The sequence below is a fragment of the Dysgonomonas sp. BGC7 genome (genome assembly GCF_001261735.1).
Lineage (GTDB): Bacteria > Bacteroidota > Bacteroidia > Bacteroidales > Dysgonomonadaceae > Dysgonomonas.
The window spans coordinates 1-57,671 of sequence record NZ_CVRP01000010.1 but is presented as its reverse complement, the minus strand read 5'-3'; the positions used below and the strand labels follow the sequence as shown (position 1 = coordinate 57,671).

Annotated in this window: 44 protein-coding genes and 1 pseudogene (1 of these 45 running past the window's edge); 18 read left to right on the top strand and 27 right to left on the bottom strand. The window is 35.6% G+C overall.

From position 1 onward, the window contains the following. From BGC7_RS10170 to map, 8 genes are all read right to left on the bottom strand, one after another. Positions 1-1,056, bottom strand: partial view of a SusD/RagB family nutrient-binding outer membrane lipoprotein gene (locus tag BGC7_RS10170; protein WP_050701487.1) — the 5' portion only. The gene continues 549 nt to the left of window position 1, outside the view; only the first 1,056 of its 1,605 coding nucleotides appear in the window; the start codon lies at positions 1,054-1,056; the stop codon falls past the left edge of the window. Positions 1,057-1,076: 20 nt separating this feature from the next. Beyond that, positions 1,077-4,295 (bottom strand): SusC/RagA family TonB-linked outer membrane protein, encoded by a 3,219-nt coding sequence (locus BGC7_RS10165; RefSeq protein WP_242034375.1) that lies wholly within the window; start codon positions 4,293-4,295, stop codon positions 1,077-1,079. 356 nt (positions 4,296-4,651) lie between these two features. Continuing rightward, positions 4,652-5,815, bottom strand: coding sequence for a DNA-binding transcriptional regulator (locus tag BGC7_RS10160; protein ID WP_050701485.1), 1,164 nt, complete (start codon positions 5,813-5,815; stop codon positions 4,652-4,654). Between the two features lie 98 nt (positions 5,816-5,913). After that, positions 5,914-8,526 (bottom strand): glycoside hydrolase family 2 protein, encoded by a 2,613-nt coding sequence (locus tag BGC7_RS10155; RefSeq protein ID WP_050701484.1) that lies wholly within the window; start codon positions 8,524-8,526, stop codon positions 5,914-5,916. A 38-nt stretch (positions 8,527-8,564) separates the two neighbouring features. Next, entirely contained in the window at positions 8,565-9,392 is an 828-nt protein-coding gene (locus BGC7_RS10150) for an ROK family protein (RefSeq protein WP_050701483.1), read from the bottom strand. 292 nt (positions 9,393-9,684) lie between these two features. Beyond that, entirely contained in the window at positions 9,685-11,220 is a 1,536-nt protein-coding gene (locus tag BGC7_RS10145; protein ID WP_050701482.1) for a RagB/SusD family nutrient uptake outer membrane protein, read from the bottom strand. 12 nt (positions 11,221-11,232) lie between these two features. Continuing rightward, positions 11,233-14,328 (bottom strand): SusC/RagA family TonB-linked outer membrane protein, encoded by a 3,096-nt coding sequence (locus BGC7_RS10140; protein ID WP_050701481.1) that lies wholly within the window; start codon positions 14,326-14,328, stop codon positions 11,233-11,235. Between the two features lie 556 nt (positions 14,329-14,884). Further along, complete coding sequence (map, locus tag BGC7_RS10135) at positions 14,885-15,640, bottom strand: type I methionyl aminopeptidase (RefSeq protein ID WP_050701480.1); 756 nt, start codon at positions 15,638-15,640, stop codon at positions 14,885-14,887. Positions 15,641-15,726: 86 nt separating this feature from the next. Here map and BGC7_RS10130 point away from each other — a divergent pair, with 86 nt between their 5' ends. From BGC7_RS10130 to BGC7_RS10105, 6 genes are all read left to right on the top strand, one after another. Then, on the top strand, positions 15,727-16,590 hold the full coding sequence (locus BGC7_RS10130; protein WP_082206642.1) for a helix-turn-helix domain-containing protein: 864 nt from the start codon (positions 15,727-15,729) through the stop codon (positions 16,588-16,590). 66 nt (positions 16,591-16,656) lie between these two features. Then, positions 16,657-17,220 (top strand): Crp/Fnr family transcriptional regulator, encoded by a 564-nt coding sequence (locus tag BGC7_RS10125; RefSeq protein WP_050701478.1) that lies wholly within the window; start codon positions 16,657-16,659, stop codon positions 17,218-17,220. Between the two features lie 69 nt (positions 17,221-17,289). After that, on the top strand, positions 17,290-17,622 hold the full coding sequence (locus BGC7_RS10120) for a DMT family transporter (RefSeq protein ID WP_050701477.1): 333 nt from the start codon (positions 17,290-17,292) through the stop codon (positions 17,620-17,622). Positions 17,623-17,749: 127 nt separating this feature from the next. Beyond that, positions 17,750-18,037, top strand: a complete 288-nt coding sequence (locus BGC7_RS10115; RefSeq protein ID WP_050701476.1) for a putative quinol monooxygenase — start codon at positions 17,750-17,752, stop codon at positions 18,035-18,037. An 8-nt stretch (positions 18,038-18,045) separates the two neighbouring features. Next, complete coding sequence (locus tag BGC7_RS10110) at positions 18,046-18,645, top strand: HD domain-containing protein (protein ID WP_050701475.1); 600 nt, start codon at positions 18,046-18,048, stop codon at positions 18,643-18,645. Positions 18,646-18,710: 65 nt separating this feature from the next. Further along, positions 18,711-19,115, top strand: a complete 405-nt coding sequence (locus BGC7_RS10105) for an NUDIX hydrolase (RefSeq protein ID WP_087880067.1) — start codon at positions 18,711-18,713, stop codon at positions 19,113-19,115. Positions 19,116-19,431: 316 nt separating this feature from the next. Here BGC7_RS10105 and BGC7_RS10100 read toward each other — a convergent pair whose 3' ends face one another. Further along, the gene (locus BGC7_RS10100; protein ID WP_050701473.1) at positions 19,432-19,728 is read right to left on the bottom strand and encodes a hypothetical protein; all 297 of its coding nucleotides are present in this window, start codon (positions 19,726-19,728) and stop codon (positions 19,432-19,434) included. A 914-nt stretch (positions 19,729-20,642) separates the two neighbouring features. Between BGC7_RS10100 and BGC7_RS10090 the strand changes: the two are divergent. Beyond that, positions 20,643-21,057: pseudogene (locus tag BGC7_RS10090) on the top strand (alpha/beta hydrolase); the annotation flags it as partial. Here BGC7_RS10090 and BGC7_RS17875 read toward each other — a convergent pair. Next, positions 21,047-21,241 (bottom strand): hypothetical protein, encoded by a 195-nt coding sequence (locus tag BGC7_RS17875; protein ID WP_157258695.1) that lies wholly within the window; start codon positions 21,239-21,241, stop codon positions 21,047-21,049. The pseudogene BGC7_RS10090 and the gene BGC7_RS17875 sit on opposite strands and share 11 nt — an antisense overlap. Positions 21,242-21,288: 47 nt before the next feature. Beyond that, positions 21,289-21,474 (bottom strand): hypothetical protein, encoded by a 186-nt coding sequence (locus tag BGC7_RS18045; protein ID WP_050701470.1) that lies wholly within the window; start codon positions 21,472-21,474, stop codon positions 21,289-21,291. 147 nt (positions 21,475-21,621) lie between these two features. Between BGC7_RS18045 and BGC7_RS10080 the strand changes: the two genes are divergently transcribed. The 11 genes from BGC7_RS10080 (at position 21,622) to BGC7_RS10030 (ending at position 39,523) form a co-directional block, all read left to right on the top strand. Then, positions 21,622-24,192, top strand: coding sequence for a hypothetical protein (locus tag BGC7_RS10080; RefSeq protein ID WP_050701469.1), 2,571 nt, complete (start codon positions 21,622-21,624; stop codon positions 24,190-24,192). Positions 24,193-24,390: 198 nt separating this feature from the next. Further along, a complete protein-coding gene (locus tag BGC7_RS10075; protein ID WP_050701468.1) occupies positions 24,391-26,673 on the top strand; it encodes a GH92 family glycosyl hydrolase in 2,283 nt (760 codons plus the stop codon). A 30-nt stretch (positions 26,674-26,703) separates the two neighbouring features. Continuing rightward, positions 26,704-28,338, top strand: a complete 1,635-nt coding sequence (locus tag BGC7_RS10070; protein ID WP_185112973.1) for a glycoside hydrolase family 76 protein — start codon at positions 26,704-26,706, stop codon at positions 28,336-28,338. 22 nt (positions 28,339-28,360) lie between these two features. Then, a complete protein-coding gene (locus tag BGC7_RS10065; protein ID WP_050701466.1) occupies positions 28,361-31,480 on the top strand; it encodes a SusC/RagA family TonB-linked outer membrane protein in 3,120 nt (1,039 codons plus the stop codon). Between the two features lie 10 nt (positions 31,481-31,490). Next, a complete protein-coding gene (locus BGC7_RS10060) occupies positions 31,491-33,389 on the top strand; it encodes a RagB/SusD family nutrient uptake outer membrane protein (RefSeq protein ID WP_050701465.1) in 1,899 nt (632 codons plus the stop codon). Between the two features lie 21 nt (positions 33,390-33,410). After that, the gene (locus tag BGC7_RS10055; RefSeq protein WP_050701464.1) at positions 33,411-34,811 is read left to right on the top strand and encodes a DUF4972 domain-containing protein; all 1,401 of its coding nucleotides are present in this window, start codon (positions 33,411-33,413) and stop codon (positions 34,809-34,811) included. Between the two features lie 534 nt (positions 34,812-35,345). Further along, complete coding sequence (locus tag BGC7_RS10050; protein ID WP_050701463.1) at positions 35,346-36,242, top strand: coiled-coil domain-containing protein; 897 nt, start codon at positions 35,346-35,348, stop codon at positions 36,240-36,242. Continuing rightward, a complete protein-coding gene (locus tag BGC7_RS10045) occupies positions 36,206-37,066 on the top strand; it encodes a hypothetical protein (RefSeq protein ID WP_050701462.1) in 861 nt (286 codons plus the stop codon). Before BGC7_RS10050 ends, BGC7_RS10045 begins: the two co-directional genes overlap by 37 nt. Before the next feature lie 4 nt (positions 37,067-37,070). After that, positions 37,071-37,478, top strand: coding sequence for a hypothetical protein (locus BGC7_RS10040; RefSeq protein ID WP_050701461.1), 408 nt, complete (start codon positions 37,071-37,073; stop codon positions 37,476-37,478). Between the two features lie 250 nt (positions 37,479-37,728). After that, positions 37,729-39,153 (top strand): DEAD/DEAH box helicase, encoded by a 1,425-nt coding sequence (locus tag BGC7_RS10035; RefSeq protein WP_242034376.1) that lies wholly within the window; start codon positions 37,729-37,731, stop codon positions 39,151-39,153. Positions 39,154-39,196: 43 nt separating this feature from the next. Continuing rightward, complete coding sequence (locus tag BGC7_RS10030; RefSeq protein WP_050701460.1) at positions 39,197-39,523, top strand: hypothetical protein; 327 nt, start codon at positions 39,197-39,199, stop codon at positions 39,521-39,523. Between the two features lie 1,044 nt (positions 39,524-40,567). Here the strand turns inward: BGC7_RS10030 and BGC7_RS10020 are convergent. From BGC7_RS10020 to BGC7_RS09950, 16 genes are all read right to left on the bottom strand, one after another. Then, complete coding sequence (locus BGC7_RS10020) at positions 40,568-41,029, bottom strand: type 2 periplasmic-binding domain-containing protein (RefSeq protein ID WP_050701458.1); 462 nt, start codon at positions 41,027-41,029, stop codon at positions 40,568-40,570. Positions 41,030-41,062: 33 nt separating this feature from the next. Next, on the bottom strand, positions 41,063-41,896 hold the full coding sequence (locus BGC7_RS10015) for an RHS repeat domain-containing protein (protein ID WP_050701457.1): 834 nt from the start codon (positions 41,894-41,896) through the stop codon (positions 41,063-41,065). Between the two features lie 454 nt (positions 41,897-42,350). Next, a complete protein-coding gene (locus BGC7_RS10010) occupies positions 42,351-42,923 on the bottom strand; it encodes a hypothetical protein (RefSeq protein ID WP_050701456.1) in 573 nt (190 codons plus the stop codon). A 4-nt stretch (positions 42,924-42,927) separates the two neighbouring features. Continuing rightward, the gene (locus BGC7_RS10005; protein WP_050701455.1) at positions 42,928-43,908 is read right to left on the bottom strand and encodes an RHS repeat-associated core domain-containing protein; all 981 of its coding nucleotides are present in this window, start codon (positions 43,906-43,908) and stop codon (positions 42,928-42,930) included. A gap of 221 nt (positions 43,909-44,129) precedes the next feature. Beyond that, positions 44,130-44,606 (bottom strand): hypothetical protein, encoded by a 477-nt coding sequence (locus tag BGC7_RS10000; RefSeq protein ID WP_050701454.1) that lies wholly within the window; start codon positions 44,604-44,606, stop codon positions 44,130-44,132. Further along, complete coding sequence (locus BGC7_RS09995; RefSeq protein ID WP_157258694.1) at positions 44,566-45,201, bottom strand: M91 family zinc metallopeptidase; 636 nt, start codon at positions 45,199-45,201, stop codon at positions 44,566-44,568. Before BGC7_RS09995 ends, BGC7_RS10000 begins: the two co-directional genes overlap by 41 nt. Beyond that, positions 45,171-45,359, bottom strand: coding sequence for an RHS repeat domain-containing protein (locus BGC7_RS17655; RefSeq protein ID WP_242034377.1), 189 nt, complete (start codon positions 45,357-45,359; stop codon positions 45,171-45,173). The genes BGC7_RS09995 and BGC7_RS17655 overlap by 31 nt, the downstream gene beginning before the upstream one ends. 109 nt (positions 45,360-45,468) lie before the next feature. Then, positions 45,469-45,942, bottom strand: coding sequence for a hypothetical protein (locus BGC7_RS09990; RefSeq protein ID WP_050701452.1), 474 nt, complete (start codon positions 45,940-45,942; stop codon positions 45,469-45,471). Positions 45,943-45,946: 4 nt separating this feature from the next. Next, positions 45,947-46,783 (bottom strand): RHS repeat-associated core domain-containing protein, encoded by an 837-nt coding sequence (locus tag BGC7_RS09985; protein ID WP_050701451.1) that lies wholly within the window; start codon positions 46,781-46,783, stop codon positions 45,947-45,949. Positions 46,784-46,808: 25 nt separating this feature from the next. Beyond that, positions 46,809-47,519, bottom strand: coding sequence for a hypothetical protein (locus BGC7_RS09980; protein WP_050701450.1), 711 nt, complete (start codon positions 47,517-47,519; stop codon positions 46,809-46,811). Between the two features lie 2 nt (positions 47,520-47,521). Continuing rightward, positions 47,522-48,307 carry an RHS repeat-associated core domain-containing protein gene (locus BGC7_RS09975; RefSeq protein WP_082206632.1) on the bottom strand — a complete coding sequence of 262 codons (786 nt, stop codon included), beginning with the start codon at positions 48,305-48,307 and terminating at the stop codon, positions 47,522-47,524. 170 nt (positions 48,308-48,477) lie between these two features. After that, positions 48,478-48,921 carry a hypothetical protein gene (locus BGC7_RS09970; RefSeq protein ID WP_050701448.1) on the bottom strand — a complete coding sequence of 148 codons (444 nt, stop codon included), beginning with the start codon at positions 48,919-48,921 and terminating at the stop codon, positions 48,478-48,480. A gap of 175 nt (positions 48,922-49,096) precedes the next feature. Continuing rightward, entirely contained in the window at positions 49,097-49,438 is a 342-nt protein-coding gene (locus BGC7_RS09965) for a DUF6984 family protein (RefSeq protein ID WP_050701447.1), read from the bottom strand. Further along, a complete protein-coding gene (locus BGC7_RS09960; protein ID WP_082206631.1) occupies positions 49,428-52,415 on the bottom strand; it encodes an RHS repeat domain-containing protein in 2,988 nt (995 codons plus the stop codon). The genes BGC7_RS09965 and BGC7_RS09960 overlap by 11 nt, the downstream gene beginning before the upstream one ends. 11 nt (positions 52,416-52,426) lie before the next feature. Continuing rightward, positions 52,427-54,067, bottom strand: coding sequence for a DUF6443 domain-containing protein (locus BGC7_RS09955; protein WP_157258693.1), 1,641 nt, complete (start codon positions 54,065-54,067; stop codon positions 52,427-52,429). A 12-nt stretch (positions 54,068-54,079) separates the two neighbouring features. Further along, complete coding sequence (locus BGC7_RS09950) at positions 54,080-57,649, bottom strand: hypothetical protein (protein ID WP_050701444.1); 3,570 nt, start codon at positions 57,647-57,649, stop codon at positions 54,080-54,082. Positions 57,650-57,671 lie beyond the last annotated feature (22 nt).

Genomic DNA, 57,671 nt, shown 5'->3' with positions numbered 1-57,671 from the left:
AATGTTTAGTGTTATTTCGGACAACGGTTTGATATCTTCAAATGGCTTATCGTATGACCAGCTAAATTGCTGAGCAGGCAGAGTGAAATCTTTGTATTTCCCATAATATGCCAACAATAGTGGTGTTATATCGGTGCGAACATCGTCTTCCAAATATGATCCACCATAGAATAACAAACGTGGATCATTCATACTTTCCAATGTACCTATCAATTCTGAAGTTATCCGGAAAGTACTTGAACGGTCGCGTAACATACGGTTGGCAATACCGTTACTACTTGCCGCAAATTCAGCCTGAACATTATCATGTTGCACATAGCAGATATCAGCATTTGATGTCATTAATCCACTACTGGCAGCAGACTCTGCTTCTATTTTGGCTCGTTCCGGATTCACTTTGATCAAGCGCATAGCAATACGTAGGCGTAACGAATTGGCATATTTTTTCCATTTATTGAGATCACCATTAAAGTATATATCTGCAGTTAAGCCCGGTTTGCTTGAATCAAACTGTTCTGCGGCTTCTTTCAGTTCTTTAAAAAAATCGTTATAAATATCTTCTTGTTTGTCATACTCCGGTTTAAATATTCCTTCGTAGTATGCCTTACCTGCTCCAAAATATGGAATATCTCCATAGTAATCTGTCAAACGTAGGAAATTTTCTACTTTGACAATTCTGCCTGCTGCATGCACATTTTGGTATTCAGGTAAATCTCTGGTGCGTTCTACAATGTCTACAGCCTCGCGTATGATAGATGGATAGTAAACATCCCACATGTGAGCAAAATATGAATCATTCTTCTGTCCTACACCACCATAATTTACTGTTGCCCAGTCGTTAGACCATTGATTCATAAAGCCACCGGGATATATCAAGTAACGATGCCAGTCGTCCGAATTTGTACTCGGTAATAGTTGAATAGTAGTCAACTGTATATTAGGATCCATCTGTGTTGATGCAGTGGGGTCGTTATTAAGGTCGTCATCAATACAACTTCCCATAAACAGTGCTACAGTGGCACATAACGCCCATTTTATATATTTAATATTTTTCATATTATTCTTTTTTGAAGTAATTAAAACTTAACATTTACACCCAGTCCAAAAGTTCTCCTTGTCGGCAACGAACCATATTCGAGCCCTTGTCCATTACCATTGTTGTAGTTAGACTCCGGATCTATGTTATCAAGTTTACTATGTATAATCCAAAGGTTACGACCATAAGCTGTGATGCTAACTGCCTTAAGGGGAGTTTTAGCGAGAAGCTTTGATGGAAGATCGTATGAAAAAGTAAGTTCTCTCAATTTTATATAAGAAGCATCATATATGAATGGCTCGGGTGAGTTGTCTGCTATTCTAGCCCAATATGTTTGTGGATTTACTGCAACAGTATTTTCTGCCCATGTTCCATCAGGCTGTAGTACAACACCCTTACCTACATATCCTTTAACGTTACCCATATCCAGCCATTCTTTCGATGTTTTGTTGGCAGCCATGCGAGCCTGCTCCGATGCGTTCCATTGGTCACGTCCTTCAAGAGTATAAGTGGAAGTTCCGTTACGATAAGACTGCAAAGCACTCATAGAATAGATGTCTGCACCAAACTTCATATCCAGCAAAACTCCTAAAGAAAAGCTTTTGTAGCGGAAGGTATTGTTGAATCCTAGAGTGAAATCATAAGTACCACTACCCAGAATGGATACGTTGTCTTCGAATGTAGGCAATCCTTCCGAGTCAAATATTACTGCTCCTGCCTCGTTACGTGCAAGTTTTTTCCCTACAATAGAACCATATGATTGTCCCGCTATTGCTACAATAGATGCCCCAGCCCAACGAGCTTGTGCCAATTCATAGATATTGACTTCTGGATGAAGTTCTTTTACCTTGTTTGTGTTTTTAGCGAAATTAATATTACTCGTCCACTCAAAATCTTTTGATCTTACAGGCACAACATTTAATGAAACTTCAATTCCTTTGTTCGTAATTTCTCCTGCATTGATCATAGCATTACTATATCCAGATGATGACGAGATCGGAAGATTCATTATCTGATCTTTTGTAGATTGGTTGTAATAGTTGAAGTCCAGCGCTATGCGATCTTGAAAGAAACGAACATCAAATCCAAATTCGTATGAATAGGTAGAAGTAGGTAACAAATTGACATTAGGTACAGTTTCACTTGCGATTTGCCCTGCTGGTTTTCCGCCAATAGTATAAGGTAGTAAATTATATAGTAAATTTAATTTATAAGGATCTGTATCTCCACCGACTTTAGCCCATGATGCACGAACCTTACCGAATGACAGACCATAAGGTTTAAGATCGACTAATTCAGAAAACAATAAACTACCCGAGACTGAAGGATATGTATATGAACGATTATCTTTATTTAAACTTGAAGAAATATCATTTCTAAAAGTAAAATCGAGATAAGCGAAGTCTTTATATCCCAAATTCACTGCTCCATATACAGAGTTCACTTGTTTGCGTAACAGTGTATGCTGTGGAGGATAAGATAAGCTATAATTCATAATGTCTTTTACATCCATCATTATCTGATCTTCTCCTTTCATGTAATAACTTTCGTATTCATACTTCATTATATTACCACCTACAAAGGCTGATACATCCAATATGTCATTAAAGCGCTTGTTGAAACGGAGCATTCCTTCATAATTCGTCTCATGTATTTCAGTAAGAGTTTCTTCGAAACGTCCGGGAAGTATACCATCAGTATATTTAGCGGCATAGTTAGTAAAATGGAATTTATTATAATCAGTACCAACCTTTACTTGCGCAGTAAGAAATGGCAGGATGTCATAGCTACCTTGCACATGTCCCATCAAACGATCTTTGTTCGATTTATTGCTCATTTCATTTATTACCCAATATGGATTGAGACGATATATATTTGCATTCCAACTATTATAACGCCCTTGAGCATCTTTGTATCCGTCAGCCAGCCACTTTTGATCAAAGTTGGGAGCTATGCCTATAATAGAGTTACCAATATTATTAGGGCTATCTGATAGTGCCGGACGATTATTTACGCCTTCTCTTGTATAATTTGCACGCCCTTCAACTTTAAGCTTACTACCGATATTGGCTCCTCCTTTGAGCATAAAAGTAGTTCGGTACATGTCGGAAGATGGCACTATGTCGTTATTCCTCATATCCGAAACAGATATCCGAAAATCATTTTTATCGGTACTGCTTGATATTGCTAAGGAATTAGTAAAAGTTACTCCCGTACGGAAAAACGACATTATGTTGTCATTAATATTTCCATAAGGCCTTTGCTGTCCGTTGAAAATATAGTAAGACGAATTAGGATCAAGCTTAGCCCCCCAAGCACTTTGAGTAGACGTGCGGGCACTAGATTCCAATACAGGAGGTTGACCATTTGTTCCTTGTCCATATACACGTTGATAATCGTCAAAATTTTTACTTATCATTACAGCGTTTACATTCGTTGAGAAATCTATTCCCAGCCCGCTGTGTCCTTTTCCTGATTTGGTTGTAATAAGAACAACTCCATTTGAAGCACGAGAACCGTAAAGAGCAGAAGCTGAGGCTCCTTTTAACACTGAGATAGACTCAATGTCGCCCGGATTGATAGAAGATAAACCATCTCCCATATCATATCCTCCATTATTATCGGCACTACCTAATTGTGTATTATCCATCGGTACTCCGTCTACAACATAGAGTGGCAGATTGGAGCCTGATAGTTGAGAGTTGCCTCGAATTAAGACTCGAGTTGATCCCGATGGGCCACCACTACCTGTCGAAATGTCTACTCCGGCCATACGACCCGATAATGCAGTGATTGCATTTCCATCTCGTCCGCCTGTAATATCATCCCCCTTCACTTCGGCAACAGCATAGCCTAAGGCTTTAGCTTGCTTTTTTATTCCAAGAGCTGTAACAACCACCTCTTCTAAGTGGATATTATTCTCACTCATTATAGCCTCTATGGTACTCCGCCCCTCAAGAGGTATCTCGAGTAAATCCATACCTACATAAGAAATAACAAGTATGGCATTAGGGCTAGACACGTTGATGGTGAACCCTCCTTCTATATTTGTCATTGTTCCTGACGTAGGTTTATTCTTCTCTTGCACAGTAGCACCAATTACAGGCTCTCTAGATTTATCGTACACTTTACCCGTAATAGCCACCTGTTGCGCAAATAGCGGGAGGCTCATAAATAAGGATATTGTTATCATCAAGAAGGATATAATACCCGTTCTTGTCAGGAAATAGTTTCCTCTACTTTTCTCCAGTTCCTTCATAAGTCATTCATTTTTTTTAAGGTTATTTTTAGACACACTGAAAAGTTATTATTAGTTTATGTTACCACTTATTAACACTTGGTTAACTTATTGAAAATATAAAATTTATATTTTTTTGCCCAGTTATATGATTAATGTGATCTTCATTTAAATATTTATAAATTAGGTATAACGATCGAAATATTGTTAATAACAAATAGTACTTAGAACCTCAGTATATGATTTCATTTCACTCTAAGAAGAAAAAATATATACTTAATTTTTTAATATATTTTATAACAAATATATAAAAGAGGAAAAGCTCGCACGCCTGATTTTGCGTATTAATATCCTCATATTACGCAATATCAATAATATCATTTTCTTATAGAGAAATTCAATCTGTACTCAGAAGGAGTACATCCTTTTATGTTCTTAAATTGACGAGAAATATTTTTATAATCCGAAAAGTCCATTTCTAAAGCTATCTCTACGATTGGAGTATTCGTTTCCAATAGCTTTTGCGCAAATTTTTCAATTCTAAGATTTAAGATATAACTATATATAGCCTGTCCTGTAACAAGTCTGAACTTATTTTCTAACAGTCGTCGCGAAAGAGGTACAAGCTTAGCTATATCAGGTACATTTATTTTTTTATCAGAGTTTTGATGGATATATTTTAGCACAGTAGATATATTTTTGTCTTCTGTGGCATATATATCAGTCGACTCCCTTGTTATGATATGGGTGGGATATACTATAATATCTTCAATTTGTGCATGGGGATTCTTCTTCAATCGGTCTATTAATGCAGCAGTTTCATAGCCTCCTTTTTCTACAGCTTGATTTATAGAAGAGAGAGGAGGAGCAGACAGAGTACATATTGCTTCATCATTATCGACACCTAAAATTGAGATTTCTTCCGGAACCCGAATATCATATTGTTTGCATAACTCGGTAATATGATGTCCTTGATTGTCATCACACGCCATCAATGCTATTGGTTTAGGGATTTCTTTTAACCATTCTATTAAGATGTCTGATTCGTAAGACCAGAGATCTTTAAAGTCAACATTTTGATATTCATAATAATTATTCATCATCCCCTGTCTTGCCAGTTCACTTTTAAAGCCCTCACTCCGTTCTAGTGACCAAACAATATCTTTAAATCCATAAAATCCGAAGTTCTTAAACCCTCTCTGTATTAAATACTCTGCTCCCATACGTCCTGCCAAATGGTGAGCCCCCGTGATATTAGGAATTTCTTTAAAACGAACTTTAAAATCCTGAGCAATGGCTATTATATTATATTCTTTAAAGAGAGACACGTTATCACTTGGATAAAATTGGCCTATTATTGCATCAGCCTTCCATTTCATCGCCCACTTTATAACGCCTTCAATACCAAACATATCTCTATACGAGAGAGGCATTCGGCACACAACCCAAGGTTCATATTCTTTGGAATATTTTACAATTCCTTTAAGTAGTAATTTAGCATACTCTTCCGAAAAGTCAGTCAGTAATATAACTCTGGCCATTAAGTTAAATATCTTATAAAAAAGTGAATACGAAGACTTATAAGATAGAACGCACTGATATAAAAGATTGTTTATATCAATGCGTAATTATATCACCGTTATTCAAGAACAATCTCATTATCAGCAATATTCCATCCTTTGATCTGAAGTTTTGCTTGGTTAGATTTTATTAAACTACCCTCGAACGAACATCTTAAAATTTTCTTTTCTCCAGGTAAGACACTGACGTAATTATCGCTCCAGAATACAGGTTGAAAAATCTCACCATTCATATCTTTTACAAGAAGTTGAGTAAAGAATGCTATTGTATTACTCTTGTTCTCTAATTCGATTAAGATACTATTCGCATCTTCATATTTAGCGGATACCTCTATGTTTGCATTTGCAATCTTTCTTAGATCTTTAAAATTACTATAATTCTCCATAGGAGTTCCTACCCAATTGGTCTTATCCCATTTATAAGTATCTTCGCTAGAGGATAAAGTATAAAAATTACTTGCAATCAGGTTTCCATTTTTATCGTATAATGTTAAAGATAAAAATGAGTTTTTAAATGAATTATCAACTGTATAAAATTTATTCACCTCATCTTTATCTATTGTTAGGATTCTCTCTTCTTGGTATAATAGTTTAGAGTCTAACGAGAACCCTTTTATAACAGCCTTTAGACCTTCGGCTTTAGACACAGATTCATTAACTATATATATACCATCATCTTTATAATTATATATTAGTTGTATGGGCTCATTGGCTGTTTTTACTGCATAATATGCAGATACAGGGATCATATAATAATCATACAATTGCCAATACATTGAAGGCCAAGCCGAATTGAGCATCCATTGTACTATACCTGTCGTTTTAGGTCTGTTAACCCGAAATGATTCAAACATGCTCTTTGTTGATTCATAACTCAACAGATTTGCACCATCAAGATATTCTTTCAGGTTTGAAGGTTTTCCGTATTTACCTTCAATAGCTTGTGTCAGCACCTCCATAGAATTCAAAGCAGTTGTCGATGTTGTACAGTGATAGTCCCAATTCTCTCCAATAGGCCACATTTTATCTTTAGCTACCATCTTCTCTATAGATTCCTGCACGGGTATTTGTGCCCCCGGTCCGGTCTCGGTATTGAACCCATAAGCTCCACCATACAGTGTATCTATATACCAATAGTTAGGACCAACATATTCATACGGACCTAACATTTTCATTCCGGTAGAACCACTTATTTCACTAACTTTTCCTTTGGCTGCCCCAACGTAAATAAAATTAGTATTGGATGCCAGAAAATCGACAGTTCTTCGCTCCAACTCAGGACGAAGGAGCTTATCACTTCCTCCCATCCAGACTATTAGTGAAGGATGGTTACGAAGCCACACAGCTTGTGATTCGAGATATCTCATCAATAAATCCATATCGTGACGAGACTTTATAGAGCCAAATTCATCATCCGGAATACCAATATATGGAGCCCATTCCCATTGACAGCTCCATCCGGCAAAGGCTAGTAAGCCATACCGATCGCATAAGTCGTATATATTTTGACTTGTTCCCCATATATTTTCGAAGCGTACCATATTAAGGTTCATATCTTTCACATACTTTATTTGCTTCTCATTACTTTCGAATGTATTGCGAAGGAATATATCGTCTGTCCATCCGGCACTCTTTATTAGCACTTTACGTCCGTTTAAGATAAAACCTTTATCTCCATTCTCTGTTATATACGAGTCTATATCACGTATTCCGAAAGTGATTTTTTCTTTAGCTGATATTTTATTACCGATTACAAAATGTAAGTCAAGATCATATAATTCCGGACTCCCCATACCTGTACACCACCATAAGCGAGGATTCTTCATGTATAATTCTTTTACCTCATCAGGTGTTATCTTTACAGTCTTTGCCTCATTTGCTTTTAAGGTGACTGGAATTGAAAAATCTATATTCTCAATCTTCCCTTTTACATATCCTTTTATTTCTTTATTGGAAAGATTTTTCAGTCTTGTTTCTATGTTTAACCAAGCCTCATCCAGATTCTCAGTGTTAACCTTACTCGAGACCCATGTGTTGGTCATATCCACATCTCCTGTCATAAATAAGCGAACTTCACGGAATACACCCATATTTTCGTCTAGAGGCCGTGGATTCCAATCGACAAAACCAATATTTGGATCTCCCGATTGGGCACGAAATACTTCTATAGCTAAAGTATTTTTATTGTTGATGTATTTTGTAATATCAAATGAAAACCGACAGAAACTTCCATAAACAGAATCTTTGGACGCTATTAGTTCCCCGTTGAGCCAAATATTGGCACGATACGATATCCCATCAAACACCAGTTTCATTTGTTTACCGATATCTTCTTTATCAACATCGAATGTTTTACGGTACCACCACGATACATCGAAGATTGCTTTGTCAGCTTCCTTATAGTTTGTTCCCTCAAATAAATCTTGATATAAACCATTATCAGTAAGTACCCCCATTATGGTGGAAGGCACAGTTGCCTTGTACCAGGTAGATACATCTATTTCGGGAGATGAAATAACTTTACCATCCTGCCCTACTTTAGCAGAGGATTGTACTGTCCATGTATCATGCAAAAGAATCTCTTTAGCATACTCAACATCTTTGTTTACACATGAAATAATACATGTTGATGACATCAATAAAATGATAGTTTTAGCACATATTCTTTTCATAGATTTTAATATTTAAAAATTACTATTTTACTAAAAGATTAGTGAACCAATGCAGCTGCTCCTAAGATAGCAATATCAGGGTTTTTAGAAACCTTTATTTGTATTTTTTTTATAGTCTCAGAATATAAAAATGAGTCGAAGGAGCTATACATACTTTCAGAATATAAATTATACGCTCTCGAAATTCCTCCTCCCAATATTATAGCGTCAGGATCGTAAGCATACAATACTGCTTGCATGAGTTGCCCTATATGTTCTCCAAATTGCGACCATATACGCAATGCTGTAGAGTCGTTATTCCGGGCACGTATAGCCAATTCTTCTCCTGTAAGGTTATAATGTGTTGTGAAAAATCTACTTGCACAGTAATCTTCATATGTGGCATCGAGATACTTCAGGCAGCCAATCTCTCCAGCTCCTGTATTACTTCCCGATATAAGTGTATTACCATATACAATTCCTGCACCAACTCCGGTTCCTAGTGTTATCCCAACTATATTCTCAAAAGATGCACCTTCTCCAAATTTCTTTTCACCCAACGCAAAGCAATTTGAGTCATTATTTATATGTACCGGTATCTCAAATTCAGCTTCAAGAATCTCTTTCAGATGGACTTCAATCCATGCCGGAATAAAAGTTACATTATATACAATACCACGTTCGCTGTCCATGACTGAGGGCACACCTATTCCAATCCCTCGTATTTGAGATGTAATAAGAGGACGTATTATTGATTTAATATATTCTAGCGATTCTTTCATTTGCATTTTTGACGGGCTGGGGGCAGATACCTTGTTATATATTCTTCCTCCTGTTATTTGTGCCAAACGAATATTTGTTCCTCCCAGATCTATTCCTAAAATCATATTTTTTTAGATTTATGGTTATATGAACAAAGAAATAAATTACGAGATCGACTTTTAACGTATTTTGCGTATAATTGTCTTCAAAAAGCGCAATATAAAGAAGTTTTATCAGGAAAAGAGAGAAAGTTATCTACATCCGCAAAAATTAGACTTGCTCAGGTAACAGGAAAATAGATCCTATATAGAATAGAACTCACATAAAGCAAGACAGAAGTAAGGCTAGCCTTACTTCTGTCTTATCTAATCAATATTTTAACTTATAAACTTTTGTAGTGTTTACTTAAATAATTACTTAATATATACTCAACTTAGGATGATCATTATATAAATTCTCATTAGCCAATTCTTCGGAATTCGGTATGCGGAATAAATAGTACTTACTATTTGGTACAAAATCGGACTTGTCAGGGAAGTTGAAAATACGATGTCCCTGAGGGGTGATTGGAATAGTATGCTCTACTCCGTCATTATCTTTGTAAGTATAGTCTATCTTGGGCTTTTGTGGATATTCTTTGCGAACTACTGTCTGCTGATTACGTATTATATCTACCAAAGCAAAGCCTTCTCCAAACAACTCTTTTCTTCTTTCTAACCAAATGGCATCGAGTAAATCTTGTCCCTCAAGCCCTGATACATTGTCTGCACCTCGAGCCGTTTTCAACTCATTGAGACGTGTAATAGCTGTCTCATCTTCAAGACGGGCTTTTGCTTCTGCGTTGATAAGATATATTTCTGATGTCCTCATTAAGACAATATCTGCAGTCAAGTTGTCTCTAAACTTAAATTTAGCATAACGCATCCAGACAAAAGCTTCTTCAGAAGGGTTTTTTCCGGGATCAGTAGCCCAAAAGATCATCTTCTTTCTGTAATCACCATCATTAAACAAAGTTCGGAAATATGGATCGGCATTGAAACTATAATAATAACTTCCATCTTTTGTTACATCGAGATAGTGAAATTGATAGCTGGCATTACTTTGTTCAGGAGTTTGAGGATGTCCCCATATCCATTCCTTATTTACAACATTATTGAATCCGGCATTGTATTCACTTTCATTCATCAGATAGTCATTCTTGTCTAATAATGCTTCTGAATATGTTCTGGCTTTCTCCCAATCGCGGGAATATAATGTTGCACGTGACAGTAACCCCAAAACAACCTGTGTGTCGACTTTATACTTAGATGTCCGATTATAATTTTCTGGAATAAGCTTTAATGCCTCTTCCAAATCACGGATAGACTGTGCATAAACTTCACTTACACTTGCCGCAGGTCTTCCTACTGTTGAAGCATCGGATGGTTCTGTATAAATAGGTGCGCAAACTGCATCAGGGTCTTTATCTATAGCAAAAGAATAATTAGACGCTAAATGCAAATACATAAATCCACGCAAGGCATAAGCTTGTCCCTTTATTCTATTCTTGTCTTCTTGTGTTCCGGTCGAGGCATCAACGTATTTGATAACTCCGTTTACATTGTTAATAATGCGATATGCCAATAGCCAGCTCAGAGTATTAGTTCCACCCTTTCCGTATATGGCAGTAAATGCATAATGATCACGAAAACCATATTTAGTGTTGACTACAACGTCAGAAGACATAGCATCTCCGGCTCTGAGCATAGCACCATATCCAGGATTAGCATAACTGTTGAAGGTCTCCATAAGATATGACCATGCACCTATTAAAACCTTCTCAGTATTACCTGTCGTGCTGAAAACAGAGCCGGCATCAACAGCCGTTGTTGGATTTGTATCAAGATCACTACAAGCCGAAAAAGAAGATACGGCCAGAGCTCCTACTAATATATATTTAAAAAACTTTTTCATTTTTTCTATTATTTATAGTTTTACATTCAGACCAAAAGATATAGTTCTCATTGACGGATAACGATAATATGTAGTTCCATCAAATGTCTGTTCCGGATCCAGTCCCTGTTCTTTAGTAAAAGTCAACAGATTTTCAGCCTGTGCAAATACATTGATGTTTTTTAATCCGATAGGCTTTAATACTGATTTTGGTAGTGTATAGGATAGAGTAACTGTTTTTAGGCGTAAATAAGAACGGTCGACCAGAAAGCGGGTAGATTGATTAGTCCACGCACTTTTAGGTTCTGTTGTCAAACGAGGAACATCTGTATTTCTATTTTCAGGAGTCCATCGGTTTAGCATATCTACACTCCAAGTTCTTCCCGCAGAACCTTGATGTTGCAGAGACAATTTATCGCTATTGTATATTTTCCCTCCAATAGTATAAGCAAATAGTGCAGACAACTCAAACCCCTTGAAAGAAAGATCTGACTGAAATCCTCCTGATATATCAGGCAATGAAGATCCGCTTTTCACTTTATCTTTATCGGCTACCGACGAATAGTCTTCTGTTATAACTTTTTCTCCTGCAGCATCATAACGATACCACTGAGGCGCTCCTGTTTCAGAATTTATACCTGCCCACTCTATCAAATAAAAGTCGTAGAGAGAGCCACCTTCTACCCATTTTTTTGTACCGCTCCACATTTCAGCAGAAGGTAGTGATACTATTTTGTTTTTATAAGTCGTTGCATTCAATGCCAATCTCCATTTCCAGTCTTTAGTTGATACGGGATAGCCTTCTAGCGAAAACTCCCATCCATAGTTTTTAACAGCGCCAATATTTTCGCTCGTGGAAGAGAAACCCGAAGATGGCACCAGGTTCTTACTGAATAAAAGATCTTTTGAGCGACGCTCGAAGAATTCGACAGAACCACTTAAGCGATTATTAAAGAACCCAAAGTCAAGACCGATATTTAGATTCAAATTTGTTTCCCAACTCAAATTCGGTGTTGCTAAGCGAGAAGCTATAAGGCCGGATTCTCCCAGATTGTTCTGAATAGCGTATAAAGCCTGATATGCATAATATCCGATATTATCATTCCCCGAAGCACCATAACTGGTTCTTAGCGTAAGGTTTGACAACCAATCAGCTTTGGCATCAGCCAGAAACGATTCATCAGCCAGTCTCCACGAACCTCCTACCGACCAAAAAGCACTCCAGCGTTTGTCGGGATGGAAACGTGATGAACCATCGGTACGAACTGATGTTGATAAGAAATATTTACTATTGAAAGAATATTCAGCACTTCCAAAAAAACTTAATAATTTATACTGATCACTATTACCGTTGAAACTATTTAATTGTGAAGCAGCATCCGGCTCATAAAAGCCATCCATAACAACTTTTTCGCGTGACCCTCCAAAGTAAGAAGTATTAAATTCATAATATTCTTGTCCTGCCATCAAGCGGATATTATGCTCTTTATTCAATGTAGTAGTATAATTCAATACATTATTGGCAGTAACTCCAGTGGTACGGGTGTTTGATTTGCTCACACTTCCTCCCGAAGTAGCACTAGGGCCATAAGTCGGATTAGCATAATTATGATCGAATCGGCTATTATAATCAACATTAATAGACGATTTTAATGTTAGATTTTTCAGGGGCTCTACCTGAATATAACCTCTAAATGAAGCTGCATCTCTTTTTATTTGATTTAAGTCGTGGGGCATAGATCCCAGCAAGTTATACTTGGCATAAGATGTAGCCCTATACGCACCATAATCTATCATGCGTCCTCCTAATACCGGGTCTTCCAAATAAGCACCTGTGGCTCTATCTCTTTGATATACCGGATAGAATGACGGTAGAGCTCTACCAAAAAGAATAACATTCGAAATAGCCGAATCATCTTGTTTAGGATAATCTTGCTCAGAATGAGTACCTGATAAGTTAAAACCAACCTGCAACCATTTCTTTATATCTGTAGTTAAATTAGTTCTAAGAGTATATCGCTTAAAACCAGATTCGATAACAACGCCCTGATCATTTAAATATCCTGCCGATACATAATATTTAGAGTTGCTACCTCCACCACTCACTTGTACATTGACATCTGTATAATGCGCATTTTGAGAAAGAGCATCTGTCCAGTCGTCATTCCATAGAGGGTTAAGTCCCGATTTTAATTTTCCATCAGTTCCTACCGGTTGAGGGTTAGCTGTTCCATAAGGATTGATACCTATCATCCCTACAATGTTAGAAGAAGCATATGTTGCAGCATCTTCGGATGTAAAACCATTATCGAGACGGTTATTGCGTAAAGCTTCCCAAAAAAGTTCAAAATACTGATTTGTATTTAATTGATCGTAGTCGCGCCGAGCCCGATCCGAAAACCCATATTTCGCAGTGAATTCTACAGTAGGAGCTTCACTTTTTTGTCCTTGTTTAGTTACAATCATTATAACGCCATTTGCTGCGCGCGAACCATACAGAGTAGCAGAAGCAGCGTCTTTAAGCACTGTTATAGATTCAATATCGGATGAAGCTATAGATGAAAGTGCTCCATCATACGGCACACCATCCACTACATACAGAGGACTACTGGATGCATTGACTGAACCGATACCTCTTATACGTATGGTTGCATCAGAGCCGGGTTGCCCACTGGAAGAAAAAGATTGCAATCCGGCAACAGTTCCCTGTAAGGCTTTAGAGACACTACTCACTTGAGACTTTTTAATAATATTGCCACTGACATAACCCGCAGATCCGGTAAATGTCGATTTCTTTGCCGTTCCATAAGGAACTGTTATTACCAGCTCATTCAATTCTAGAGCAGATTCTTTCAATTCTACATCAATAGTTTTTCGACCATTTATAGGAGAATCAACAGTCTCATACCCTAAATAGGAAAAGACTAAAGTTTCACTACCATCTACTTTCAACTGATAGTGTCCATTTATATCGGTCATTGTACCATATGTAGCTTTATTTTTAACAGAAACGGTTACTCCAGGAAGAACATCTCCGGCCGACGTAACTGTTCCGGACACAGTATAGTCTTGAGCATATAGTGTCGCAATGCAGAAGAAACTGCATAGCAGAATATAAAATCTATTCATGACTTTGTTTTTTATTAATATTTTTTTAGAAAAGAAAATTATAGAGACATCTATAATTAAATAATAGGTAGAGATAGGGTTCAGCAACAACACATTCGCATGTGCATGGAAATCACAGAAGTATTCGCATGATTATCATTTTTTTTGTTAGAGAAAAAAACAACTAGATGTTTGTACGCTGAATAAGCAATTTTCATAAGTTTTCTTAGTTAATCAAATTTATTTAAAATAACATTACAAAAGTAAGGCTAATGAAATATGGCTCAAATACCACAAATGCGGTATTTATACCTTACATCAGCCTTTCTGAGAAAAAAAGAGGAAACTTCCCTACTCTATTCTTTTGTAAATAAATATTTTGAATTATTAGTATTGCTTACCCATGCCGTATTAAAAAACCAGTCCATCTCCTTCCATTATCCAGTTGCAGAGAACATCTACAATAAGAAGTATGCAGATTGCAATTAGTATAAATCCTGTGTATTGGGCGGCTGTTGAAAAGTCTTTTGTATATTTTCCCGAAAGAGAATAGCACTCTCTTAATTTTCAGAGATAATCAAATGCCATTTTTTGCTGTCAAAATAATAGGTTTATCGGAAGTTACTAAAACAGTATGCTCGTGCTGAACACAGAAACCTCCTTTGTTACCCACAAGAGTCCAACCATCCTTCAGTGTATTAACCGATGTGGAATCGGTTGTAATAAATGTTTCGATAGCAACAATACTATTCTTCTTGAATCTGCGGTGTTCATATCTGTCGTAATAATTTAAAATACAATCGGGTTCCTCATGTAAGCCTCTTCCAACACCATGTCCTCCTAAATTCTTAATAACCTTATATCCTTTATCCTTAGCTGTTCTTTCAATAATTCGCCCGACCTCTGATATTTTAATACCACCTTTGATTGCTGCTATGGCTTTATATAACGCCTCAACAGAAGCATCTACTAACCTTTGATTCTCATTTATATCTTCTCCTAGGACAAATGAACCTCCGTTATCTCCGTAAAATCCATTTAGTTCAGCAGACACATCTATATTAACCAAATCACCCTCTTTAAGGACTTTTGAAGATGGTATACCATGTGCCATTTCATTATTAACGCTTATGCAGGTCCATCCCGGAAACTTGTATGTTACAAAAGGAGCCGACTTTGCTCCGTAATTTTTAAGTATTTCTGCTCCGTATTCATCCAATTCTTTTGTCGTCATACCTATTTTGGCATATTCTCTCATTTCTTTCAATGTGATTGCAACAATATCGCTAATCTCCTGAATGCCCTTTAAATCTTGATCTGTTTCTACTGTCATAGCATTTTTGAGGCAAAGTTATCATGAAGAAAAAGTCTGTCATAGTATAAATTAGACATATCGCAAACTAGTTGTAGTTGAACATTATGCATATCTTTGTATCCATTATGCCAATCAACTTTCTAAAAGAAATTATTCAACAGGAAAGACTATCTTCTAATGGTAGATACTGGATGAGGAAATCCCCATCTGAGGTATGTATTGACTATATTGAAGGGTTCTATTTGTTTTATGATATTGATAATAAAACAGACCATTGGATATTTAATGATGGTTTTCCTGCTATTATATTATTCCCTCATAGAAGTAACAAAGTTTGCATTACTATTGATGGTAAAGAAAATATTGTGGAATCGGGTTGGGTTGATGCCGGTGTTATGAAGAAGTCTTATTTAAGATATTTCGAAGAGCTGGACTATATCCTGATTATAAGATTTAAACCTGAATATTTTCACAAACTGTTCAGCTTAAAGCCATCCTTTTTCAAATACAGGAATATTGCAACACTGGCAGAGATTAATTTTGATATAGACTTTCTAAGTCAGGTATATGCTACAAATTCCATTGATAGTAAGATTGATATAATCGAATCGTACATAAAGCCCCTGATGCCAAGGAGTGACAAAGTAGGGTTATTAAATTCTGCGGTTGAACTAATCAATCGAACTAAGGGACAAATCTCCGTGTCCAATGTAACTAAAAAGATTGGAGTAAATTACAAATGGCTGGAGCGGAACTTCTTTATGCATATGGGACTTACACCTAAAGAGTACATCCAATTACAACGCTTTATTTCTGCATATATCAATTTACATACTGAGCCAAATGATTTATTGAATGTAGCAATAACTAATGGCTACTATGATTATAACCATTTTCTTAAAGAATTTAAGGATTTTACAGGCAAAACTCCGATGGAATATATTTCCGCAAAAAGAGTATTATCATAAGAGTATTCTAAAACTAGGAGCTTGATTAGCTGTTCTGATTTTAAACTTCAGTATTAAATAAAGTAAATGCAAATTAAAGAGGTACTTGAATCAAAATACAATCTTTCTAAAAAGAATAGTGAGCTACTTATTTCTCATATGGAACAGGTAACATATTCGAAGAAAGAAATAATACAGAGGGCTGATACGATGGACTATTATATCTATTTCGTTGAGAGTGGACTTATTCGCAGCTTTATTTCCAGAGATGGACGGGAAATCACTTTGTGGATTGTTCCCGAAGGAGGGACGCCTATCTCATCCTCCGGATTAACAAAACCCGGTATATCTAAAATAACAATAGATACTGTTACCGACTGTATATTGTGGAGAGTCTTAAGATCGCAACTAGGATCTTTATGCGGAGAATCTCTTGCTTTTGCCAATTTTACAAGAGAGATGGCAGAGAATGTCATATTCGAAACCGAGATATTCTGGGCAGACTATTATGGTCTTGATAAGAAAGAACAATACAAACGTCTTATGAAACAATATCCTGAACTTCTTCAACGGGTATCATTAGGCGAAATAGCCTCTTATCTGGATATTACCCCTCAATCGTTAAGCAGAATACGCCGCACAATTGATTAATTACCATAAGGTAAATTCTATAAAATTCCGATTCTTTACCTTTGCTCTTCATTTATAAATATGATTAAAATGAAAGGCTTTATATTCTTATTGGTTGCTATTATTTTCGAGACACTGGGCACCTCGATGTTAAAGATGTCGGAACAGTTTACAAAACTTACACCTTCGGTCGTATCAATAATTGCTTATCTCATTACCTTTTATTTTTTGAGCCTGTCATTAAAGACTATGCCTGTAGGTATTGCCTATGGAATATGGGGCGGTCTGGGAATTGTATTAATAACCGTGATCGGAGCTGTCTTCTTTAAGCAAACACCTGATGTGTCGGCTATCATAGGTATTGGGCTTATTGTTGCAGGAGTCGTTGTTGTGAATGTATTTTCAAAAATGGGCGTTCATTGATCCTTAATTTTTAGAATAAATGATCTTATATGATTCTTAAAGAATATTTGAATCTGGTAATTCCTATTTATCTTTGTTGTACAAAAAGAAATCACTTTAAATATTAATTACTGGGAGATAAATAAGAATGATAAAAGTTATAGCCGAAGATTTTATTAAAGAAGAGTATCTGGAAATAGTAAAACCTTTTTATACTGAATTGGTTACTAGGACCAAATTGGAAAAAGAATGTATCGAATACAACCTTTATATAGATCAGGACGATAAAACTCACTTTATCTTCATTGAAGAGTGGCCGGATCACGACGCATTGGATAGACATTGCCAAACAGAGCATTTCAGGAGACTTGTTCCTTTGATTAATAAATATCAATCTAAAGAGTGTGAATTTACCATAATGGAGATTTTTCAATAGGCAATAGAATGAATAAAGAAAATATCCTTATAAAAGCTCAAGAATATATAAAAGAAACTTTTCTAAAAGAAGGAACGGGACATGACTATTACCATATAGAACGAGTGGTAATCAATTCCCGAAAAATTTTACAAACAGAACAGGCTGATAGCTTTCTGGTTGAACTAGCAGCTTGGTTACATGATTTAGGGGATCATAAGCTTCATAATGGTTTGGATAAATCTGAAGAGTTAATCAATGCTTTTCTTAAATCCTTACTTGTTGATCGATCTACTATAGACAGAGTCGTCAAAATTGTTTCTCAGGTTTCTTTCAGTAAAGGAAATAAACCATCATCGATAGAAGCCGAAATTGTTCAGGATGCGGATAGATTGGATGCTATTGGAGCAATAGGTATAGCCAGATGCTTTGCTTATGGTGGCAGTAAGAATCGTATTCTGTATAGCCCGGATGAAAAGGAGAAAGAGAAGTCAAGTATTCAACACTTTTATGATAAACTGTTTAAACTAAAGGATCTGATGAATACTGAATCTGCTAAACTGATAGCAGCAAAACGGCATTCATTTATGGAAGAATATATTACTGAATTTTATAGAGAAGTACAATAAGAATGCTATTAAGTCAAAACAAAGATGTTTTGCCCCATTGGGTTACAATAAATTAAAGTATAATAATGAAATTATTAACAGCAGGATTGGTAGTAACAAAAAACAATCAATTGCTTTTAGCATACAGTAATAATAAGAATGCATGGTACTTACCAGGTGGAAAAGTAGATAAAGGAGAAACTTCCAAAGATGCGCTTATCAGAGAAATTCAGGAAGAATTAAACATTGACTTACAACCCGATAAAATCGAAGAATACAAACATATTTCAGCTCCAGCATACGGAGAAAGTCCTGAATTGATAATGGAACAGGATACTTTTCGATACAATTTAACGGAAAAGATACAGCCAAGCCATGAAATTGCTGCAGTGAAATATTTTGACTTAGAAATGTATAAGCAAGAACCTATTCAGGTTCCCGGTGTATTAAAAGTTTTTAAGCTATTGAAAGAAGATGGTATAATTTTCTAAATTAGAATGAAGCAGTATTCTAAGAAACAAGAAAGAGGAGTTATTTCCACAAGTAGTCAAAAGAAATCGATCACTTTTTTGTTATCTAGGTTTTGAATAATCTGTAATTCCATATCAATTCAGAGTATTTAGTGAGATCTTTCCCATGTTAGTATTGAATAGTATAATTACTTCAGGTTTAGTTTTACCCTTTCCATATTCACAAAAAGCATTTAACACCTATTCCCGAAATGGTTTTATATATGAGGATTGAATACGAAAACTTAAGAAGATAATAGCCTCTAGATTATAATAGATGCGTATATATCCTTCTTCCTCATTTGAGGATGAGTAACCAAGTTGCGAAGGCTATCCATGCAACTTTCAGCAGCAGAGCAATGAAGAGATTAATCTCTCGGTTCAGTTCTATCGCAACACGGCTTTTACCGATTGTACAACCTGATTTAACATTCCAAAGCCGTTCAGGAACAGATAGCTTGGAACTGAATTGGGCGATACTATTCCCAATAATGATTTTGCCGACTATTGGATAAACAGTATAGGGATTAGATACGGATTTTCTACTTTTGCCTTCTCTTTTGAGATAAAAGGATACTTTCAGATTGTTTGTCATAACACTCACATTTTAAGTTTATAAAATTACTATCTATGTGAGTCATTTGAAGAATGAAAGATGCAATAAAAGATACTTAAATACAGATAGTTCGAGCCATTTAATTGCTGTGTTTTGCTTCGCTGAAAAAGGGTAATGTATTAGAAGCAGGACAGATGCATAAATCTACAGAAAACTGTATTTTACCTTCTTGCCACTAAAAGACACACAAAGACCCTTCTTTCTGATTATTAATCATTTAACTTATATTTATTCCCTTTACTATACTACTGCGAGATTTATATAGCAGCAAAAATTAATATATCTTTCACTTGATTTAATCTATCTCAATGACAATCCTTATTGTAGATAACCTTAATTTCTCTCATCGTTAAAAAATCAATATCAACAGCTTCAATATGAAGCTTTACACTTGAAAATGGATTCCTATCAACAACACCGTCATTAAATGCTCTAAGAAAAATTTGTCTTAGGTTTTCATATAGTTCACAGAAGTATTATTCTGAATTTTCAGATTGGTTCTTATATAATTCGAAAAACCATCTATAAAAGATTTATTTCATTCATCTGAATATCAGTTCGATTATATTTTCTTTTAGATAAGATTGGAGATGCTTTAATGTTGTTGTGTGCTTCTAATACGTAGTATAAGTTATTGAGAGAACTTTGTACATAGCTTCATATTCCTCATTATATTCTTGATAAAGAGTTACCAATGTTGTATTTCTATCCTTAATCTTACCTATGAACAAATCTTTCACAGTTTCTACAGTTACAGGAATATTACGAGACAATAATTTGGATTGACACCCTGCAAACAACATTGATAAATTCGTTGATTTCTACTACTTCTTTATCATTCCCACCAACTATTTGGAAGGATTGATTCCATCTTTCAAGTTTTACCTTACGTAGTAAAGTCAGAAGGCTTCAGTGCTACGGTTGATTTCTTTTCTACACGCGACGATGTAGATTCGGAACGTATCGGAATCCTCGGTATCTGTGGATGGGGATGCAAGGTATGAACTTCGCCAAAGACTCAATGCTCAACATACCATCGATTACAAGAACGACATATTATATGCTCTTGCCGGTGGTGTGACAGATCCGGTGCCCGAAGATGCACCTTCCTTTGTGAAAAATTATTACGATTATTACAAAACTAAACGAGATTATCACAAACGTTCACTCAATTTTAATAATGGTTGGAATGTAACCTCGCCTTTCTCATTCATCAATATGCCGATTCTTTCATACAGTGAAGAAATTCGTGATGCGGTACTCTTGATTTACGGAGAAAAAGCACATTTTCGCTATTTTAGCGAATGATCTGCGCCAATTGTTTATCCGTAATGACAGCATTCTGTTGAAAATCTACCTCTTCATGCGGACGTATACGAGAAAAAAATGTAGAATACTTCGTTTGCCTGTATGTTTTCTGCAGATATAGCAGATGAAGAGCCATCATCGTAGCATTGGTACGCGAGTCTTCGAGCTCGATCTGTACCCTCAAACCTATCTTATGTATCCGACCTTTCGCATGCGATCGAATTCATCGAGTCACCAGTCAAATTTTGATTTCAGACCTTTGGTATGGTATACCTTATATCTGCTTTTGTTATACGTTTCTTTATAACAATAGACCGCATAAAATCCTGCATCGGTGAGCTGACTTATATTCTGTACTTCTATTGAGATAGAAGTTGACATATATAATCCGAAAACAAAAAGAGCTTGCTCCGACATACTTTGCACATGTTATTTGCACCGATATTGAAAATTTTATCCGGAACGAAAAAGATATAGAGTAAAAGAATAGGGTAAATAAGATTATAACAATTACATTTATAGAGTCTAATTTATTCTTATGAAGATTCTGATATCTATGCTAAAATGAGAGTACTACTTATTATTCTACAGTTATTTTATATATTATTACCATCCAGCACTTTAAGTTCTACCATTTTATCTTCGGAGTTACATACTGGGCTTTATTTTCGGGCTCATACTGTCATTCCGGAAGAACGCACATCTTTAAATCTTACACCAGATAAACCAATAAATCTGAAAAAAGGAGGTATTCTCGATTTTGAGGTTCTTTTGAGGAGTGAGAAACATAATTATGGATATGTAGCTCGTATTATATTGAATGATACGCTAAATATCGATTTATTAGCAAATAAAGGCTGGAATAAAAATCAATTATCTTTAATGAAAGGTAATCATCAACTGATGAACCTGAATGATCTGCATACAGTATCTCACTATCAAGAAGGCGATTGGTTACATGTAAGTCTAGAAATAAATTATGAAGAACAAAAAGTTGCCTGGACTCTAAACGGAACGAAGCAGAGTGTTTCTACAAATCTTCCACTGTTGAGTAGCGTTCAAATAGTTTTTGGGCTAAATAATATTAAGTCTTTTAAAAGTACAGATGTTGCACCGATGAATCTACGCAATATAAAAGTAACAACAATAAAAGGAAAATCTCTGCGAGAGTGGAGTCTGTCTAAACATGGTGAAGCCAATGTTTACGATGCCTTAGAAAATGCAAGGGCAAGTATACACAATGGAGTATGGGAAATAGACCAACATATAAAATGGGAAAAACTAACTTCGTTTTACTTACATGGTACTAATGGACGAATAGCACCTTATCAGAAAAAAAATGATGGAGGAATATTTGCGATCCTTAAAGATACCATTTATACCTATTCTATTAGTAATGGTAAATTAATAAAAACAATTACAAGTAGTGGACAGCCATACAATTCTACAGTTTCAAGTCTAATCTATGACTCGATAGATAATCTTTTGATATCATACACTCCCGAAAGAGATATACTTAATAGCTATAATTTTCAAAAAAATAAGTGGGAACTAAATATTCCGAATGTTTTTCTATCATACTTACATCAAAGTAGCTGTTATATTCCCGAGAAAAAAGAGTTAATTGCCTTTGGTGGTTATGGGTTCTATCAATATAACGCCATATTATTTAAGCATAATAAAGATTCTGTAGGATGGCAAAAGACTGACTTTTCGCAAACTATAGAACCACGCTATATGACAAGTATGGGCTATTTGGGGGATGGCAAAATATTATTATTGGGAGGGTATGGGAGTAAATCAGGGAAGCAAGAGGAAACTCCTAAAAATTTCTACGATCTACATATTATAGATACTGATCAGATGTTGAGCAAAAAGCTTTGGGAGTTTTCAAACGATAGATCAGAGGTTTTTGGTAATTCTATTGTGATAGGGAAAGAGAAAAAATCTTTTTACGTACTATCGTTTGACAATGATCGTGCACATTCATATCTGAAACTTAATCAGTTCGACATTACTGCACCTAACAGAAAATTATTAGCAGATTCTATACCATTTTTATTTCATGATACAGAATCATATTGTACGTTGTTCTACAATGAAGCAACCTCTCAATTTATTGCTGCTCTCATTTATCAAGACGGAGCAATAAACTCAAAAGTTGAATTGTATGGTCTGAAATCTCCTGCAATTCAAATAGATGATGTTATACAAAATTCTTCAGATCTATCCCCATCGGACAGCTCGACAAATATCTATATAAATATTTTTATTTTATTTATTATACTTATCATTCTTATTAGTAGTACCCTGTATCTTAAAAAAAGGAATAAGAAAAAAAAAGAGTTTGAACTGATATTATATTCCTCTGATGACCAAGTAAAGATCCAGAACTCTTCAATCCGTCTATTAGGAGGATTTCAAATTGTTAATACAAAGGGAGTTGATATAACTACGGGCTTTACACAAATACTGCGTCATCTCTTCCTGTATATGCTATTATATTCTTACAAAGATACAAATGGTATTACTTCGGATCAGTTGATAGAGACCTTCTGGTTCGGAATGGATAAAAGTAATGCAATGAATAATAGAAATGTAAATTTAAGTAAGCTCAGACTATTATTGAAGGATATAGGAAATATTAATATTAATCATAAAAATGGTTATTGGCATCTGACGATGGATACATCTGTCTCATGCGACTATATTGAAATGATAGACCTATTGAAGAAAGCAAATGCCGAAGTAAAAAGCAAAGTACCTTCATTATTAACTACATTAAACAGAATCTCAGAATTAGGACAAAAAGGAGAACTCTTACCCGATATTACAGAAGAGTGGATCGATAGATTTAAAGAAGATTACTCAATTCTTTTATCAGATATACTTCTCGAATCAATCAAACTACCCGAAGTAAAAAGTGAATTAATGTTACTCTTGAAACTTGCCGAAATAATATTGAGTTCAGATTCGTTAGATGAAAATGCTATTCAATATAAATGTTACGCTTTACACTATTTAGGAAAAAAAGGACTTTCAAAACAATGTTACGAGAATTTCTGTGAAGAATATACTCGGATACTTGGTACAAAACCCGAAATGGAATATTCAGATATTATAAAAAGGAGTTAGTTCTTACTTCGTTTCAAAAAACAATTCTAAAAATATTTATTTACTTATTAATTAATACAATCTTCTCATAACCAGGTTTATATCCTTTAATTAATCTCTTTCTAGCATTTATAATTAATGCTTATTAAGTCGTGGTTAATCTTTGATTAATGAAGCAATATTACTTTCGGCTTCATAAAATAATAGGTTCTATTAACCATGAAAAAAACACATAATAAAAGACTTATTTTATTGGGCAGCCTTTGCTGTTTTGTACTAACATCTATGTTTTGTCAGCAAAGATCTACAAAAAAAGAATTAGTAGATTATGTTAATCCGTATATCGGAAACATCAGTCATTTACTTGTTCCCACCTATCCGACTGTACATTTACCCAATGCAATGTTACGTGTGTATCCTGAACGAAGTGACGCTACCTCCGATCTTCTTTATGGGCTACCTGTGGCAGTTACCAGTCATCGTGGAGCATCAGCTTTCAGTTTAAGTCCATTGCAGGGAAATCAGGCTCATATCTTTCCCGTCAAAAACTATTCTTACGATCTCGAAAAGATAACACCGCACCGCTATAGTGTCTTTTTAGATGAAGATGAAATACAGGTAGAGTTTGCACCTTCATATCAATCAGGGATATATTCATTTACATACAAAAAAGCAGAAAATAACTTCTTGGTTATTAACTCTCGTAATGGTTACGTTGCTTCTGAAAACAACAAAATAAAAGGCTGTCAATATTTAGATGACAAGACCTTTATATACATGTATGGAGAATTAGATAAACCTTCTTTTAAAGTAGGAAAAGTGACAGGAGAAGAAGCTCCTGATTTTAGTCAAAATAAAGCTGATGGCGAGAATGCTGCACTTGTTCTTGATTTAGGCACTGAAAAGAAGGTAACACTTCGTTATGGAATTTCCTTTATCAGCATAGAACAAGCTCAGAAGAACTTGGAAAGAGAAATACAAACATATAACGTTGACGATATCTCCCGTGCAGGACGGGAGATCTGGAATAAAACATTAAATAAGATTCAGGTTAAAGGAGGAACAGAAGATCAAAAAAACGTATTCTATACCTCTTTGTATCGTACTTACGAACGCATGATAAATATTTCAGAAGATGGACGCTATTTTAGTGCATTCGATGGTCAGATCCATACAGACGGAGGAACTCCTTTCTATACAGATGACTGGATTTGGGATACATACCGTGCTACCCATCCGTTGCGCATACTTATCGAACCAAAGAAAGAAATAGATATGATACGTTCTTTTATCCGTATGGCACAGCAATCCCCACATCAATGGATGCCCACATTTCCGGAGGTAACGGGCGATAGCCACAGAATGAACGGAAATCACGCAGTCGCAACCATCTGGGATGCCTATTGCAAGGGATTGACCGATTTCAATTTGTCTCAAGCCTATCATTCATGTCGCGGGGCAATTACGGAAAAAACTCTTTTGCCGTGGAAAAAAGATTCACTAACCGAATTAGATATATTTTATCAGGAACATGGCTATTTCCCATCTCTTCGCGAAAATGAAGAAGAAACATGTTCTGAAGTTCATAGTTATGAAAGGCGTCAATCAATATCTGTAATATTGGGTAACAGTTATGATAATTGGTGTCTGGCTCAAATAGCTCAGTCTTTAGGACATAAAGAAGACTATGACCGATTTATGAAAATGAGTTACTCTTATCGTAATGTGTATAATAAAAAGACAGGTTTTTTTCATCCTCGCGATAGTAAGGGAGATTTTATCGAACCTTTCGATTATCGCTATTCCGGAGGTATGGGAGCGCGTAATTATTATGGAGAGAATAATGGATGGATCTATAGATGGGATGTACAACACAATCCGGCCGATTTGATTAATCTGATGGGAGGAGCAGATAATTTTATTAACAACCTCAATCAAACATTTAGAGAACCACTTGGTCAATCGAAATTTGACTTCTATTCCCACCTTCCTGACCATACCGGCAACGTTGGACAATTTTCGATGGCTAATGAACCGAGCCTGCATATTCCTTACTTATATAATTATGCAGGACAACCGTGGATGACTCAAAAACGAATCAGAACCTTACTTAATCAATGGTTTCGCAATGACCTGATGGGAGTGCCGGGCGATGAAGATGGTGGTGGAATGAGTGCTTTCGTAGTCTTTTCGTCTATGGGTTTTTATCCTGTTACCCCTGGATCACCCTCCTATAATATAGGATCACCCATATTCGAAAATATAAAGATTGATCTGGGAAATGGAGCAATATTTGAAATTATTGCTCACAATGCATCTGATGATAATAAATATATACAATCAGCCAAACTTAACGGAAAGTTATGGGACAAACCATGGTTTAGTCACGATGATATAAAAAATGGAGGTAAGCTGGAGTTGGTGATGGGTGATAAGGCCTCCCACTCGTGGGGCACAAAAGCTGAAAATGTACCACCTTCGGCGCAGCCTTTAAACGAATAAGATTTTTGTTAAACTTAAATAAGTATGAAAATGAAGAGAACTATTTTTTGTGTTTGGATTGCTCTAACAACCTTTATGAGCTGCTCTGCCACCGACGAGGCATTTCTGTCCGAAGCCCCCCAAGCATCTGGCTTAATTTCAGGTGCAGTATATAAAATTACTCCTTACTTGGACGCAAACAAAAGCATCTCGGTCGATCAGGCTTCTTTATCCGAAGGGGCTTCAATTGTGGCTTGGGAAGAAACAGGTGTAAACGCTCAACGCTGGCGTTTGAATAAAGATGAATCGGGGAAATACTATTACCTGACGAATGTATACACAGGACAATCTTTGCATATTCAGAATCCCGTATCATTAGGTGCTAATATAAGGCAATACGAGAAAGAAGATTCATACAACTACAAGTGGTTGATATCTGAATCTGGAGAAGGAACATATCATATCAGCCCTGCATTATTAGCTAGCGAAAATCAGCTTTATCTTGAAGTTGGTGTTGACGGTGAAACTCTTGCTGATGGCACGGAATTAAAATCATATATCAAGCGGGAAGGAGAGGGACAAGGAATACAAAAATGGAAACTTGAGAGAGTATCCGAAGTTCCAAATCGTTTTACAGCCACTATGCGAGATGAGATAGTGAGAGCATGGAAAAATCAGTATTACAAGAAAGCACAAAATACAGGTTATACCCTCAGCAACGCAGCTCGTTTGGCAGATGATAGCCATGTTTGGCAAGATTCAGAAATGTTTGAGATATTACTAGATGCATACGAAACCACATACGATAATACGTATAAAGAGATGTTTCATCAATTGTATATCAATTTTGTTGCCGAAAATGGAAAAAATTGGCTATACAACCAATTTAACGATGATATAACATGGATGATTATAGCGTGCGTGCGTGCCAATCTCTTGTTTGGAGATAAGGAATATTTGGCTGTAGCAGTCGAAAATTTTACCCAAATGTATGATAGAGCATTGATGCCGGAAGGGAGTCTTAGATGGTGTGAAAAACCAGAAGAACGCTTAAAGACAAACTCATGTATTAACTCTCCGGCTGTTGTGGCTGCCTGCTATTTGGCACAGGCTACAGGAGACGAATCCTATTATGAAAAAGCAAAAGGCGTGTATGAAAAACAATCGTTATACCTTTACGAATCTACAAGTGGAATGGTTTATGATTGTGTTACCACAGATAATTTCTCACCTTGGAAATGGGCTTCGACTTACAATCAGGGAACTTTTATAGGAGCTTCGATTATGCTTTATAATCATTTCCATAACGATTTTTACAAAGAAAATGCCCTGAAAACAGCTGAATACACAGTGAAGCACTTCAGTGACAAAAATGGAATTATGTATACGGTCGATGAAAATTCGGACAGAGATCGTCCTGGATTCAAAGGGATACTAATGAGATATATGCGCCAGTTTGTAACCAATTTCGACAATACTGCTTATATAGATTGGATGGAGGCAAATGCCCTACAGGCTTACAATAATAAAAATACTAAAGGAATTATTTGGACTGATTGGACTGTAAAATCCTCAGAAGATTTTATTTACAAGGGTAGCTCCAGAGATGAACATTATGCTACAGATCCATGGGGAACATCAACAGCTATGTCCATAGCTGTTAATCTACCATTGATCCAGAAATAACGGACCTTAAAAGAATTATAATATGAAGAATAAAATAACTAAGCTGATCTTGGTGTTGGCTTTACTATGTATCAATCTCCTGGCTTATGCCCAATCGGGAGAAACTGTGACTGGGCGCGTAGTTGACGAAAAGGGGGAATTGCTTATCGGTGTTGGTGTGATAGAAACAGGAACCACTAATGGAACAGTTACAGATGTAAATGGAGTATATACCTTAAAGGTTGCAAGTAAACGTTCTACTATAACTTTTTCATACATAGGGTTTGATACTCAAACCGTAATGGTTGGTAATAGTAGTAATATTATTGACATTGTGCTCAAAGAATCGAAAACAGATTTGGAAGAAGTTGTTGTGGTAGGGTATGGAAGCCAGCGCCGTATTAGTACAATCGGTTCGCAATCGACAATGAAACTGGCCGACATGAAACAGCCAACAGCAAGTTTAAGTACTTCATTAGTAGGACGTCTTGCAGGTGTAGTAGCTGTACAACGTACAGGGGAGCCTGGTAAGGATAATGCTGATATTTGGATTCGGGGAATATCTACTATGGGTAATTCAAATCCATTGGTGTTGGTCGATGGAGTAGAGCGGTCATTCAATAATATTGATCCTGAGGATATTGAGTCTTTAACTATATTAAAAGATGCATCAGCAACAGCTGTGTACGGTGTAAGAGGGGCCAATGGAGTTATATTGATTAAAACTAAGCCCGGATTATCAGGAAAGCCATCGGTTAGCGTCGACTATTATGAAGGAATAAGTCGTTTGACCAAAATACCGAAACTAGCAGATGGAACTATATATATGGAGGCTGTAAATGAAGCAAGGAAAAACAATGGATCAGCCAGACTGTATTCCGAAACGGAAATATTGAATACCAGGCTTGGAACAGATCGGTTATTATATCCTAATGTCAATTGGATGGACGAAGTATTTAATGATATAGGGCATAATCGTAGAGCAAATGTAAATGTTCGGGGAGGGGGGCAAAGTGCCAATTATTATGCATCAGTAAGTTACTATGACGAAAAAGGATTGATAAAAAAGGATAATAATGAATCTTACAATTCTCAGATAGGATATAACAGATATAATTTTACAACGAACCTAAATATCAATGTAACATCCACTACCAAGTTAGACATCGGAGCTTCAGGCTATTTGGGCGAAGGAAGGAGTCCGCACGAATCTACAAGTGATATATTTAGGGTAGCAATGACAACCTCGCCGGTTGCCCTGCCCTTGATGTTTAATATAGATGGTAAAGATTATATTCCATACGATCAGCCTAATGGAGGATTCAATAATCCCTATGTTGGAGCAACAAAGCGAGGATTTAAGACTACCACTAATAGCCAAATATATTCAAATCTGAGACTTACCCAAGATCTTAAATTTTTGACCGAAGGGTTGAATATCTCCGGAATGTTTGCTTTTGATACCTACAACTCTCGCACAGTAGATCAATCTAAGGCAGAATCTACTTACTATTGGGCAGATAAGAACAATCCGTATGACAAGAATGGTAACCCCATCTTAGTACAAACTTACGAAGGTTCCAAGAATCTTGGATATAGTGTCAATAGCGAGGGAAACCGAAAAAGCTATTTAGAAGCATCGTTAAATTACTCCCGAGCATTTGGAGAACATCGTGTTGGAGCCTTGATTCTTTATAATCAGGAAGATAAGGTGGAGACTTTTAAGAACACCACTATTCTTCAGGGATTGCCTTACAGATCGAGAGGGATTGCCGGTCGCGCAACATACTCATGGGCAGATAAATATTTTGGAGAATTTAATGTTGGTTACAATGGTTCCGAAAACTTTTCACCATCGAAACGCTATGGAACCTTCCCTGCCTTTGGCTTGGGTTGGGTGCCATCTAACGAAGCATTCTGGCAGCCGATTCGTAATGTCGTATCATTTTTCAAAATTAGATACACAAATGGATTTATAGGGAATCAGGCTACACCAAAACGTTTTTTATATCTCGAATCATTAGAATATAATGGCGACAGAGGCTATACATGGGGAAATGACAGACGCAATGTCGATGGGTATAATGTGCTTAATGAAGCTGTAGATGTATCATGGGAGAAGTCCCATAAGCAAGATTTAGGTTTTGATATAAAATTTATGAACGATGATATATCATTAGTATTAGATCTGTATCAAGAGCGTCGTAAGGGAATTTTTTTAGACAGGGGAGCTGTTCCGAGCTTCATCGGAATAACATCTACACCTGTAGGTAATCTAGGTATTGTAGATAATAAAGGAATAGAACTTGATTTAGAATATAACAAGCAGGTAAACAAAGATTTACTCTTAACTCTTCGTGGCAATTTCACTTATGCTCAAAATAAAGTAATAGAAAACGATCAACCGGAACAAATGTATTCTTGGATGAACAGAAGAGGATATAACACTCTCGCAACATGGGGGTTGATTGCTGATGGCCTGTATACCCAATCTGAAATAGATCAGATCAATACATGGGAGGCTTTATCTGAGGCAGAGAAGGCAAATACAGCCCGCCCTTTTCCATCGCAATTTGGCACAGTGCAAGCAGGAGATATTAAGTATCGAGATCTGAATGGAGACGGGCAGATTGATACATACGATGAAGCTAAAATAGGAAGAGGCGATGTGCCTGCTATCGTATATGGTTTTGGGTTCAATATACAATATAAAAATATCTCTTTAAGCACTCTGTTTCAAGGAACAGCACAGGCCGATAGATTTTTGAACGGCTTGGGAATACAGCCATTTTCGGGTTCGGGAGGCGAAGGTAATCTTTACTCGAATATAACCGATCGCTGGACAGAAGAAAATCCTAGTCAAGACGTGTTCTATCCACGATTGGCATACGGTGCAGATAAGAATATAAATAATTTTCAAACTAGCACATGGTGGAAAAAGGATATTAGTTTCTTGCGATTAAAGTCGCTGCAAATTACATATAGATTACCTAAAAAATGGACGAACAGTGTGTTCTTGAATAATGCTTCTGTATATGCTATGGGTACCAATATATTTACGATAAGTAAATTCAAGTTGTGGGATCCTGAGTTGAATACAAACAATGGAACATCATATCCTAATGTTTCGACTTACACACTGGGTATTAACTTTAATTTTTAAACAAACTATTATGAAAAAAAATATCATATTTGGCTTGTTGTTGGCTACATTCTGCTTTACTTCTTGTTCCGATTTTTTCGATCAGATGCCAACAGACAGATTAACTTACAAAGATCTTTTCGAAACAAAAGCTTCGACAGAAAGAGCTCTGGCAACAGTATATTCATATATTCCTGATGAATTTCATCAACGTTTTCCATCCGAAGGTAGTTCCACTCCCGGTGCTTGGACGGCTGGAAGTGATGAGGCAGAATATTTCTGGAATTTTCCGGCATCGCATCTGATTAACAACAATACTCTAACGCCTAAGACATCAATGGTAGGAGAGTATTGGCGAAAATACTATATTGGTATTAGTACAGCGTCTCAGTTTATAGCAGGTGCTCCTGAATGTAGAGAGTTGGAGGCTAAGTTGTTGGCACAATGGATTGAGGAAGCCAGAGCTGTGCGTGCTATGTATTATTTCTATCTGCTTCGTATCTATGGTCCGATTCCGATATTGCAAGATACACCAATAAATGTAGACGCGCCGTTCGAAGAAGTTCAGTTGCCTAGAAATACAGTTGAAGAATGCGTTGACTATATAGTAGGTGAATTTGACAAAGTGCTAAAGAGCGAATCACTTCCGGATAAGACTATTGCATCTAACTATGGTCGGATAGATAATGGCATTGTGATGGCATTTAAGGCAGAGGTATTACAATTTGCCGCAAGTGATCTGTATAATGGGAAGAGTTCGTTTTTTGCGAATTTAGAGAATAAAAATGGAACAAAACTTTTTCCGACTGATAATTCTGAAACCACTATCCGCAACAAGTGGCAAAGAGCAGCTAAAGCGTCCAAAGATTTTATAGACAAATTTGTACCGACAACTTATGATTTGAATAGAGTATATATAAACGGAAAGTTAAATGCTTATCAGTCATATAGAGATGCGGTCAGAGGTGGTGAATTTACGAATAAAGAAATGATCTTTTATCGGATAAGTGTAGATAACAATGCAATGCAGTATGATCGTACTCCTCGTAACAGTGGTGCACCTAGTGGTGGTTATAGAGCGTCGGGAGGTTTGGGTGCATCTCAACAAATAGTCGATGCCTACTTTATGGCAAATGGTAAGCAACCTATATTAGGTTACCAATCGGATGGGATTACACCTGTTATCAATCCGGAAGCAGGATATGAAGATTCTGGATTTACAGATGCTATTTACTACGATCCTATAACCGGTATCGAATTAGCACCTAAGGGAATATCAAAAGCTTGGGCTAATAGAGAGCCTCGTTTTTATGCAGATATTACATTCTCAGGACAAAAATGGTTGAATACAGAGGAAGGTGAATTTTTTACAGACTTTAGTTACGATGGTAACTCAGGACTACATAATGGCGAGTGTCCTCCCACAGGATATACTGTCCGAAAAAATGCACCGTTAGGCGCTTGGAGTAGTGGAAACGCTATTTGTATATTGTTACGTTTAGCTCAAGTATATCTGAACTATGCCGAAGCACTAAACGAATGCGAACCAGGCAATTCAGACATATTACTTTATTTGAATCTGATAAGAGAAAGAGCCGGTATTCCAACCTATGGGACGGGTGTAGATCAGATACCTATACCAGCTGGTCAAGATGCGATGCGAGAAGCAATCCGAACAGAAAGACGAATCGAATTAGCATTTGAAAATAGCCGTTATTTCGATGTCCGTCGGTGGTGTATTGCAGATAAAACAGAAAATATGCCGCTTTGTGGAATGAATGTAAATGCAAATGGGGCAAACTTCTATAAAAGAACATGGTTTGAGAATAGAATATTTGAAAATAAAATGTACTTTTTCCCTATACCTCAAAAAGACATTGATATTGATAAAGAATTGGTGCAAAACACAGAGTGGAGTACTCAACAGTAATAATTACTTAATGAAAATATTATGAAAAAAACAGGAATGTTTATTACAATTATATGTTGTATATTGAGTATTTCGTATAGTTGTTCAGATGATGACAAAACAAATAATACCATTTATATTTCTCAACTAGAAGCGAAGAGAGGAGAAGTGCAATATATATTGGATAATTCAGAATACGGAACTGTTCTTGGTACTTATCCCGAAAAAAGTAAATCTATTTTAGAGACTGCAATAGCAGATTTAAATATGTTTATTGATAAATTGGTAAAAAACGAGAATACTAATCAGGAAGAAGTAAATGTTGCTTTGATTAAAGCTGATACTGCATTGAAAGAATTCAAAAATTCTATCATGGTAAATGTGTCTGAGGAAGAACGCAGTCTTCAGCGACTGAAGAATACGGTTATAGAGTTGGAAACCTTGCTCACAACCTCTGTATATGGTGATGAGGCCGGTACTTATCCTCAAGAGAGTAAATCCATATTAACTAATGTCATTGGAGAGTTAAAAACATTGATTGATAATGTCGTTTTAGGACAGGTGCAATTGATAGATGAAATGGCAACAGAGGCAATCAGGAGAGCGAATGACGCTATTGATAGTTTTCAAGATACGAAGCACAAAGAGGAAGTGATATATAATTTATACGTAGATGGCAACAAGGGAGGATATATTGATTTTGGGTATAAAGAAGAATTTGCAAATTTTGGAACAAATCAACATGCTGCATTTACAATAGAATTGTGGGTTCGAATCGATGAATATTGTAACAATCCGTATGAAGATAATAGTACCTATTTGTCGGCATGTAACGATTCCCCTTGGGGTGGGTGGAGGGTCTATTCCCGCTATCATAATGGAGATAATAATGATTTGATAAGAGCCAGCATTACATATTCCGATAATGGTAATATTAAGCTTTGGGAGCCCAACTATGGTGCTCCTAGGTTGGGCTATCAGAAGTGGATGCACTTTGCAATTGTATATGCCGAAGATGGACTTCCGAACGAAGATCAGGATGAAAGATTCCGGATGTATTATAATGGAGAAAGAAAAGGTGAATCTATCCGTTTAGGGCAGGATGTTCGCCACTGGGCTTACAATTATGCGAATTATAAAAATGCTAAAATACCTATGACTGCTTTTTGCCGATTGAAGGAAAATGGAGATAGGATGGAGTATTTTTCAGGAAGTATCAAGTATATGAGAATATGGAAATCAGCTAAGACTTCTGATGAAATTAAAAAATCGTCGCAAGGAGATAATGCTGTGAATCCAAATGATCCTAACTTGGTTTGTGCTTGGGACTTTGTAGCCTCATCTAAAGATTTGAAGCAAGAAGAAGTCAAAATAAAAGATATTACCGGAAGGCACACCGCAACACTCAAAGGAGCGTTTAGCTGGAAGCCGATCGATTATTAAAAATAGAGACATACCTTTCATTGATTAGAGTCTGTCGGTTCCCGAAAGGGTCGACGGACTCTTTTTTAGATTTGTATGTCTGGAAAGTTGAATATTTTTTGTATATAAAACATCCCTAAATAAACAATTTAGATAAAATTTCGATTCCTTTTTTAGGACATGTTCGGCAAGAAAAGTATAGCTTAATCTGAGTCTTTTTAAAAGATTATCAAAGCTAAATTTGACAGGAGCATAAAATCTGAACCCTAAAAATGTGAGGATTCAAGTGGCTTAAACTCAAGCAGAGCAGCTTATATTACGGGCTCACATTCTCATAAATTTAATTGATTCAATTGAATTTATCGTTCTTTCCTGTGAACAGGTATCTTTTTTGGGTAGTAATTTTCAAAGGTCTAGATTAAACCGGATGTCGATTATTCAAAGTATGATGTTTCCCGAACATATAAAGAGAAATGGGTTAAACCTACCGGAGAAGAAGAGCGAAAACTTGACACTCACAACACAACTTATGTTTGGGATGGAATCCCTTTGACTTTGAAAAAAGATTTCGATCAAAGAGCAAGTCAATTATTCGGTACTACCGAGCAGTTTCATCTATTATCGAACCCTCGCTATTTTTGGGACGACGATAACAAGAACTACTCATGGCAAAAACGCCGTAAACTATTAATGGAACTTGCCGGAGTTACCGATGATGCAATTCTTAGTAAGCTATCATCTACCAGTACCGATTTTGCAAAACTGATCGAAGAGCTTGGTAAAAACAATCTCGATGATTTCAGGAAGAAACTAAATGCTGAAAAGAAAACGCTTAAATCGAAGATAGACGAGATACCGGTTAAGATTCGCGAGGCTACACTTGCTATACCTCAGGAACCTGACTATACTGCTATTGAAGAATCAATCAAAGTAAAAGAGATTGAACTTTCGGCTCTTGATCTTCAACTTTCTGATATATCCAAGGCTTACGAAGGACAAGCCGAAGAAATAAAGAAACAGCAGTCTGTTATTCTTGAGAAAGAGCGGCGTATTGCAGTAATAAAGAACGAAACAGAGATAGAGGTCAATCAGTTCAACAAAGATCAAAACAAAGAACTGGTGAAGCTTCAAAACGATCTTATACAACTTGAAACATCTGTTCACTCTCTTAATTCTGAGCAGGCTCTTATTATAACCAAGATTCACAATAAAGAATCAGAGATCGAGAGCCAAAAGGAATTATTACAAGCGCTTCGTACTGCCTATGGCGAACTGAATGCAATCGAAATGCACGAAGATGACAAACATTGCCCTAGTTGCCAAGCTGAATTATCAGGAGAAAAGCTTGAGAATGCTGTTGAGAAACTCAATGCGGATAAGGCGCAAAAGTTGCAGAAGGAAAACGAGAAAAAGAAGTGCTCGATACTCTTATTACTCAATACGAAGGACTAAAGGAACAGAAAGTAAGTATAGTTTCTCAGATTTCTGAAAACCAGACAAAGAGAATAGTTCTCCAAGAATGTATTCAAGGGGAAAGCCAAAAGGAAAAGCAACACTACGTTACATCTGATCTTCTTGATAAGAATGCCGAGTATCAACGTTTAGTGGGTGAAATTGAAGAACTGAAAAAGCTTAAAACAGATATTCAACAACCCGATACAACAGAACTTCGTCAGAAGAAATCTCTTATCAGCCGTGATATAGACGAATTGAAAAAGCAACTTTATATCAAAACTACAGCTGAAACTCAAAAGAAACGTATCCAAGATTTAGAGACAGAACTCAAAACTCTCTCTCAAGGACTAGCTACACTCGAAGGTAAAGAGTTTATTGCTGACAAGTTCAACCGAGCCAAAATAGAAGCAATCGAGAACGGTATAAACGGTCTATTCGCTACCATCAAATGGAAGATGTTTAAATCTCTTATGACTGGTGGTGAAAAAGAATGCTGTGAGGCTCTTATCGATGGAACACCATATCAAGCCGCTAACAATGCAGCTCAGATCAATGCCGGTATTGAATGTATCAATACTCTTTCTAAACACTTCAACATGTATCTGCCAATCTTCGTAGATAATGCCGAATCGGTAGTTGAACTTACTCCTTCTGAATCTCAGATTATCCGCTTTGTGGTGGATGAAGATTGTCCGAAATTGATGTATGGAGAAGAACTGCTAAAACTAAAAGCAGAAATAGCAAGGAAAAAGGCGGAAGAAGCCGAACGTAGAGCCAAAGAGGAAGGAAAAGAAAATATCAAAGAATCATTATTTGCATAAGGGTATGGCAAAAATATATGTAGCGAGTAGTTGGAGAAATAGCTTCCAACAAGATGTAGTGTTATTCTTAAGAAAACAAGGACACGATGTATATGATTTTAAGAATCCTCCTCATGGCAAAGGTGGTTTTGCATGGTCTGATATAGACGAGAATTGGGAAGATTGGAATACAAAGCAATACACAGAAGCATTAGAACATCCAATCGCTGAATACGGATTTAATTCAGACTTCGACGGTATGAAATGGGCTGATGTGTGTGTAATGGTATTGCCGTGTGGGCGATCAGCTAACACAGAGGCTGGATGGATGAAAGGATCAGGGAAAAGGGTATTTGTATACTCACCTAAAAAAGAAGAACCTGAGCTAATGTACAAGCTTTATGATCTAGTATCAGATAGTATGTTTGAATAAATCAAGCAATTAACAACCAAATAAACAAAAATAATCATATCAACAGAAAATAAACAACAGGTAGCAGTACAGCAGAGAAATATCACCGACGCTGTATTGGATAAGGTGAGAGTATTTCAAAGCTCAGGGGAGTTAAGACTACCCTCAGATTATAGTCCTGAGAATGCAGTAAAAGCTGCATTCCTTGTACTTCAGGAAACAAAAACAAGAGAGGGCAAACCCGTCTTAGAGGTTTGTACTAGAGAAAGCATTGCTGGATCTGTTCTTAAAATGGTGGCTGGGGGTTATCTCCTCTAAAAAAACAAATCAAGTAGAACCAATCTGCAAGGCAACGGCGTTTTTCAAGGAGAAACGCCCGGCTCCTTCGTTGATCGTATTACCTACTGCTTGGGGTAAATCAATCCTTACGGCTTTCGTGGCAAATGAGATAGAGGATAAGCTTCTCGTGATACAGCCCAGTAAAGAACTATTGGAGCAAAACTATAAGAAATATGTCTCTCTGTGTGGTGACTTCGGGGCACAAGCAGGTGTTTATTCCGCTTCTTTCGGACGAAAGGATATTAACAAGATCACTTATGCAACGATCGGCAGCATTAAGAAAATAGGTAAAACTTTTAAACAACTAGGCTTTAAGAAGATGCTAATCGATGAAGCACATCTTTACCCGCGTGAAGCAGATTCAATGCTCGGCACTTTTCTTGAAGATAGTGAGATATCGCACGTACTCGGTATAACAGCAACACCAATCAAGCTACAAGCAAATACAGGCCTTGATGGTGAACGTTTCTCTAAATTGGTCATGCTGACAAGTAGGTCCAAGAAAGGAAACTTCTTCAAAGATATCGTTCATGTGAGCCAAGTACATGAAATGATCGAACTAGGGTTCTGGAGTAAACTTGTTTACAAAACATCGGGATTCGACAGTTCACAGCTCGTTTATAACTCTTCAAGGTCTGAGTTTACAGAAGAAAGTGTGCAACGAGCTTTTGCAGCTAATGACATACATAATCAGATAAAACAAGAACTTGACGTGAATAGTGATCGAAAGCATATCCTGGCATTCGTACCATCGATAGATGAAGCGATCCAATTTGCACAGGAATATCCAAATTCGGCAGCCATCTACTCAGGCATGCATGCATCAGAACGTGAGCGTGTGATATCAGAATTCAGAAAAGGCAATATACGCGTCATATTCAACGTACGTGTTCTCTCAACAGGATTTGACTATACGAAGATTGATTGTATTATTCTCGGTATCTCAACAGCTTCTATTGCTCTGTATTATCAGATATTAGGGCGAGGAACACGTATCGACGATGAGAAAGAAAATTGCTTAATTTCAGACCTTGCCGGCAATGTAGATCGTTTCGGAAAAGTGGAAGATATAACATTCGAGAAAGAGCGAATCTGGAAGATGTATGGTACTGGAGGAAGACTTCTCTCCGGCATCCCTATACATGAAATTGGAACAGTAAAGAAAGGCGATGCAGAGAAAGAAGTACAGAAAAGCAGTTCTACTATCGGCAAACCTCTTGAAACAATGCCATTCGGAAAGCATAAGGGGGAAAGCTTTAAGGATATCCCGAAAGAGTACCGAGAATGGATGCTCAAATCATTCGATTGGCATGCTGCTAATATAAATTTGAAACAGGCAATAGAAGGGAGTTTATAAAAAAGAAAGGTTTCTTGTGGCTGTCCTTATATTTTAAATATAAATGGTACACATCGACATTAAACCTCTATCTGTTAATGAAGCTTGGCAAGGAAAACGATTCAAGACAGAAAAATATAAACAGTATCAGAACACATTGCTTTGGCTTCTTCCTAAAATAAAGATACCGGAGCCTCCTTATGAGATTCATTTCAAGTTTGGCTTTAGCAATTCTCTTTCGGATTGGGATAACCCTGTAAAACCGACTCAGGATATCTTAAGCAAGAAATACGGTTTCAACGATAAACTTATTCGAAAGGCTATCGTTGAAACCGAAATTGTAAATAAAGGGAAAGAGTATATTGAGTTTGAGATTAGAACTATTAGATAAATAATTCTATCGAAACTATATTGGCTGAATTCTTAAAAAAGGCAGAGAATTTGAATAATTATAATCCCCAAATTAGCGATTCTAAAAACTCAAAGAGAATCTTAACTATTCCGATTACTACAGTCTATATTTATAGAGATCATCAGCCAAGAATTATTCTAAATCAAATACTATTAGTATAAAACCATAGATCTTCAACAGAAAATAATTTATCTTCCAATGTAATATTAAAAACCTTATATAGAACATTTTCTTTTATATATAGGTATTTTTTTTCAAAAGAATCTACATGAATTAAAGATATATAGTTATAATCAATTAAATAATTTTTAAAGAGCTCATAATAATTATCATTTACAAAAACAATAGGATACCTTATATATACATATCCCACAATTGATTTGTATCATTCGAATCAATTGCTGTTCCATAGGACGTACCCACTTAGAATCTTTATTCCAATGGAGTATACCCTTTGTATCTCTATATTGGGAAGAGATCTTTGAATATGTGGGGTTGGTACACCTTTGTGGGTAGTCCCTTTCTTCTCTATAGCAAAATTTAAATTTCATCTAAAGATGGATATCTCCTTGTTGAAAGCTATAAAGTAAAAAGAAAATTGGTATCGTTATAATAATAGGTATAATAATACTTAAAATAATTTCTTTAAAGGTCCTTTTTATTTTATATATTAATATGAAATGGTCTGTATTTGAATATAGCAAACATAAGATAGATATTGTTTCCAGTAAAAACATGTCAAAGATCGACACATAAAATACAAATGACAAATAAAAAATTACACCAGATAACAACAGGATGCAAATAGATATCCAATTTATTAGAGACCAATACAAGTGAGGCTTCTTTTTTATATTTATAAGACTTACTCCTAATATAATACTATAGCTCCATTTTATAACATATAATATAAATGGTTTATATGGAGCATGTAAAGCTGTTGGATATATAACATTTTTATAATAAAAATATCCAGTAGTGACAATATATAATAATATCAATACTAACAATAAGACTGAATATCTACCAGTCTTCAGTAGCTCTTTTATATTCATCTTCATTTCTATATACTTGGTAGGTTACATTATTATCTTTATCTCTGCTGACAACCATATAGTATTGTTGAGATCCACTTACTTTTATTTTAGTATTTCCTGATTTTACGTCATAAGAATAGGGTTTTGAGTATGTATATCCAATACTTGTTTTACTCTTATTACTACCTAATGTTGTAAATGAATCAACTCTTTCTCCTGCCGCTGGCATCTGATGGTATATTAGGTCTCCTGATTTTGTACCTAATCCTGAATAATTTTCTCTTAATGGAAATAACCCATATACTCCTCGTAAATTATTTGCAAAACTAACAGCACGACCTTCAACTTTTTTATTCAACTCTGGTAAACCAATTAATTGTTGTGCATCCCTAAAGAAACCAGTGGAGTGATCGTATGCATGTTGCATTTCATGCCCCATCGCAATCATAGAAGAAAGAGAACCTGATTCTACTTTACTCGCCTAAGGATTGCCTACATAGCTTATATCCATGTTATCATCATCATACTTACTAGACCAGAAAAATGTAGTTGCGGTTAAAGTATAAGCATTAGAACTATTTATTAAATGATTAACTACTCTTGCGCCTTGAGTTGTTGCTGCAATTTTTGCTATATTTTCCATTGCTCCAACTGCATTATTTACTATTTTTATTTTTCTTCCATCAGTATCTACGAATTTAATTGGATTATTCGCTACATAAGCATACGGACTAATCGAATAATACTTCTCCGCGAGCGGATCCACAGTAATAAACCGTCCTATAGCAGGTTCGTAATACCTTGCCGAGTAGTCGTACATGTTCAAGCCGTGCATCTTGTCAAGCTCCTTGCCATTGTATTTGTACGGTTGATCGCTATCGCCCGAGTTCTCTGCAAACTCCATACCGAACGGATAGTAATGGTTCTTCTGCACCACTGTACCGTCTGCCTTAGCTACCAAACGGTTATTACCCAGATGATCAGTAATGTAGAAATGGTACTCGCCTGTTTCCATATCTATATACCCGCCATCGACAAGTATCTTTTTCAGTACACCGTCCTCATAAATCTTATTGCCTACATAGTCTGTCACTTTTGTATTCGTGGTTTCCGTGCTGAAAGGTGCTGAGCCCATTACTGTAGCTGTCTGGGGATTCATATCCGTTTCGTGCGTCACCTGTAGTTTAACACCCGAAGCAGAATATACATACTTTGTACGTCCTTTTACACTTCCGTTATCTATCTCTATAGATATCGGTAAATTTAATGAATTATATCGGATTCCGGTAATACCTTTGTGGGTATCTTTGTCCATCGCTCCGTTTTTGTTGTAGGTATATACTCCGTTGCCTTCTGCGTAAATTTAACTGAAAAATGACAAAGGTGACAAGATTGCTCAGTTTTTCCATATAACGATAGACCAGCTGGTAAACTTCGAGGGGGAGATACCCAAAGAGGTTACAATCGAAGACAAATCAACCATCGAGCAAATGAAGATGATACAGCAGCTTGACGATGAAGACAAACAAACCATCTTCAAACTAATAGACAAAATGCTCACCAATAAGAAGTTTAAGGATTTCTTTAATAAAAATATCGCGGCATTATAAAAACGATCTACATATAACAATGACAAAGCCCACTTTTTTAACCAAGTGGGCTTTGCTAATTGATATAACAGCAACAATCAGTCTAAGAATCTATAGCTCTGGAATAATAACATCAACTAAAAAAAGATGACCATTTTCATATATATAAAGGCTTTTACGTCAATGAAGCCACTGTACATTACAATAATCCAACGGTTTTCTTTTATTTAAATTAGACTTATTTTCACGGAACCATATTCGATAAGACTCAAATGCTTCTTTTACAATTTCTCCATTGATCGTAGCCTTATATCCATCCTTAGTTAGAACTGGCCATGCAGCTGTTGTCCTGTAATCAAAATAAATTCCCCATATTAAGTATAATGCATAAACTTGCACAGAAAGCTCGTTTTTCCCTGTAAAAAATGTTGAAGAAATATCACTATTACATGTTATTGGAATACAAAGTAGCCTATCATCTCCTTCTAACTCCAGTAACTCTGATATTATTTGTATCGTATCTTTAAATATTTGGGGTAAATGAATATAATACTTTTCTATAATATCTATAGAATCCTTTTTGTCTATAGGAGTCATTAAAATTGCTCCATTTATATCATTAAGCCTCCAAGGCGGCTCTTCTGAAAATAAAGAATCAACTTTTATATCACATTTTCCGATTTTGACTGATTGGCTTTTTACACCAATGCTACAGCATATCGAACACAGCAAAATAAATATATATTTATTCATCTTATTATTTTATTATTCTAACACCATTAACTACAGAACCTTTTGTTGTATCAACAATTTTATCAGATTGAGTCCTTTGATAGAAAACTGATTTAGAGTAAGGAAGCCCTCTACTTATTCCCTCTTCTCCAGGTATTCTTGACTTCCCATATTGTGTTATTGAGAATCCTGCATTATCATCCATTGTTCCACTTTTAGATCCAGATGAATTAACTTTTCCAGAGTGAACAACATTTTGCCCCTCATATAGAACTACAATATCCGAATTAGAATAGTTAGTAAAAAGTGACTCTCCATATGTATTCCCAGATATTGCCCCCACAGCTTTATATCCATCTCCAGATAGAATAGAACTTACAGCATCATTATTAATCCATAGAGCATTATCTGCAAATGTAAAACCATGACAATCTGCTGTAGCTTCAAAACTATTTCCATCTAAAGCTGTCACTGCTCCCGAAGATAGAAGTTTGCCATCTTTGTCAACTGTTACTGATTGCTGATTAGCTTCAACAAGTCTTAAAGCTTCAACTGCAGTACCATCATTAGCATATATATTTCCGTATTCATAGTTACGATTGACTAATGTTAGTGTATACGTTCCATCTCCATTATCATTAGCTCCACCTATTGATTGTGTCATACCTGTTTGATGGCCTGAGGATGTATAAATTATATTACCATCTTTATCCCTCTGTATTTTTCCATCAGGATCTATGTAACGTAGAGGATTATTTAAACAATAGACGTATGGCGACCAAGCATAATTCATTTCCGCCAGTGGGTCTACCGTAGTAAACCTCCCAATAGCAGGTTCGTAATACCTAGCCGAGTAGTCGTACATGTTCAAGCCGTGCATTTTGTCAAGCTCCTTGCCATTGTATTTGTACGGTTGGTCGCTTTCGCCCGAGTTCTCTGCAAACTCCATACCGAACGGATAGTAATGGTTCTTCTGCACCACTGTACCATCTGCCTTGGCTACCACTATAGCCTATAACAAATTTAACTAAAAAGTGACAAAAGTGACAGGATTTGTCCATTTTTCATATCTTAAAATAACAGAAATCTTTCCATCCTATAATAAACAATCCTCTCATTAACGCACAAACCATAGAAAATCATAAAAAGAGGGATCACAGTGTTCTAACGGAATAATAAATCCTGTATAATACAATGATGACCAGACTAAAAACCAAAGCTATTATTCTATTCGATTTTAATAGGAGACAGTACTTTTAACTTCCTATATAAACTTCCCAAATCATTATCCCTTTCAGATTCATAATAAAATTTAATGTCAAGGGAATCCATCTTTAGGTAAATTTCTGTTCCACCTCTAATACCTCTATTCAATAAATAAGGACTATTATTTATGATTTTTTCTTTTAAAAAGAATAATTCATTGAACTCTTTTTTATTTACTAAAAGACTATCTTTTTTTAAAATTTTTGAGAATAATTTGACATTTTCCAAACTAGTAGTCCCTTTCTCTACTTCAAATATTTTATTAGAATGGAGAGAAAACTTATAACCTTTTGATATATCACTTCGAGGATATACATATAATATCATAACAACTGTATCTTTTTGATGATCATCAAAAATCAGCTTGTTTATTTTGCTTTTTCCCCCACAATTTATACTAATTATAGTAGTAAATAAATACAATAAAGTTCTTTCCATTAGTATGCTCCCTTTCTTTTAGACCTTGTTCTTTTTTCAATTTATTTTCGGTATATTTACCTTTTCCTTTTAGCCCAACTGTCTCTAATTCATCTGTTTTAGCATTTACAGTAATAATATCCCCATGTTTATTTCTATATGTAAATGCCTCTACTTTATTATAATCTACCGATTTCCCTTTCATTGACCTATCTGCGTGTATCAATTCATGTCCTAAACCAATTTCATTTGGTCTAGTTTCATCTGAAACATTTCCTGTCACAGGATCTTTTGTTGGAATTAACGGATTAGAATCCAGATCATAGTTTACGATAGCATCTGAACCTATTCCATTCATTGATTCAGAGACAAAACCATCATCCATATAATTACCACTACCTGACTCTCCAATTGATATAGTTACAGTTTTATCATTTACTCCTTTTGAATTAATAGAACGTATCAATCCTGTACCACTAGTTAAAGACTTTCCTTTGTTTTCTGTACCAAGAGCCACAATTATCAATGTACCATCCTTTCTAATTGATAATTTATCATTGGTAAGTTTTTGCATATCATTTAAAATTAACTTCCTTTGAGATGGAGTTCCAGCCAATATTCCTTTTTTCCATCAGGATCAATAAACTTAAGTGGATTATTATGGCAATACACATATGGCGACCATGAGTAGAACTTTTCTGCCAACGGATCTACAGTAGTAAACCTTCCAATAGCAGGCTCGTAATACCTAGCAGTCGTACATATTAAGTCCATGCATCTTGTCAAACTGCTTGGTTATCACCATCGTTTTTAGTGAATTTAACTGAAAAATAACAAAGAGGACAGGATTTGCTTCCTTTCTCAGAAACAAAGTAACTTATAATCAAGGAATATGATCTACTAATTTCCACATGTCTTTTTCACAAGAGTATTCATATGTGAAAATATACCCATATCCCAAACTTATACTCAAATCCTTTTTATTTATTTTTATACTTTTATTTATAAAATGAATTGAAATCTTGTTGTTATCCAAAATGAAATAACTAAAAGATATTGCGGAAATACCTTTTTTGAGATTCTTTACAGGAATATCTTTTAATGATGCTTTTTTGAAATTAATATTATTTACACTATCTGAAAACACAAAATTTAGAGGTAGGTTATCGGTTAGTATATATAAATTTTCAATGTAATATGAAGTTACAATACCTTTCTTCTCAAAATTTCTTTCCTTTTCAACAATGGAAAGTAAGCTATTATTTATCATCTCATTTATTTGATTATTTGTTTGCCCTACCAGTAATATTGAAATAAAGGAGAGTATTATTGTTAATATTGTTATTTGATTCTTCATAATATTATCTACTTGGATTTACAAATTTTTTTGTTGGCAATATAGCCTGAACACCTTGATAATTATGAATATATGTCTTACCTGTACTTCGTCCAAAAACATAATTAGTGTAAGAGCCAGTATTATTAATATCGGGTTGGCATGGAGCTTGATTAAAACTATGTGTTATAGTTGTCGTTCCTCCAATACTGCTTGCAGTTCCATTAAATGAAGTATTCGATGTCGTTGTTGAAACACTTCCGCTAGGATGGCTGTGATAAGATGGAGACCCTGTTGAAAGTATAATGAATGCTATATTATTCACAGCAGGATTACTTACTGGACCTGGAGTAGCAGCTACAGCTTGTCCGTTAATTATATTTCCACCATACTCCCTATTATTAGCATTACTTGTTCCTCCTTTTCCATTATCTTTACTAATCTCTGTTACCATATCTTGTCTTACTGTAGCAGATCCTTCGATTTCAACACTATTATCATATGCTATACTATTAGATTGAAATGCTGCTGTGTTACCCGAATTATCTTTTATAAATTTTTCTGTTTCTTTTTTGTCTTTGCTGGATATTCCGGCTGACGCACCCCCGCTGTCGAAATGCTTTTCTGTCGTTTTTATAACATAAAGCTTTCCGTCATTAATTCCATCATTTCCTATGATTTTACCTTTTTCATTAATAAAATCTCCATAACTCATTCCCGTAGGATCAATAAACTTAATTGGATTGTTATTACAATATGCATACGGACTAATGAAGTAGAACTTCTCCGCCAACGGGTCTACAGTAGTAAACCTCCGAATAGCAGGTTCATAATATCTGGCCGAGTAGTCGTATAGATTCAAGCCATGGATCTTCTCAAGCTAATTGCTATTTGCTTTGGCTATCGCTATATTTTTTAAACTTATATTTTATTTTGTACATCTTTCCATCATCTCCTATTCTATTCCATATTAACGACTTTCTTTTAACTTGAATTGATTCTATTATGGGTAAATAATGAAAAATATAAAGGTTTATTCTTTCAGAAAAGAATATCTCAAAATGATTTAAACCTGTGCCTTTAACTTTATAAACCTCACTTCTTATTTTAGAATAATCGGGAGAAGAAAACCAGCCTTTATTATCAACTGAAGCCTGAAAATACAAACTGTCGATTTCTATTTTCTCTCTAATTACAAGAAAACTTGTATCTCCTGTTTGTATCGGATAAGGCTTATTGTTGATATAGACCTCCCATTTTATATTTCCAGCTTTAAATTTATCAATCAGATTCGGAAAATAAAACTGAATAAAAGAATTTTCTTTTTCAGTAGCTTTCACCGATATTGGAATGTTTAAAAGGTCTGAAAGGTTACTCGTTAAATGAACCCTTTGCTTTTCTTTATCAAAAGTCCAACTCCCATTTGAATACCGATAGAACCATTCATGCCTATAACGATAGCTGAATTCATTATTGCCCTTTATTTCGAAATACTCCCAATTATCGCTTACATATGTTCCTAAATAAGGTTTTTGTACTTTACACGATGAAGTCAAAACAATACTTATAATAGTAAAATAAAAGATTAAATTTTTCATAACTAATAGTGATTTTTATATGGGAAATTACCTTTGCTATCATATATCCCTCTCAGCCATTTATCCGTAATGCTAAAAATAGAATTAAGACTCCCCCCTTTAGACGGAGGCATTGTACCTTTATTGATAGAATATTGTATCATATAAGCTCCAATTTCTGCTTGTGTTAAAGTCAAGCTGACTCCAACCACCTCATTAGTCTTATTAGCAACAAACTTAACTTTTCCTTGATCGTATTGGGAAGCATGGTGAGCCTCATGACCTTTATTTTCCAGACTACCGCTGTGATTGATGATAATAACACCATCTTCTGCAGAAGATCTTTCCAGATAAGGTGTTGTGCCCTCAGAAACCTTGTTAAATGTATAGAGTGTTTCTGAATTGGTAAGTATGTTTAAATCCGAAATAGAAGTTTCCAAAGCATTTCTTTCTGTAGTAAGATTATTTATTTTATTATCTAAAGCACTGTTTTTTTTGTCCTTTTCTTTCTGAGACATCTTAGGATCATTCTTTATTTTATCTCTTTCTGCTGTAGCTTTATTAATATCATTATTACGATTATCTCTTAGTTTTGTTAGACTATTAGTCATATTCTCTGCGGCCTTTTTATCTTTTTCTGTCAGCCATTCCATCCCTGTAGGGTCTATTCGTTTTAGAGGATTATCTCCCACATACACATATGGACTCCAACTATAATACTTCTCGGCCAGCGGATCTACCGTAGTAAATCGTCCAATAGCAGGCTCGTAATACCTAGCCGAGTAGTCATACATATTCAATCCATGCATTTCATCAAGTTCTTTGCCCCTGCTTTGGCTATCGTTATAGCCTGTGGTAAATTTAACTAAAAAGTGACAAAGGTGACAAGATTTACTTAAATCTCATGTACAAAATAATCTATATCTCTTAATCTAAAAAGATAAGAGTTATTTCTTTTAAGGAATGAATAAAAAAACCTTTAATAATAATTATTAATTATCAGACTAAAATAGTTGTCAATAGAGAATACTAAATTTTCATTTGGTAAACACAACTCCCAATTGGTATCATAAGTTCTTCCATTATCAGTTTGAAAATAAGATATATTACAAAACGCCTTAAAACAGAAACCATTATTAAAAAATACAATCAAATCAAATTGCTTTGTTATAGTTATTGATATGATTTGGCATTCAACTAAAGATTGGGCAGCTGTTGCCATTCTTCCTATTAATGCATCCGGATTGTCTTCAGATGTAGATACAACTACGTCGTTTTGTTCTATTCGCCAAGCACAATAAAAGAAAAAATAAGAATTACCCTCCAATTCTATTTTTAAAATAGAGCCTGCTCCCCCACCAGTAGTACACTTTATCACCCTCTTTGACCTTAACTTTCTTAAAACATGTAAAATATCATTCATAATTATTTTATTATAAACTCTTTTATTATTTCTTCAATTTCATGATGACTATAGCCTTCTCTTGATATTAAATCATGTAGTTTACGTTGTTAAGCCATATTTAGAGACTAAAAGTAAATTAAGAATCCTTCCAGAATTAGTATTGATAATTTAGAAGAATCAGAAAGCATGTTTATTATTCAGAAAATAGATTATCTGGTATTTCGATTAATTGATTAAAATCGGTCTTCCAAATATCAAGTTCGTATAATTCTCCTTCATTATCAACATTTAAAGATACAACAACATTAACCCCATCTATATCTTTAAACTCTAACTCGCTTATTTGCCATCCAAATTTTCTTAATTCAAAATCATATCCTTTTGGATAAAGAAACAAACTTCCCATATTCCCATCATTCATTGGACTAACCAATAGAGGCTTATTCCAATTTCTATTGTAAGATATTGTTGACCTCTTTATTAATAAGTTTATAAGCTTCTTTTCTTTCTCTGTTGGTTCTCTTTTATATTCCATGTATCCTTCCTATATTAATTGTTCCATCAGGTAATTTAAATGCAGTATACTGAAGTCTTACTCCACAAACAGTAACAATTCCATTATAAGGTTGGCCTGTAGCAATTCCAGATGATACATTTCGTAAATTTGCTCTAATAGCTACCTCAACAGCACCTTTATTAATTCCCAAATCATCAACATGACGAAATGTATGATACTGTTGATTAGAATTTTTTCCAAATTGAACAAATCCACTCTTAGTTGCATCAATAGTATTAGTAGTTCCAGGCACACTCATCATTTTTTGGAGAGAAGCAAAAGCTCCGATAAAAAATTCTGCCGTAAGAGTAATACCTGCTCTTGCTGGGACTAATACAGCAAATTCAGGATATACACCATCTATTCTTCCCCCTTGAGGAATTGGTAAGGATGGTAAAGTCGGTAGTCCATAAGCTTCAACAGATTCTTCATCTTCTTCTGTCGGCGTAACATACACATCGGGGGCAATAGGAAAGACGATATCATCTCCTCCAAAGATTATATCTACAGTCTCTCCAAAATGATTAACATAAAGAGTATCCATACCCGTTGGATCTATGTATTTCAGAGGATTATTCGCTACATAAGCATAAGGGGACATTGAATAATAGTTTTCTGCATGCGGATCAACCGTAGTAAATCTCCCAATAGCAGGCTCGTAATATCTAGCCGAGTAATCGTACATGTTAAGTCCATGCATTTTGTCTAGCTCCTTGCCGTTGTATTTGTACGGTTGATCGCTATCACCCGAATTCTCTGCAAACTCCATACCGAACGGATAGTAATGGTTCTTCTGTACTACTGTACCATCTGCTTTGGCTACCACACGATTGTTACCCAGATGATCCTGAATATAGAAATGGTACTCACCTGTTTCCATATCTATATACCCGCCATCGACAAGTATCTTTTTCAGTACTCCGTCTTCATAGATCTTATTGCCTACATAGTCGGTCACTTTTGTATTCGTGGTTTCCGTGCTGAAAGGTGCTGAGCCCATTACTGTCGCTGTCTGGGGATTCATATCCGTTTCATGTGCCACCTGTAGTTTAACCCCTGAAGCTGAATAAATATACTTTGTACGCCCTTTTATACTTCCGTTATCTATCTCTATAGATACGGGTAAATTTAATGAATTATATTCAATTCCCGTGATACCTTTGTGGGTATCTTTATCCATCGCACCGTTTTTGTTGTAGGTATATACTCCGTTGCCTTCTGAGTAGTCTTTAAAGTCTGCCGATTCTGACATCTTATCTGTTACTCCCGAATCTTTCACATTTACCAGTTGGTTGCCATTATAGGTCATTGTCAGGTTATCAACAAGACCATAAGTCTCGCCTGCCGTTGTCTTTCCATATCTACTTGTAGTCAGCATATTGCCATGCTTGTCGTAGCTATAGGCTGTGCTGTAGTTATTCTTTGCCGATCCGTTGACGAGATAGCCGGCACCGGTCAGGCGCGACAGGTCATCGTATTCGAAGTTGTAGCCTCTTTCTTTGCCTTCTTCTGGCAAACTCCATTGCATTGCCGAGATATTACCTCCATATTGAGGTTTGGTTGTCCCTGTCTGCTCATTGTAATAAAGAGTCTGATTAAACAACGGACTGTTATCACTTTTAGCGTCTATTGACTTTGTCCACGAACGAATGTTGTATGAGTAGGTAGTTACTATTCCTTTGCCAACGGCTATTAAATCGTCTTTACCATCACCTCCATTATCACCGCCGCCGCCGTTATTCCCGCCCGAAGAGCCAGGATCTTCCGGTTCATATATTTCTCCGTCAATCCGAATAATGTCTATATCTTCCCGGCTAGCTATTATAGCATAATATTCTCCGGGTGCCAATTTCCGGCTTACGACTCCTTTTCCGCTTACTATTTCATTTTTGTTTTTATCCAACAGGTAGATTTTCGAACCCGAAACAAGGCTAAGATTCACCATCATAGTGTCTGCTTCAATAGAAAACTTATAGACAACATTCCGACTGTTATTTTCCTCGTCTTTATAATTTCGAAGATATTCTTCGTATCTTAATTGTCTTGCCGCAGGATCTTCCTCCGGATACATGTCATAATTATAAAAAGGTTTATTCTCATTATAGAAACCTATATAATTTATCATCTCTAAAGGTTCGCCATCATATGAAAACACGTCTCTATAGCTACCGATATTAATAGGATCACTAAAATGAAAGCCCTTTTCTAAAGGAATCATCAGGGGATTTATTTGAGATATCCCTAATCCGTCATCATCATAATTAGCAGCAGCTCCTATTATCAATGTTTCTATACGTCCATAACCGGTACCGGCATTACTGTACTTCCTGCCTCTAACATTAAATACATATGATCCGGGAGGTAAGTTTTCAACATAAAAACTTTCAAGTCCAGAAGGATTTTGCTCCATTTCAAAGAGTCGGTCATAATTATAATAATCAAAACAGTCTTTGCTAGGATATACTTTACCAAAATCACCATATAATTCTATCTCATTTGAAAAAACTCTTGTTCCCGGCTGGATATTGGTTATTAATATATCCATAGGTTCGGCTAACTGAAAGTAGATATGACGCCACGGACCAAGTGGTGCCAATCGGTGGTCCACCCAACAAGTACATGCTTCCTCCGATTCTGCACGGCAGGGATCAAACATATCGTATAGGATAAACGAATCTCCATTAATACCAAATACAGGAATACTGTCATATATTTCACTAGATGTACTCAATGTACGGGCCTGTACTGGTTTGGGTATAGAAGTACTGCCAAGTACAGATAAAGTGGATATCCCTGCTTGTTGGTCTGACAAGGATAAATCTATTCCAAAGCGATCTTTTATATAGGTCTTATGCTTCGGATTTATTTCCTGTACTTGTTGTGCATGTATACATGTTATTCCCGTCGACATAAGATAGATACACATAAAAAGCCGCTTTATTAAAATTGTTTTCATGGTTTAATCTTTTAAGGGTTAACACTTTTTTCCTGATAAATATTACGGCTGGAAGATTCCAATCGGCCTAGTTCGTCGTAATGATTAATAGTAGCCATTATATGCGGGGAATCATTCAGCCTATGACGAGTCTCCTTCAAGCGACCTGCATGATCGTAAATATAGGTATATTTTTCATTGATCTTACTTCCATTGTTTCCATTATGGACATGTAGTTTTTTTACTGGTTGCCCTGTGAAATTGTAAGCCATATATTCTTCTTCCGTGCCTTTCAGGTGGTTATTAGATTTAGTCTGAATCAACCGACCCCTGTTGTCATAATACATCACAGAGTACAGATACCCTATCGTACCATTAGCATTCATCTGTGCCACCAATGAGCCGGTTAACATTCCTTTATTCTTATACTTATTGGTTTCGGTATAATCGCCTGCATACCATGTTCCATAATCCGACTGAGGTGTATATACGGTATTTGAAGAAGGAATCTCTGTCATATCATGAAAATCGTAGTTGTCATAATAATTAGCTGTAAGAACTGCATAATCTTTCAGAGTGAGGTCTACGTTATCCAGTTTTAATCTGTAACGCATATAAATTCCTGATGTAGAGAACTCAGCCTTTATCAGGTTATTATTGAAGCGTTCTGTAGTTATACTCCCGTTATTGACTGTCTTACAAGTGCCTGTCAGTACGACTCTTCCGAAAGCATCAGGAATAGAAAAGGCCCATTCTCCTTTGGTGCGTTGTTCGCCGTCCTGCGTGAAGATTAATTTATCTGCTGTGTCATATGCATAATAGATAGGATCTACTCCCGGTAACTTCTTCCAGATGCAGCGGTTACGATGGTCGTATCTGTATTGATAAGCGAGTTCATCCAGCTTGGCTTGAGTGATACCTTCTTCCTGTATTCTGGGAGGAAGGACAAAACACAGGTTTCCAAAATCGTCATACAAATAATAGGTATCATGTAATATTTTCGAATTATTTTTTCTGATTAGTTGACGGGTAAGTACTACCTGTCCTAATTTATCTTTAAACTCAAATGAGGCATTGCCGTCTTCATCTTCTATACGGGTGACATAAAGTTCTCCTGTATCGTAGTTTTTGAGATTGGTAAGGCTTAAGTTCTCTGTAACGTTATATAGTTTACATCCTAATGTGTCATTACCTACTATATTGGTAAGATAAACTGTTCGAACAGCCTTATTATTGGTATGCCAATCAGCTCCCGGAGCGTATTGTTCCAATATACGGTTAAGCGGAGAATTCTCATAGACAGGACTCGAGTAAGGCTTTTGGTCGCTACTGTACAAAGTAGAATTGAGAATGTTCTGTTTCAGGTTCTGTGGGTTCACAAAGCCTCCATTGGAAGAACTTGTTCCCGGTAGCCATACATTAGACTCACGACCAAAGCCATCATATTCCTGTAACGAAACCAAATCTAATTTAGAAGGGGTTACACCTCGCTGGACGGTCTGAACCGGGCGACCTAAACCATCGAAGTATTGGATCTGATCCTGCGACACTTTACCGGCCTTATCTGTGTAGGTACGCGTCAGTATATAGTTCCGATCATTGGACTGTGCCCAAATCATAACCGGGACTAATAATATCAATGTGATATAGAATATTCTGATATACTTTCTCATAGGATTCAATTATTATTGATTACTATAATGATAATCATGAGACTGGAGAGTCTGTTCTACTTCAATGCTATTAGAGCTTCTCTCTTTTATATATGTCCTTTTTAATCGGTTAAAACTATCGTATTCATAATAGGTTGTTTTTCCGGAAGGATCTGTCGCTGAAGTCATTCCTACCAATGGTTTATGGGTATAAGTAGTAACCATAATATTACCCAGAGAAACATTACTTCGCAGATCATTGAGCTTCTTCAAATCCGATTCAGATGGTTCGATAGATGCAGACAAGCGATCAATAACCGATTCTGTCAATACACCCTTTATCTGATCGTATGTCGCTCCCTTTATCTCTGCAATAGGATATTGACCATTATAAGACCAGAGTAACACCGTAATAATACCATCTAGAGTAGTATATTGTAATAGCTTACCACTATTATTATACTTATCATACTTTATTTTTTTTAATTCGTCATTGAGTAAATTAATATCGATATTTCCGGATCCGATCAATTGATAAATTTCATCAGAAACAACAATATTCTTAATAAGAGCTTGGTTGTTTGCACTATATTCAATGGGTATCTCTTTATATTTTATATGAGATTCGGATAACCGATTATTTCCAACTTTAGTTTTAATTATAACAGGCTCTGATATTTTATTTTCATTTATGAGTTTTTGCAAATTTGCTGTTTGCTCTATACTTACTAAATCGAAAGGATACTTATATTCGATCTCCTGATCTTTGCCTGACTGGGATGTAGTTTCTTTTATCTTTTTGGGTAAAAACTCATTATTATACTCATAGTTAATAGTTTTTGTAATCGGAATTCCATTATTATATTCTATATCAGTTCTGGATATAAGAGAAATGTTTTCTGAAATAATTCGATAGATCTGTAGTGCATAGATGGAACTGGTCCCGTCTCCTGAATGAGCACTTTGATATTGAGCTATTCCTGTTGATATTGTTTGTGGGTGAGCAAAATTTGAAAAGCTATAATTTTCTCTATCATATGTAAATAAAGATTCTCTAATTTTTTCGTTTCTGTCATTATAATATGTTTCTTTAAGCAATTTACCATTAATATCCTGATACGAATGGGATGGTATAACAGCAAGTTCATGATTGCCTGGTTCCGGACATATACTTACAAGAAAATCTGCTAGTGGAGCTATACATGTAAGCATTACATTTCCAGAAGTAGTCATTCCAACTTCGTATCTATTCGGTTCATTTATAAATTCCATGACTTTTTTCCCATTGTTCTTTCTATCTATATATATTTCCTCCACTCTGGAATAACCTATAAAATTAGGTGATGGAGAGTTAGAAATACTGTTAGAATATACTTCAGCTACATTACAGTTCACAAAATGAGGTACCTCTTGTTGATCTTTCCAAACGTGTGAGTAATTTTTAACATTATCAAATCGTAATTCATCTAATAATATTCCAGAAGAAATATCTTCATTATCACCTCCCAATGTATATTTATATTCCTCTTTATTCTGTAATATATTATTTTCGTAATTCTCCATTGATTTCATACGAAGTCCTCCTACTGGAGTATTTATATTTTTTCTAAAAGAAAGCATTGGTATTCTTACTTTTACCCTAATTTTAAAATTGTAAATTTTTCCGTAGTCAGTTTGACCTGGATAACAATATTCTTCTTCATCATAAAAATTAGATATATGCTTAAGTCCCCTTACAAAAAGTTTGTATTTGCCCTTAGCCAATTTTAATTTTCCTGTTCTTTTAGGCCAGTCTTTTCTTAACTCTGGGTTTATTGGTGGTCCATTTGCAATATCCGTATATCGGCCTTCATCTATAATACGATTATTATCCACATTTATAATTTGATAAGATATATTATCTGCATCTCTCGAATCTATTGTATATTTAACATGACTTGAAGCAAATTCATCGGTAAATCCATCCCCAAATCCATAAGTAATTTCAATAGTAGTACTAAGCTCAGACTCTTCTGTAATTTCAAATATTTCAGATGTTTTTGGATAATCCTCAGAATTTGATTCTAAAAAGATTTCTTTTCCGGAAAAAGGATAATTGTATATATCAAAATTTCCAATATTTGTATTATTAAGATTCATTTCGTTGCTCTCATATATTAATTTAGTATATCCTTTTGTTGGATATATGATAGTTTCTAAAGAACCGTTTTTTGCAAATTCAATATTGGGAAATCTATTACCTCCCTCCACATAGAAATAATTCTTTTTATTAGAGCTACAAGGAATTTCTTTATAAATAGAAGGATGTCCCTTACTATTAATACTTCCATTATAAAAACCCCAGAAATCTGAGTTTAAACTTTCTTTGTCGGTTAAGCGATTTGGATTAATGTATGTGAAACTTCTAATTAATAAATTATTGTCGTATATACTGTCTAACTTCAGGCGTAAATATCTGGCAGGATATTTTTCATTAATTCTATCTTCATTAAAATATGAATAATTAAATCTCAGATTATGTATAACGTTATTTAGAGAATTCTTGATTATGATATTATCTAACTTTTGCGCTCTTTCATTCGAATGACCTATATAATTTGACATATTTGTTATATATTCTTTTTCGGATCCCATGTCAAGCCTCTCGGAACTTACAAACTCTATATTTATGTTATCTGATGAAATCTGTTTCAGATACTTTATAGTGAAGCCATTCATATAATAACTGGTTGTCCATTTATCATTAGGAAAATTAGGTGCTCTATAATCACAAATTAATTTATTTTGCATACTACTTCGGATAGGCTGGCTCTGAGTTACAACAGATATATAGCTAAAGTTAAGACTTTTCTCATTTGGTGATACAACCTTATCCAGCTTCCATCCTGTTATTAAGGGAGAAGTATAAGGTTGTGTAACATCATAACTTCCGCTTCCTCTAGATGCTGTTATTGAATACTCTTCTTGAGAAAAATAAAATCTATATCCATTATTATTTATAATAATAAAAGACTTTTCCTCTTCAATATATTCTACCCTATAACCTTTATCTCCGTTGATCATTTTCACTCCAATAACTCCATTGTTGAATGCTTTTTGTGTTAATATAAATGAAATTGATTCACCAAAAATATTTGCTGTAAAAATATCTGGCTCTGTATCCCACCCACTTGCATGGGCATATGGATAATAGTATAGGCCTATCCGATCAATAATTTCTTCAGTTTGGACATTGTAGTCGGGTAAGCGGATATTTGTATACGCATAGCCTTTTGAAGCACCTCCAACACTTCCTAAAGTTATATCACATATTCCTTTTATCTGTCGCGTAATAACTGGTTCACAAGATAATGTCCATCCCAAACCAACCCATGTAGCTTCCTGATTAGTTCTTATGCCTCCTGTATTATAGCTAAGATTTATTGGTATCTCTAGGCCGTCGAAATTTAGTGTATATAAAGGCACAGCAATATTGGCTGTACCTGTATAATAATTCATTGGAATATCTCCATATTTTCCTAAACTTGCAGTTTCCGGATTTGGCATAGTTAACTCTGGTATTGTTTTATGAAGCTTATCTTGAGCATTGATAGAATAAGACATTAACAACAAAATATAAATTATT

Coding starts and splice junctions, on each gene's coding strand:
- BGC7_RS10115 (WP_050701476.1), top strand. CDS start 17,750: ATGATAAAAGTTATAGCCGAAGATTTTATTAAAGAAGAGTATCTGGAA.
- BGC7_RS10130 (WP_082206642.1), top strand. CDS start 15,727: ATGCATATCTTTGTATCCATTATGCCAATCAACTTTCTAAAAGAAATT.
- BGC7_RS10000 (WP_050701454.1), bottom strand. CDS start 44,606: ATGGAAAGAACTTTATTGTATTTATTTACTACTATAATTAGTATAAAT.
- BGC7_RS09975 (WP_082206632.1), bottom strand. CDS start 48,307: ATGCATGGATTGAATATGTATGACTACTCGGCTAGGTATTACGAGCCT.
- BGC7_RS10040 (WP_050701461.1), top strand. CDS start 37,071: ATGGCAAAAATATATGTAGCGAGTAGTTGGAGAAATAGCTTCCAACAA.
- BGC7_RS10020 (WP_050701458.1), bottom strand. CDS start 41,029: ATGATTGCGATGGGGCATGAAATGCAACATGCATACGATCACTCCACT.
- BGC7_RS10105 (WP_087880067.1), top strand. CDS start 18,711: ATGAAATTATTAACAGCAGGATTGGTAGTAACAAAAAACAATCAATTG.
- BGC7_RS10165 (WP_242034375.1), bottom strand. CDS start 4,295: ATGAAGGAACTGGAGAAAAGTAGAGGAAACTATTTCCTGACAAGAACG.
- BGC7_RS10070 (WP_185112973.1), top strand. CDS start 26,704: ATGAAGAGAACTATTTTTTGTGTTTGGATTGCTCTAACAACCTTTATG.
- BGC7_RS10055 (WP_050701464.1), top strand. CDS start 33,411: ATGAAAAAAACAGGAATGTTTATTACAATTATATGTTGTATATTGAGT.
- BGC7_RS09980 (WP_050701450.1), bottom strand. CDS start 47,519: ATGAAAAATTTAATCTTTTATTTTACTATTATAAGTATTGTTTTGACT.
- BGC7_RS10075 (WP_050701468.1), top strand. CDS start 24,391: ATGAAAAAAACACATAATAAAAGACTTATTTTATTGGGCAGCCTTTGC.
- BGC7_RS10100 (WP_050701473.1), bottom strand. CDS start 19,728: ATGACAAACAATCTGAAAGTATCCTTTTATCTCAAAAGAGAAGGCAAA.
- BGC7_RS09960 (WP_082206631.1), bottom strand. CDS start 52,415: ATGAAAACAATTTTAATAAAGCGGCTTTTTATGTGTATCTATCTTATG.
- BGC7_RS09990 (WP_050701452.1), bottom strand. CDS start 45,942: ATGAAGAATCAAATAACAATATTAACAATAATACTCTCCTTTATTTCA.
- BGC7_RS09950 (WP_050701444.1), bottom strand. CDS start 57,649: ATGTCTTATTCTATCAATGCTCAAGATAAGCTTCATAAAACAATACCA.
- BGC7_RS10140 (WP_050701481.1), bottom strand. CDS start 14,328: ATGAATAGATTTTATATTCTGCTATGCAGTTTCTTCTGCATTGCGACA.
- BGC7_RS18045 (WP_050701470.1), bottom strand. CDS start 21,474: ATGTCGGAGCAAGCTCTTTTTGTTTTCGGATTATATATGTCAACTTCT.
- BGC7_RS10015 (WP_050701457.1), bottom strand. CDS start 41,896: ATGGACAAAGATACCCACAAAGGTATTACCGGAATCCGATATAATTCA.
- BGC7_RS09965 (WP_050701447.1), bottom strand. CDS start 49,438: ATGGAATATAAAAGAGAACCAACAGAGAAAGAAAAGAAGCTTATAAAC.
- BGC7_RS17655 (WP_242034377.1), bottom strand. CDS start 45,359: ATGGACTTAATATGTACGACTGCTAGGTATTACGAGCCTGCTATTGGA.
- BGC7_RS10080 (WP_050701469.1), top strand. CDS start 21,622: ATGAGAGTACTACTTATTATTCTACAGTTATTTTATATATTATTACCA.
- BGC7_RS10010 (WP_050701456.1), bottom strand. CDS start 42,923: ATGAATAAATATATATTTATTTTGCTGTGTTCGATATGCTGTAGCATT.
- BGC7_RS10150 (WP_050701483.1), bottom strand. CDS start 9,392: ATGATTTTAGGAATAGATCTGGGAGGAACAAATATTCGTTTGGCACAA.
- BGC7_RS10125 (WP_050701478.1), top strand. CDS start 16,657: ATGCAAATTAAAGAGGTACTTGAATCAAAATACAATCTTTCTAAAAAG.
- BGC7_RS10030 (WP_050701460.1), top strand. CDS start 39,197: ATGGTACACATCGACATTAAACCTCTATCTGTTAATGAAGCTTGGCAA.
- BGC7_RS10155 (WP_050701484.1), bottom strand. CDS start 8,526: ATGAAAAGAATATGTGCTAAAACTATCATTTTATTGATGTCATCAACA.
- BGC7_RS10160 (WP_050701485.1), bottom strand. CDS start 5,815: ATGGCCAGAGTTATATTACTGACTGACTTTTCGGAAGAGTATGCTAAA.
- BGC7_RS10065 (WP_050701466.1), top strand. CDS start 28,361: ATGAAGAATAAAATAACTAAGCTGATCTTGGTGTTGGCTTTACTATGT.
- BGC7_RS09955 (WP_157258693.1), bottom strand. CDS start 54,067: ATGAGAAAGTATATCAGAATATTCTATATCACATTGATATTATTAGTC.
- map (WP_050701480.1), bottom strand. CDS start 15,640: ATGACAGTAGAAACAGATCAAGATTTAAAGGGCATTCAGGAGATTAGC.
- BGC7_RS10120 (WP_050701477.1), top strand. CDS start 17,290: ATGAAAGGCTTTATATTCTTATTGGTTGCTATTATTTTCGAGACACTG.
- BGC7_RS10060 (WP_050701465.1), top strand. CDS start 31,491: ATGAAAAAAAATATCATATTTGGCTTGTTGTTGGCTACATTCTGCTTT.
- BGC7_RS10145 (WP_050701482.1), bottom strand. CDS start 11,220: ATGAAAAAGTTTTTTAAATATATATTAGTAGGAGCTCTGGCCGTATCT.
- BGC7_RS10110 (WP_050701475.1), top strand. CDS start 18,046: ATGAATAAAGAAAATATCCTTATAAAAGCTCAAGAATATATAAAAGAA.
- BGC7_RS09970 (WP_050701448.1), bottom strand. CDS start 48,921: ATGAATGATATTTTACATGTTTTAAGAAAGTTAAGGTCAAAGAGGGTG.